The following is a 57,671-nucleotide window of genomic DNA, read 5'->3' on the forward strand; positions in this document are numbered from 1 at the left end:
AAGCCCAGTCCGGCGAGCGACAGCCACAGCGCCACGAACCCGTACGCCGAGCCCGCCTCCGTACGGCTGCCGAGGAGCGCGGCGAACGACAGCACCACCAGGCCCCCGCCGATCGCCGCGCGCGGCCCGTACCGCGCCACCACCGGGGCCGACGCCTTCGCCGCGACGAGCAGTCCGCCCATCAGCGGCAGCATCCGCACCCCGGTGCCCAGCGCGTCGTTGCCTAGGACGGTCTGGAGGTACGGCGGCAGCACGAACATCAGGCCCGACAGGACGAACATGACCAGCGTCGCGGTCAGCGTGTTGAGGAGGAAGTCGCGCCGGGCGAGCAGCGTGAGGTCCAGCATCGGACGGGCCGCCTTGCGCTCACGGAGCACCAGCGCGGTGATCAGCGCGGTGCCGCCGAGCAGGGACCCGAGGGTGGACGGGTCCGCCCAGCCCCGGTGCGGGGCCTCGATCACCGCGTACACCAGGGTGCCGAGCCCGGTCACCGTCAGCGCGGCGGACACGGGGTCCACCCGTGGCGCGTGCGGGTCCCGGGTCTCCGGGAGCAGCAGCAGACAGGCGACGATCCCGATCAGCGCCATCGGGATGTTGATCAGGAAGACCGAGCCCCACCAGAAGTGGTCGAGGAGCCAGCCGCCGACGATCGGGCCGAGCGGCAGCCCCAGCGCGGACGCGGCCGACACCGCGGCGATGGCCTTGGTCCGCTCGTCGGGGGCGAACAGCGACGGCAGGACGGACAGGCTCAGCGGCATCACGAGAGCCGCGCCGACGCCCATCGCCGCGCGGGCCGCGACGACCGTGGCGACGTCGTCCGCGAGCGCGCCCGCCACGGAGCCCAGCAGGAACAGCACCAGTCCCGCGATCAGCGCGCGGCGGCGTCCGAAGCGGTCGCCGAGGAGCCCGGCGGGCAGCATCAGCGCCGCGAGGACGACCACGTACGCGTCGGCCGTCCACTGCTGCTCGCCCGTGGTGGCACCGAGCTCTCCGGCGATCGTCGGCAGCGCGACATTCAGGATCGTGAGATCGAATCCGAGCACCAGCAGACACGCGACCAGGGCCCCGAGGGCCCACCAGCGGCGGGGGTCCCGCCGCATCTCCAGCTCTGAAGTGACAGCAACCATGAAATGACAGTAACCTTTAAGTGGGAGTCGCTGTCAATTGTTAGTCGGGTCGGGTCGGATGGTGGGGTGGGGGCAACGAAAAGGTGGCCGTGACCCTCAGGTCACGGCCACCTCGGCCGAATATGTGTCCGCCGCCGCCCGGGGCGGTCAGCCGTGCCGGTACGCCACCAGCGAGATGCCCACGTAGTGCACGACGAACGCGGCGAGCGTGAGCGAGTGGAAGACCTCGTGGAAGCCGAACCAGCGGGGGGAGGGGTTCGGGCGCTTGATCCCGTAGATCACACCGCCCGCGCTGTAGAGGAGCCCGCCGACGATCACCAGGACGAGGACGGCGATGCCGCCCGTGCGCAGGAAGTCCGGCAGGAAGAAGACCGCGGCCCAGCCCATCGCGATGTAACAGGGGGTGTAGAGCCAGCGGGGGGCGCCCACCCAGAACACCCGGAAGACGATCCCGGCCGCGGCCGCCGCCCAGACGCTCCACAGCAGCCACTGCCCCTTCGCGCCGGGCAGGAGCAGCATGGTCAGGGGCGTATAGGTGCCCGCGATGATCAGGAAGATGTTGGCGTGGTCGAGGCGGCGCAGGACACCGCCCGCGCGGGGGCCCCAGTCGCCCCGGTGGTACAGGGCGCTGACGCCGAACAGGAGGCAGGCCGTCAGGACGAAGATCCCGCACGCGACGCGGCCCCGGGTGGAGTCCGCGAGGGCGGTCAGGAACAGTCCGGAGACGAGGACCGCGGGGAACATGCCCGCGTGGAGCCAGCCCCGCAGCTTGGGTTTGACCTCTTCGCGCAGGACGGTGGCCATCGCTTCGATCGGGCCGTCGGCGGAGGTGTCCGCGGTGGCGGTGCCGCCCTGCGGGTCGTTCTGCGGGATGCCGGCCAAGGCGATGCCTTCCTGCGCGGTGCCTGCCGTGGCGGGGCCTTGTGGGGTGGTGACCGCCCCGGCGGTCAGCCGGGGGGCCGGGAGGACCGGGGAGTCCGGGAGTGCGTCGGGGACGGGCGCAGTCATGCCCGGCATCGTACCTACGGCCCCGTAAGTACAGCGCAAGTGGTCAGGCCCGGTCACCTTTCCGGGTGCCCGTCAGTACGGCTCGCCTTCGCTCGCGCCCCCGGGGTTCCACACCTGCCCGTACTTGTCCCGTGCGGGTACGTCCGTGGGTGCGCAGTTCCCCGCGCCCCTGGATGCTGCCCCGCCCGGCTGTTCGTCGTCTGCGGGCGCGTCCTCGCGTTTCGCGCAGTTCCCCGCGCCCCTGGATGCTGCCCCTTCGGGTTGTCCTTCGGGTGCGGGCCGGTCCTCGTCTTCGCGCAGTTCCCCGCGCCCCTTCGGCGGCGCCCCGAGTGACCGACTTCACGTCCGCACCCCTCTACAAGGTTGACGCCCCACCCCTTCATCGGCCACCCGGAGCCGCCCCCCAAAGGGGCGTGAGGAACCGCGCACCCCCGGCCAACCGCCACAGGAACAAGTCGGCCCACGAACGAGTACCCAGGGGCGCGAGGAACCGCGCACCCACGAACGACCCGCACAGGAACAAGTCGGCCCAGGTGTGGAACCTAAGGGGCGCGAGGAACTGCGCACCCCTGAACGACCCGCACGGGAACAGGTACGCCCAGGTGTGGAACCCAAGGGGCGCGGGGAACTGGGCACCCCCGGACGACCCGCACAGGAACAAGTCGGCCCAGGTGTGGAACCCAAGGGGCGCGAGGAACCGCGCACCCCCGGACGACCCGCACGGGAACGGGTACGCCCAGGTGTGGAACCCCGGAGGCGCAAGCGAAGGCGACCCGCAGGGACAGGCGCCCCCAGCCGGGGAAGACCTCGGAAGCGCAAAGCGAAGGCGCCCCGTGGGGAGAGTCACGCCGCTCACCTGTGAGGCCCTCTGGACATATGGGCGCAACCGTCGGATGATCAAATGAGTGCGGACGGCACCGGATGAGCGCCGGGGCGCGGGCTTCTCGGCCCGCACCATGAAGCATCCGGGTCGCGGCCCCCAAGGGGCAGAAAACAACAAACCCCCATTTAGGAGCAATCGTGGCGCGCGACATCGCGGCTCCCACCACCAGCACGACCACCCGTACGGACACCGGCGTCCCCACCACCCACCAGGGCCTCATCACCTGGGTGAACGAGATCGCCGAACTGACCCAGCCCGACAAGGTCGTCTGGTGCGACGGATCGGAAGCCGAGTACGAGCGCCTGTGCGAGGAGCTCGTCGCCAAGGGCACCTTCCGCAAGCTCGACCCGGTCAAGCGTCCGAACTCCTACTACGCCGCGTCCGACCCGACGGACGTCGCCCGCGTCGAGGACCGCACCTTCATCTGCTCCGCGAAGGAGGAGGACGCGGGCCCGACCAACCACTGGAAGGCCCCCGCCGAGATGCGGGAGATCTTCCAGGGCGAGGAAGGCCGCGGCGGCATCTTCCGCGGCTCGATGCGCGGCCGCACCCTGTACGTCGTCCCGTTCTGCATGGGTCCCCTCGGCTCCCCCCTGTCCGCCCTGGGCGTGGAGCTCACCGACTCCGCGTACGTCGCCGTCGCGATGCGCACCATGACCCGGATGGGACAGCCCGTCCTCGACGAGCTCGGCTCCGACGGCTTCTTCGTCAAGGCCGTCCACACCCTCGGCGCGCCCCTCGCACAGGGCGAGGCCGACGTCCCGTGGCCGTGCAGCAGCACCAAGTACATCTCGCACTTCCCCGAGGACCGGGAGATCTGGTCGTACGGCTCCGGATACGGCGGCAACGCCCTGCTCGGCAAGAAGTGCTACGCGCTGCGCATCGCCTCCGTGATGGCCCGCGACGAAGGCTGGCTCGCGGAGCACATGCTGATCCTCAAGCTGACCCCGCCGCAGGGCGAGGCCCGCTACGTCGCCGCCGCGTTCCCCTCCGCCTGCGGCAAGACGAACCTCGCGATGCTGGAGCCCACCATCAAGGGCTGGACCGTCGAGACCATCGGCGACGACATCGCGTGGATGCGCTTCGGCGAGGACGGCCAGCTGTACGCGATCAACCCCGAGGCCGGGTTCTTCGGCGTCGCCCCCGGCACCGGTGAGCACACCAACGCCAACGCGATGAAGACCCTGTGGGGCAACTCCGTCTTCACCAATGTCGCCCTCACCGACGACAACGACATCTGGTGGGAGGGGATGACCGAGGACACCCCGGCGCACCTCACCGACTGGAAGGGCAACGACTGGACGCCGGAGTCCGGCACCCCGGCCGCGCACCCCAACGCCCGCTTCACCGTCCCCGCGGCCCAGTGCCCGACCATCGCGCCCGAGTGGGAGGACCCCAAGGGCGTCCCGATCTCCGCGATCCTCTTCGGCGGCCGGCGCGCCAGCGCGGTCCCGCTGGTGACCGAGTCCCTCGACTGGAACCACGGTGTCTTCCTCGGCGCGAACGTCGCCTCCGAGAAGACCGCCGCCGCCGAGGGCAAGGTGGGCGAGCTGCGCCGCGACCCGTTCGCGATGCTGCCGTTCTGCGGCTACAACATGGGCGACTACATGGCCCACTGGGTGAACGTCGCCAAGGACAAGGACCCGGCGAAGCTGCCGCGGATCTACTACGTCAACTGGTTCCGCAAGGACGCCGCCGGCCGCTTCGTGTGGCCCGGGTTCGGCGAGAACAGCCGGGTCCTGAAGTGGATCGTCGAGCGGCTGGACGGCACGGCGGAGGGGGTCGGTACGCCCATCGGCGTCCTGCCGACCAAGGCCGCCCTGGACACCGACGGCCTCGACCTCTCCGACGCCGACCTGGACTTCCTGCTGACGGTCGACAAGGAGGTCTGGCGCGAGGAGGCCGCGCTGGTGCCCGAGCACCTCAACACCTTCGGTGACCACACCCCGAAGGAGCTGTGGGACGAGTACCGGTCCCTGGTCCAGCGTCTCGGCTGAGGCCGTCCCGATCGGACCGGGCCTGTTCCCGACCTGACCGGGCCCGGACCCGTACCCGTCCAATGACGTACGGGTACACACAGCAAGGCCCTCGCGGGACCGTCACGACCCGCGAGGGCCTTCTGTGCGTGGGCGCGGCCCGTGGTTCCCTGTGCTGGACGTACTGGTCCCCGCGGGTCGCCTTCGCTTGCGCTTCCGAGGTCTGTCCGGGTGGACGCCCTTCGTTCCTGTGCCGTCGCTCGTGGGGTGCGCAGTTCCCCGCGCCCCTTTGGGGCGCGTCCGGTCGGTTCTTCGGGTCGGGGCCGGTCGGGATTCTCCGTCCTCGCTCCAACGCGCTCGGTCGGACGTCCCTCTTGTCCTGCTGAAGAGCATCGGAGTCTGCGGGCAGAGATTCCCGCCCACCCCCTCCCGCAGCAGCGCGAGTCCGCGAGGAGGATGGTGAACAACAACAGCAAGGGGCTGAGGCGCCCCCAAAGGGGCGCGGGGAACTGCGCACCCACGGACATACCCGCACAGGAACAAGTACGTCCAGGTGTGGAACCCCAGGGGCGCGGGGAACTGCGCACCCCATGAGCGACCCGCACCGGGACAAGTTCGCCCAGTACAGGAAACCCGGGACCGACGGGGACCGTCAGTGCGTCGGGGACAGCTTGTGCCGCCGGGCCCCACGCCGCGCACCGCCGGACGCCAGCTCGGGACTCCGCTCCGCGGCGGAACCCCGCACGGCGACGGCGTGCGCGTCCATCCGCTCCGCCGCGAGAATCGCCACAGTCGTGTCGGCCCGCGACGCCGCGACGACCAGCGCACGCCCCGCGAGGGCGTGCGCACGCTGATGCAGCGCCCCGAGCCCCGGTTCGTGCACGGCTCCGGCGTCCGCCGCCCGGACCGGCGCACCGCCCCCGCGCAAGCGGGACACCTGCTCCGCGAGCCGTTCGGCCGCCTCGTCGAGATCCGGGCCGGGGCTGAGGACACGCAGCTCGTCGGTGACGGCGAGCAGCGCGGCGAGATGCCCGGCGAGCTGGATGTCCAGCTCCTCCTCGCGCGAGCGGTGGGGGTAGTCCGCGGCGGTGCCGGTCGTGGTGTGGACCGACTTGGTGCGGATCGGCTCGTACATGGACGGCCTCCTCTGCTGTGACGAACCCATCCTACCTTGGAACTCGTCTAAAGTTGAGCGAAGTCCCAGGAAGGGGCGTCATTCCGCCCGCCGCCGCGGATACTCAGTCCGCGGTGCCCGGTTTGGTGCCCCAGACGAAGATCGCGTCGTCGACGTCCAGCAGGTCCCACAGGTCCCGCGCGTCCGACAGCCGCAGATTCACGCACCCCGCGGAGCCGCCTCCGTCGAACAGGTCGTCGGGACGGCCGTGCAGCGCCTGGCCGCCGTCGAAGAACTGCGCGTACGGCATCGGTGCGTCGTTGTACTCGGTGGAGACATGGTCGATGTCCCGCCAGTAGATGGCGTGCCACCCGGGCCGGGTCTCCTCGTCGTCGCGCCCGGTCCGGATCGGTACGGGGTCGAAGACCACCTCGCCGTCGGTCTGCGTCCACAGGATCTGCCGGTCGAGGTCGACGCACGTCACGCTGTACGAGCGGTCGGGGCACATCCGTTCCGCGTTCGGATTGCCGCGGGCGTCCACGGCCGTCATCGTGCGGTAGGTGACGAGGTTCGCGTAGCCGTCGGCCGGGGTGATCGCCTCGGAGGTCTGGAAGGCGCGGATCGCCGCGCAGTCCTCCGGCGACTGGACCCCGTCCACGGGCCGCCTCAGATACCCCTCCAGCTCCCGCTGGTAGGGCCCGGTGGACGACACGCACTCGTCGCCCGCCGCCCGGCCGCGGTCCTCCCCGGCCCCGACGGCCGCCGGGGGCGCCACCGCGAGCAGCAGCCCCGCGCCCACCGCCACCGCCCCCGCCCGTTTCCGCGCACCCGGGGCCCTGACCGCACCACCGCCCCCGGATACCGCGCCGCCCCCGGCCGCCGCCGTACCGTCCGCCCCGCCCCGCGTGCCGTGCGTGCCGCGTATGCCGCTGTCCCCGGTCATCGAATGTCTCCGTTCGTCGGGTCCTCCCAGAGGTACCAGCAGCCGTTGCCGGGCGCCGGGGGGATTGGGCCGATGCAGTGAGGCCGGGGGCCGCGTGTGCGGTCCCCGGCCTCATCGTTGTGCGGGTGGGTTACTTGCCCTTGCCGGGCTCCCCGCGCTTGTTGGCGATCTTGACCGTCACGGTCTCACCCGCGTCCTCGGGGGTGATGACGATCGGGCCGCGGACCGGGTTGTCGGGCAGGACGTAGCCCTCGGGCACGTCCGTCTCGCGTACGTAGTACGTCCCCGTCGGCAGTTCGTCGAAGACGCACAGTCCCGCGCGGTCCGTGGCGCAGCCGGGACCGGTACGGGTGTCGGGCGGGGTGGAGCCGGCGGGCCGGGTCTGGAGGCCCGGGACGCCGTTGGTCTCCTCCCACAGTTCGAAGACCGCGCCCGCGAGGGGGCGGCCGTTCTTCGCGTCGGTCTTCTCGACCTTGATGACGCTCTCCTCGGCCGGGGTGCGGCTGTTGCCGGCGGTGACCGTGACGCCCTGTCCGGCGTTCTCCGGCGTGAGGTTCAGCGGGCCGAAGACCGGGTCGGAGGGGAGGTCGTACCCGTCGGGCGCCTGGGTCTCGCGCCAGTAGTACGTACCCGTCTCGACGGTGCGGGTGCACTGGCCGTTCGCCCCGGTGGTGCAGGAGCCGCCGACCTGGGTGTCGGGGTTGCCGCCGGTGGTCTGGAGACCGGCGATGCCGTTGGTCTCCTCCCACAGCTGGAACACGGCACCCGGGAGGTTCGCCCCGGTGTCCGAGTCCTTCTTCACGACCGTGACCGCGCCGGTGGCCGGACCGGTCGGGGTGTTGTTCGCCGTGACCGTGACGCCCTGCTCCGCGTCCTCCGGCATGATGACGAGGGGACCGAAGACCGGGTTGGCCGGGAGGTCGTAGCCGGTGGGCGCCTGGGTCTCGCGCCAGTAGTAGGTGCCGACCTCGACGGTGCGGGTGCACCGGCCGCTGGCCGGGGTGGTGCAGGACGCACCTACCTGAGTGTCGGGGTCGGCGCCGGAGGTCTGGAGACCGGGGACGCCGTTGGTCTCCTCCCACAGCTGGAACACGGCTCCGGCGAGGTTCGCCCCGGTGTTCGCGTCCTTCTTGACGACCGTGACATCACCGGTGACCGGAGCGGTCGGGGTGTTGTCCGCCGTGACGGTGATGCCGTCCTCGACGTTGTCCTCGGTCAGGTGCAGCGGGCCGAGGACCGGGTCGGCGGGGAGGTCGTACCCGGCGGGCGCCTGGGTCTCGCGCCAGTAGTACGTACCCGTCTCGACCGTGCGGGAGCAGCGGCCGTCGGCGCCGGTGGTGCAGGAGACGCCGATCTGGGTGTCAGGGACACCACCGGTGGCCTGGAGACCCTCCTGGCCGTTGGTCTCCTCCCACAGCTCGAACACCGCTCCGGCGAGGTTCGCGCCCGTCACGGAGTCCTTCTTGACGACCGTGACCGCGCCCGTGACCGGGGCCGTCGGTGTGTTGTTCGCGGTGACGGTGACGCCGGTCGGGGCGTTGGCCGCGGTCAGGACGAGCGGTCCGAAGACCGGGTTGGCGGGGAGGTCGTACCCGGGAGGCGCCTGGGTCTCGCGCCAGTAGTACGTCCCGATCTCGACGGTGCGGGTGCACTGGCCGCTGGCCGGGGTGGTGCAGGGGCTGCCGATCTGGGTGTCGATGTCGCTGCCGGTGGTCTGGAGGCCGGGGACGCCGTTGGTCTCCTCCCACAGCTGGAACACGGCTCCGGCGAGGTTCACGCCGGTGGCCGCGTTCTTCTTGACGACGGTGACCGCGCCCATGACCGGGGCCGTTCCGCTGTTGTTCGCGGTGACGGTCACGCCTTCCGCGGCGTTCTCCGGTGTGAGGTTCAGCGGGCCGAAGACCGGGTTGGAGGGCAGTTCGTAGCCGGTGGGCGCCTGGGTCTCGCGCCAGTAGTAGGCGCCGGTCTCGACGGTGCGGGTGCACTCGCCGTCCGCGCCGGTGGTGCAGGGGGCGCCGACCTGGATGTCGGGGTTGCCGCCGGTGGTCTGGAGGCCGGGCGTGCCGTTGGTCTCCTGCCACAGTTCGAAGACGGCTCCGGCGAGGTTGGCGCCGGTGTCCGCGTCCTTCTTGACGACCGTGACCTCACCGGTGACGGGGGCGATGGTGGAGTTGTTGGCGTTGACGGTGACGCCGGTCGGGGCGTTGGCCTCGGTCAGGACGAGCGGGCCGAAGACGGGGTTGGCCGGGAGGTCGTAGCCGTCGGGGGCGCGGGTCTCGCGCCAGTAGTAGGTGCCGAGGTCGACGGTGCGGGTGCACTGGCCGTTGGCGGGGGTGGTGCAGGGGCTGCCGACCTGGGTGTCGGGGTCGGTGCCGGAGGTCTGGAGGCCGGGGATGCCGTTGGTCTCCTCCCACAGCTGGAACACCGCGCCCGCGAGGGGTGCCTGGGTGGTGGAGTCCTGCTTGACGACGGTGACCGCGCCGGTGACCGGGGCGGTCGGGCTGTTGTTCGCGGTGACGGTGACACCCTGTTCGGCGTTCTCGTCGGTCAGCGCCAGCGGCCCGAACACCGGGTTGGTCGGCAGTTCGTAGCCGGGCGGTGCCTGGATCTCGCGCCAGTAGTACGTGCCGGTCTCGACGTCGCGGGTGCACTCGCCGTTCGCGCCCGTGGTGCAGGACGCGCCCACCTGGACATCGGGGTTGCCGCCGGTGGTCTGGAGACCGGCGATGCCGTTGGTCTCCTGCCACAGCTGGAACACGGCACCCGCGAGGTTCGCGCCGGTGTCCGAGTCCTTCTTCACCACCGTGACCGCACCCGTGACCGGGGCTGTCGCCGTGTTGTTCGCGGTGACGGTCACGCCGGTCGGGGCGTTCTGGTCGGTGAGCACCAGCGGCCCGAAGACCGGGTTGCCGGGCAGGTCGTACCCGGCGGGTGCCTGGGTCTCGCGCCAGTAGTACGTACCCGCCTCGACGGTCCGGCTGCACCGGCCGTCGGCCGGGGTGACGCAGGAGTTGCCGATCTGGGTGTCGGGGTCACCGCCCGTGGTCTGGAGACCGGGGACGCCGTTGGTCTCCTCCCACAGCTGGAACGTCGCACCCGCGAGCGGGGCCTGGGTCACGGAGTCCTGCTTGAGGACCGACACCGTGCCCGTGACCGGGATACGGGTGTCCTGGGCGGTGATGCTCACCCCGTCCGGCAGATCACCGGCGCCCAGGGTCAGCGGGCCGAAGACCGGGTTCGCCGGGAGGTCGTACCCCGGTGGTGCCTGCGTCTCACGCCAGTAGTACGTCCCGAGGTCGACGGTGCGGGTGCACTCGCCGTTGGCGTCGGTGGTGCAGGTGGCGCCCACCTGGGTGTCGGGGTCGGCGCCGGTGGTCTGGAGACCGGTCTGGCCGTTGGTCTCCTGCCACAGCTCGAACACGGCGCCGGGCAGGTTGTCACCCGTCGCCGCGTCCTCCTTGACGACCTTCACCGGCCCCTGTACGGGGGCCACGGTGCAGTCGGGGAGGTTCGTCGCGTTGAACGGGTAGGCGTGGAACTCCTGACCGCCACCGCCGCCCGGCGGGCTGGTGTGGGTGATGGTGCCGGTGCTGAAGAAGCGGCCGTTGACACCCGGCAGGGTGACCGTCGCCTGCGACGCCTGGTTGCCGATCAGCACACTGCCCTGGAACTGGCCGGTACCGGCCAGGTTCACGGTGGTGGCGTCCGGGAAGTTCCACAGCAGCCGCGAGCGCAGCTGGTTGAGCGGGTCCGTGTCGAACGGGCTGCCGCTGTAGGTGCTCAGCGTGCGGGTGGTGCCCAGCACGTTGACCAGCACGGTCGCGTTCGCGGGGATGTTCTGGAAGACCAGCCCCTGCTGGCCGCCGCTCGCCGTCGTCATGTCGAAGTCGACGTTGAAGATCTGGAGCGCGGAGGTGTTGTCGCCGGTGAAGACGGTCTGACCGCCCTGGTTCACCGCCGTGCCCGTCGCGGGCCGGGTCCCCTGGTCGTCACGCGCGTAGCACTGGCTCGCGGTCGTGAGCTCACCGCGCAGCGCGGTGTAGGGGGCGGCGGCGTTCGGGTCCTGGACCACGGTCCCGGTGATCGTGCCGGTCGCGGTGCCCGCGTGCCGGACCACTCCGCCGTCGGCGAGGAGCCGTTCCCCGGCGGCCACGGTGACGTCGCCGCCCGTGGTGAGGAAGTCGGCCCCGTCGGACGGCGGCACCCGGGAGCCCACACCGACGATGCCGATGTTGTAGATGGCGCTGGCGCCGGCCACCTTGTCCTGGTCGAAGTCGCCGAGGACGACGACCCGCCCCTCGGCCTCGGCGGCCCGTTCCCGGACCCGGAAGTCCCCGCCCGCGAAGACGTTGATCGCGTTGTCCCGGCCCATGATCGGACCGTTGCTGATCGGCGGGAACGGGTCGGGACAGTCGCCCGGCACACAGGGGCCGAGGCCCCCGGGCAGGGGCGCGGCGACGGCCGGGGCGGCGGCGGTGCCGAACGCGATCAGCGGTGCGGACGCGGCGGCCACGACATAGGCGGTGGCCAGGGTCCACGCGCGTCTGCGTGTGGACCGCGGGGCTGCCGGTCGCGGCCGGGCGGGGCCGCGTCCCGGCAACCGGGAAAGGAGTGGTCTCATACCCGCCGTTGTCGCACGCGCGCGGGAGACCGACCGGGCGGGACACTCGGCCCTGCCCGTTTGCCGTACGGCGAATCACCCGTGTGCTGCCTCGGATGCCCGCCGGGACGGTTTGCGCTCCGGTTCCCGGCCGGGGTCCGGGGCCGGTGCGGGACCTGCGTCAGGAGCGGTACCGGATCTGTCAGGGCTGGCTGTAGCCGTCCAGGAAGTTGCCGATCCGGGTGACGGCCTCGGTGAGCTGGGCGACCGTGGGCAGGGTGACCACCCGGAAGTGATCGGGTTCCGGCCAGTTGAAGCCCGTGCCCTGGACGACCATGATCTTCTCGCGGCGAAGCAGATCGAGGACCATCCGCCGGTCGTCCTTGATCTTGAACACCTTGGGGTCCAGCCGCGGGAACAGGTACAGCGCGCCCTTGGGCTTCACACAGCTCACCCCGGGGATCCGGGTCAGCAGCTCGTACGCGGTGTCCCGCTGTTCCTTCAGCCGCCCGCCGGGCAGCACCAGGTCGTCGATCGTCTGGCGTCCGCCGAGGGCCGCGACGACCCCGTGCTGACCGGGCATGTTCGCGCACAGCCGCATGTTCGCCAGTATCGTCAGCCCCTCGATGTACGAGTCGGCGTGCGCGCGGGGGCCGGAGATGGCCATCCAGCCGACCCGGTACCCGGCGACCCGGTACGCCTTCGACATCCCGTTGAACGTGAGGGTCAGCAGGTCCGGGGCGATCGCGGCGGTCGCGGTGTGGGTGGCGCCGTCATAGAGGATCTTGTCGTAGATCTCGTCCGAGCAGACCAGGAGGTTGTGGCGGCGGGCGATGTCGGTCAGCCCGCGCAGCATCTCGTCGTCGTAGACGGCCCCGGTCGGATTGTTCGGGTTGATGATCACGATCGCCTTGGTGCGGTCGGTGACCTTCCGCTCGATGTCGGCGAGGTCCGGCATCCAGTCGGACTGCTCGTCGCAGCGGTAGTGGACGGCGGTGCCGCCGGACAGCGACACGGCGGCGGTCCACAGGGGGTAGTCCGGCGCGGGGACGAGGACCTCGTCGCCGTTGTCCAGCAGGCCCTGCATCGCCATCACGATCAGCTCGGAGACACCGTTGCCGACGAAGACGTGCTCGACGTCCGTCTCGATGCCGAGGGTCTGATTGTGCATGACGACCGCGCGGCGGGCGGCGAGGAGGCCCTTGGCGTCGCCGTAGCCGTGGGCGTCGCCCAGATTGCGGAGGATGTCCTCCAGGATCTCCGGGGGGCAGTCGAAACCGAACGCCGCGGGATTGCCCGTGTTGAGCTTGAGGATGCGGTGGCCCGCTGCTTCCAGCCGCATCGCCTCTTCGAGGACCGGGCCCCGGATCTCGTAACAGACATTGGCGAGCTTCGTCGACTGAATCACCTGCATGCGGGTCACCTTACGGTGAGGTCGCGAGGTGGGGGCTGTGTTTTGCAGCACGGGGCGCCTTCGCTTGCGCTTCTGAGGTCTGTCCGGTTGGGCGTACTTCGTTCCTGTGCGGTCGTTCGTGGGGTGCGCAGTTCCCCGCGGGTCGCCTTCGCTTGCGCTTCCTAGGTTCGTCCGGCTGGACGCCCTTGTTCCTGTGCGGGTCGGACGGGGGTGCGCAGTTCCCCGCGCCCCTGGGTACTCGGTGCTGGCGTACTTGTTGCCTGTGCCGTCGCTCGGTGGTTTTGCGCAGTTCCCCGCGCCCCTGGGTCTGTCCGGCTGGGCCCCATTGTTCCTGTGCCGTCGCTCGTGGGTTTTGCGCCGTTCCCCGCGCCCCTTTGGGGGCGCCTCAGCCGCCTGGGGTTGCTTTTCACCCTTCTCCTCGTGCAGGCGCACGGCTGCGGGAGGGGGTGGGCGGGAATCTCTGCTCGCAGACTCCGATGCTTCAGTGGGGTCACCTTCCCGGACCTACCGAGCGTGTCGGATCGAGGACGGAGAATCCCGACCGGCACCGACCCGAAGAACCGGCAGGGGCGCCCCAAAGGGGCGCGGGGAACTGCGCAAAAGACGAGGGCGGACCCGCACTCGAAGAGCGACGGACAGGGGCAGCATCCAGGGGCGCGGGGAACTGCGCACCCCGCGAGCGACGGCACAGGGACGAAGTGGGCCCAGCCGGACAGACCTGGGGAGCGCGAGCGAAGGCGACCTGCGGGGAACTGCGCAAAAGACGAGGGCGGACCCGCACCCGAAGAGCGACGGACAGGGGCAGCATCCAGGGGCGCGGGGAACTGCGCACCCCCGTCCGACCCGCACAGGGACAAGTGCGCCCAGTCGGACGGACCTGGGAAGCGCGAGCGAAGGCGACCCGCGGGGCGGAGGGAATCGATCGGGTGTTCGAGTGGGTGGGGTAGGGTGGGGATATGTCCCATTCACTGCAAGGTTCCCTCTTCGGCCAGGTCGGGGAAGACCCCCGCGGGGACGGCGCGACGCTCGGGGACCTGGGCGGGGCCCGCCGGGTGGTGCTCGGCGCCGGCGCCTGGGTGGACGTGCTCCCCGGGTGGCTGCACGGCGCCGACGAGCTGTTCGAGCGGCTCGCGTCCGACGTCCCCTGGCGCGCCGAGCGCAGGGAGATGTACGAGCGGACGGTGGACGTGCCCCGGCTGCTGTGCCACTACGTGGAGGGCCGGGAGCTGCCCCACCCCGCGCTGGACGAAGCGCGCACCGCGCTGAACGCCCACTACGCCCCGGAGCTGGGCGAACCCTTCGTCACGGCGGGCCTGTGCTACTACCGCGACGGCCGCGACAGCGTCGCCTGGCACGGCGACCGCATCGGCCGCGGGGCCCGCGAGGACACGATGGTCGCCATCGTGTCCGTCGGCGCGCCCCGCGATCTGCTGCTGCGCCCCCGTGGCGGCGGCCCCGCCACGCGGTACGCCCTCGGCCACGGCGACCTGATCGTGATGGGCGGCTCCTGCCAGCGGACCTGGGAGCACGCCGTACCGAAGAGCGCGAGGGCGACCGGGCCCCGGATCAGCGTGCAGTTCCGTCCGCGCGGGGTGCGCTGAGGCCCGACCGCGCGGGCCGGGGTCAGCCGACCGTCGAGGTCTCGCTGCCGAAGATCGCCGCGTGCTCCAGTACGTCCTCCGCCGGGTCGTCGATCTCGCCGATCGAGACCAGGGTGACGTGGTGGCCGTTGTGCGAGTCGATATGCGTCTCGTCGTCGGCCGTCGCCGTACCCGTGGGGAGGGTCGAGGCGAGGGCCACCGCGCCCAGAGCGGTCAGTGTCAGCCGCGCCCGGGTCCGGGACTTCGTGGTCTTCCTGGTGTCGCTCATCGACTCGCCTGCTTCGTCGTCGGGATGCCGTTCGTCATCTCGTCTATCCGGCGGGCGGGCCGGGGGTCACGCGGTGATCCGTCCGGCGCGGCATATGCCCGGATGGTCGACCCCGCGTGGGCGACCTCTCGTACGTATGCGCTAGGCGGGGGCGGGGGTGTAGATCACCACGGTCTGTTCGCAGGCGTTGTCGGCGAAGAGCTTCAGCGCCTCCAGTTCGTCCTTGTCGACGCTCAGGTTCCAGCGGTGCTTGGTGGACACCCATTCGCCGATGTACCGGCAGTACTTGTCGCCCGCGAGCGGCAGCCAGTCGGCCACGTCCCGCGCGGCCTTCTCGCGGACCGTCCGGGCGGTCACCACGGTCAGCGTCGTGGGGACGCCCTGGTCGTTCGCGTACGCCTCGCGGCGCGCGGACGTCCACGAGGACGCGCCCGATCCCCAGGCCTCCGCGAGCGGGACGACATGGTCCACGACGAGTCCGTCCGTGCCGTTCACGGTCTGGTTGTCGTAGTACGAGACCCACTTGCCGCCCTTGATCGCGCAGCGGGCGCCCACGGTCGGCGCCTCCACGGCCTCCGCGATCAGGACCTCCCTACGGGTGTCGCAGCCGTCCGTCCGGTCCGTACCGGCGTTCCAGTGGCGGAACTTGTCGGGGGTGTACCCGGCCCGCCGCTCGTCCTCGGTGAGCAGCGTCGAGAGGGCGTCCTCCAGTTGGGCGATCACGGTGCCGCGGGCGGCGGTGGGTGCGGGGGCCGCCGTGGCCGGGAGGGCGGGGGTGAGGGCCAGGGCCAGTCCGAGGGACAGCGCGGGGGCCAGCGTGGTGCGGGCCGGGCGCGGAAGCTTGGTCATGAACCCTGGGATAGCGGATGAAGTCGCCTCCGAACCGGCCGAACGGTGATCAACTCACCCGTAGGGGTGGAGATTTGCGGTGCGGGGCCCGGCGTGGGGCGTCCGGGGAGGCGGGCCCGTGGCGTCGCGCGCCCCCGCGCATGACCGGCTCACGCGGGCGCATGGGTGGGGCGTGTGGACGGACGTGCGCCGGTTGTGGTTTTTGCTGGCTCTTGCCGGTTTTCAGCCAAACTCACTCGGTGTCGTTGATCCACACCCGTACGTGTTCGAGGACCGCTACGTTCGGTCCGGGCTGCCACCCGTGACACCACGTCAGTGCACCGGCGACACATCGGAGGACCCGTATGACCAGCGAGGACATCCCCCAGCAGGACTGGAGCCTGTTCGGCGTCGAGAACCCGCCCGCGCCCCCGGCGGAGCCGGACCACATCGTGTGGGACTTCCCGGGCGGCGAGGCCCATGTCCACCTCGCGCCCGGTCCGCGCGTCCTGCGCCGCCCGGTGATCGTCTCCGACGGCTTCAACGCCGGTCCCAGCAACTTCGCCGCGCTCTACGACGCCCTGGAGCGCGCCGACTTCCCGTTCGTCACCGAACTCCACAACCGTGGCTACGACTTGATCCTCCTCGGCTACGAGGACCGGGCCGCGTCGATCCTCGACAACGCGCGCGTCGCCACCGAGTGCGTCTTCCGGGCGATCTCCGAGCGCCAGGGCAACGCCCGGCTCGCTGTCGGCGGCTTCAGCATGGGCGGGCTCATCACCCGCTACGCGCTGGCCAAGCTGGAGACGCAGCGGATGGACCACCAGACGGAGCTCTACTTCAGCTTCGACAGCCCGCACCGGGGCGCGTCCATCCCCATCGCGCTCCAGGCCCTCGCCCACTTCCTGAAGCCCACCGCGCCGAAGCTGAGCGCCCAGATCAACAGCCCGGCCGCCCGGCAGCTCCTGTGGCGGCACATCGAGACCGTGCGGGCCGAACCGGTCGAGGACCCGCTGCGCACCGAGTTCCTGGAGGCGCTGAAGCGGGTCGGCGGATGGCCCATGGTGCCCCGCAAGATCGGTATCGCCAACGGCCGCGGCGACGGCACCGGGATCGGCGTACCGGCGGGTGAACCCGCGCTGGAGTGCACCAAGGGCGGTTTCCGGCCCACCACCCTGCGTACCCAGAGCCCGGACAACCGGGTCGTCCTCGCCCATCTCAAGGACTACGTGCGCGAGATCGACGTCCGGCACCGGGGCCTGGCCGCCGCCGACGGCGCCCCCGGCGGCACCCTCGACTCGTACGACATCGCCGCCAAGAACCTCACCAAGCCGCTGCTCGGCATGGCGGCGGTGGCTCACCACCCGGAGGTCTGCTTCGTCCCCTCGGGCAGCGCGGTCGACCTCCGGGACATCGACGACAGCACCCTGTACGAGAACCTCACGGACGCGAACCGTGAGGAGAGCGGTCTGGACGAGATCGTCTTCTCGAACGAGAACACCCGCCACTCCCGGGTGACCGAACAGCTCGGCACCTGGCTCCTGGACCGGCTGCCCCGCCACTAGTCACCGTGACCCGCGCTCCCGTAGCCATCGGGGGGCGCGGGCTTCCCGTACCGGGCTACGCGCGGACCGTGCCGTCCCAGCGCCAGGTGGCCGGCCGGGGGCGGCCGTCGAGTTCGGCGCGGCCGGTGGCCCACAGCAGGGTGGTCCAGGGGTCCGTGGCCGCCGGGGCGTCCGGGAACAGCCGGGCGAGCACCCGCGCGCACAGATCGGCGGGCGGGTTCCAGTCGAGCCCGATCCCCTGGGCCAGGTCATGTGTGTGCACCAGGGTCTCCACGACGCCCATCGCCGCGAAGCCCGCCGCGTCCGAGACGCCGAACACGTGGTAGGCGCGCACCTCGGGGGCCGTCGTACGCACCATGGCGACCAGCAGCGCGCCGCTGGCCTCCAGCACCTGGAGCAGCCCGGCGGGTCCCGCCTTCCGGTCGGCCCGGACGGTGACCTCCGGACCGCCGGGCCGCCGGCTCTCCCAGACGAAGGGCACCTCGGTGTCCAGGGGCGGTTTCCTCGGCCCCAGTTGCACGGCGTAGGCGAAGAGGTCGTCACTCAGATGCTCGACGGTCTCCCAGCAGTCCCACTCCAGCGAACCCGCCTTGCCGTCCCACGCGGCCGGCGGCGCCTTACGGAGGACGGCGAGCGCGAGCCGCACGGCGAGATCGAGATCGTCCGCGCCGACGGGGGACGGGGCGGGGTGGGATGCGGCTGATCGGGACATGGCAGGACCGTATCCCGTGATGCCTGGGTCCCGCCCGCCCATTGATCACGGGCAGCGCGGCTCCGCGACGCCGACGGTCACCGCACCGGCCCTCGCGCACGGCCGTACGGGATCGGTAGGACCGGTTCGCGTGGGTCACTCCCAGACGACGGACCAGACGTAGGTGCCCTCCGGGGCCTTCGGGACGTCGCGGTAGGCGTCGACCAGGCCGAGGAACACGTCCGCCTCGAAGCCGTCCACCCACTGCGCGCACGCGGCCTCGTCCGCCGGGGTGCAGACGGCTATCGCCTGGGCGGTGAGGGTGCTGGTCTCCACCGAACCGGGGTGCAGCTGGACCCGCACCCAAAGGACATCCTCGCGGCGCTCGATCTCCCGCAGCCTGGCGGTCAGTTCGGCGAGCGGCGGGCGTCCGTGGCCCCACTGCTGGGGGGCCACGCACTCCTCGTCGGTGTTGCCGTCGAAGAACTCGTCCAGGGTGAGCAGGGGCATCTGGCCGTTCACGCCCGAGCGCCGGATGACCTCGGTTGCTGTGATCATGGGACGGGATGGTGCCATGCGCGACCGGTTCGCGGGAGGGGCAAATGGCCCCGGAGTCACGGCCGGTAGGCGGCGCCCCGGACGGTGCGGCCCGCGATCACGTCGGTGCGGAGACCGTCGCGCATCACGAACCTGCCGTCGATCAGGACGTACGGGATACCGGTCGGGTACACCCGGGGGTCGTCGTACGTGGAGCCCGCGGCGACGGTGTCCGCGTCGAACAGGACGAGGTCGGCGCGGTAGCCCTCGCGGACCAGGCCCCGGTCCGCGAGCCGCAGCCGGGCCGCCGGGCGGGACGTGAGGTGGGCGACGCACTCCGCCAGCGACAGCACGCCCTCGTCGCGGACGTACTTGCCGAGGTACTCGGGGAAGGTGCCGTACGCGCGGGGGTGGGGCTTGGCGCCCTGGAGGATGCCGTCGGAGCCGCCGGTGTGGACGGGGTGGCGCATGATCGTACGGACGTTCTCCTCATGGCCGACGTGCTGGAGGATCGTCGCGCCGAGGCGGTCGTCGAGCAGGAGCCGGCGGGCGGTCGTCCAGGGGGTCTCGCCGTTCGCGCGGGCGGTCTCCAGGACGGTGCGGCCCACGTAGGGGGTGTTGGCGTCGTCGGTGACGCCGGAGATCTCGATGGTCTCCCACTCCATGGGGACACCGTGGCAGCCGTCGGAGCCGATCTCCTCCAGATGGTGGCGGATGCGTTCGGCGGTGTCGTCGTCGCGCAGCCGGGCGAGGGTCGCGTCGGGGCCGCCCTCGCTGGCCCAGCTCGGCAGGACGGCCACGAGGGTCGTGCAGCCGGGGGTGTACGGGTAGGTGTCGAGGGAGATGTCCGCGCCGTCGGCGAGCGCCCGGTCCAGGAGTTCCAGCAGGTCGGGGGCCTTGCCCTTGTTCACACCGAAGTTCATGGTGGCGTGCGCGAGGTGCAGCGGGCAGCCCGCCTCACGGGTGAGGGCGACCATCTCCTCGTACGCGGCGAGGGCGCCCGCGCCGTAGCTGCGGTGGTGCGGGCAGTAGTAGCCGCCGTGGGCGGCGACGGTCCGGCACAGCTCGGTGAGCTCGGCGTCCTTGGCGTACATGCCGGGGGTGTAGGTCAGACCGGAGGACATGCCGACCGCGCCCGCGTGCATCGCCTCGGTGATCTCGGCGCGCATCAGGTCCAGTTCGGCGGCGGTGGGGTCGCGGTCGTCCCAGCCGAGGGCGAGCATCCGCAGGGTGCCCTGCGGGATCAGATAGGCGGCGTTGACCGCGATGCCCGTACCGCCGTGCGGGTCGGTGTGGGCGCGGTCGAGGCGGTCGAGGTACTCGCGGACCGTGCGCCAGTCGAAGTCGATGTCGTCGCCGCTGCCGTTCCAGCCCGCGATGGCCCGGCGGATCGTGGGCAGGGTCGTGTCGGTGACGGGGGCGTAGGAGATGCCGTCCTGGCCGATGACCTCCAGGGTGACGCCCTGGGCCGCCTTCGCGGTGTGCTCGGGGTCGCGCAGCAGGGCCAGATCGGTATGGGCGTGCATGTCGATGAAGCCGGGGGCGAGGGTCAGCCCGTCCGCGTCGAGGGACTCACCGGTGGTGGCCGGGGGCGGTCCGTCGCGGTGGATCTGCGCGATCCGGCCGTCCCTGACCGTCACGTGCGCGGGGTATCCGGCGGCGCCGGAGCCGTCGACCACCTGGGCGTTTGCGATCACCAGGTCCATGGGGGTTCCTCTCGGGTCGGGGACGGGCAGGCTGTCGGGGTCGGCCGGGTCAGAAGTACGTGCGGATGTAGTCCGTGACCGTGCCGTCCGCCTCGACGAGGGGGATCAGCTGCCACTTGTCGAAGGACGTGCAGGGGTGCGAGAGGCCGAGCGAGATCCAGTCGCCCACCCGCAGATCCGCGTCCCCGGTGGTGGACACCCAGCCGTGCTGGTCCGACAGGGACGTGACGCGCACCCCGGTCGCCGGACGCTCCACCCCGTCGCGGCGCACGGTCTGCGCCACGGGCAGATCGAGGTCGTACGCGGCGTCCCGCTTGCCCGCGTTGGTGAACGCCTGCTCGGGGGAGGGGCGGGACACCACCTGCGTCCACAGCCGGAACGCCGGGTGCAGGGCGCCCTCCTCGGGGACCCGGTTGAACGGGGTGAGGTGCTTGTAGTGGCCGTCGTCATGGGAGACGTACGCCCCCGAGCGCAGCAGCTTGAGCGTGGGCGCGGAGAGTTCCGGGAGCTCGGCGAAGACATCGGCGACCGCGTCGAACCAGGCGCTGCCGCCCGCGCTCACCACGATCTCGGGCACTCCGGCGAAGCGGCCCGCCGCGTCGAAGGCGACGGCCAGCGCGGTCAGGCGGCGCAGCCAGGCGCGGACCCGCTCGGGGTCGGCGTCCGGGACCTCGCCCTCGTAGCCCGCGACCCCGACCAGCCGCAGGGTGTCCGTGGCGGCGACGGCGTCCGCGATCGCCGCGCACTCGGCCTCGGTGCGGGCTCCGGTGCGGGCGCCCTCGCCCGCGCCCAGCTCCACGACGACGTCCAGCGGGCGGGCGCAGCCGCGCAGCGCCTCGTCCATGAGGCGGACCGCGTCGACGGAGTCGGCGTAGCAGACGAAGGTGAAGTCCGGGTCGGCGGCGAGCTCGGCGGCCAGCCAGGCCAGGGCGGCGGCGTCGACCAGCTCGTTGGCGAGGAAGATCCGCCGTACCCCGAAGGCGCGGGCCACCCGTACCTGGTGCGGGACGGCGAGGGTGACGCCCCACGCGCCGCGCTCGATCTGCCGGGCGAAGAGCTGGGGGGCCATCGAGGTCTTGCCGTGCGGGGCGAACGCGAGACCGTGGCGCGCGGCGTACGACTCCATCAGCGCGAGATTGTGCTCCAGTCGCTCGGCGGAGAGGGCGAGGACGGGGGTGGTGAAACCGCCGGTGAAGAGGTTGCGCCGCTGGGCGGTGAGCTCCCCGACGGTCAGCCCGTCGGCGTCCGGGGGGAGCGCCTTGAAGCGGTGGTCGACACGTTCGCCGCGGAGCGCGGCGACGGCGGGGTGGGGTGTCGTGGTCTGCGCGGCGTCGTCGGCGGCGGCCATGAGGTCTCCCGGGGTCGGGGCGAGGGTGCCAGGGGTCTGCGGCGTCCAGTCTGCACATTGCGACATGTGCAACGCTCATTGCGTATGTCGCAGACAGGTGTCTAACATCCGAGCCGACGCCCGGTCAACGGAGCCGGACACCCCACGGCCGGCCGACGACCGGCCGACGACCAGCGAGGAGCCCCACCGTCGTGACCGCACCCGGAGCCGAGACGCCCCGAGCCACCACCGAGCCCGCCGCCCCCGGGACCGGCACCCCGGTACGGCACGACGACGGCGGGCGGCCCGAGGTCGTCACCCTCGGGGAGTCGATGGTCACCTTCCTCCCCACGGTCCCCGGACCGCTCGCGGACGTACCCGCCTTCGAACGCGGCATCGGCGGCGCCGAGTCCAATCTCGCCTGCACCCTCGCCCGCGCCGGTCACCGCGTCCGCTGGATCAGCCGGGTCGGCGAGGACGGCTTCGGCACCCACCTCGTACGCGCCATCGCCGCCTGCGGCGTCGACACCGGCGGGGTGCGCCACGACGACCGCAGGCCCACCGGGATCTACTTCCGCACCGCCGGGGAACGCGCCGTCCGCAAGGACGAACGCGCCGCCGCCGAGGCCGCCCCGCTCGCCGAGGTCGTCTACTACCGCGCCGGATCGGCCGCCTCCGCGATGTCCCCCGCCACCATGGACGTCCCGGCCCTCCTCGCCGGGCGGATCCTCCATGTCTCCGGGATCACCGCCGCCCTCTCCGCCGGCTGCCTCGCCCTGCTGCGCGAGGTCACCGCGCCCCGCCCCGGACGCCCCCTCGTCTCCTTCGACGTCAACTACCGGGTCAGCCTGTGGCCGGACGCCGCCGAGGCCGGGGACGTGCTCCGCGTCCTCGCCGACGCCAGCGACCTCGTCTTCGTCGGCGAGGACGAGGCCGCCGTCGCCTGGGGCGTCACCGGCGGACCCGAGGCCATCCGCGCCGCCCTGCCGAAACCCGCGCTCGTCGTCGTCAAACAGGGCGCCCACGGAGCCGTCGCGCTCGGCGCCGACGGCTCCCGCGACTTCGTGCCCGCCCTCACCGTCGACGTGGTCGCCCCCGTCGGCGCGGGCGACGCCTTCGCCGCCGGATTCCTCTCCGCCACCCTGCGCGCGCTGCCCGTCCGCGACCGGCTCCGCCACGGACATCTGATGGCCGCCGCCGCCCTCACCGTCCCCGGCGACCTCGCCGTCCCCCCGTCCCGCGAGCGCGCCGACCGGCTCGCGGCACTCGACGACACCGCGTGGGGCACACTGCGACTCGGCCCCGGCTGGACCGACGCCGACCCCAGGGCCCAGGAGGAGGTACCCACCAGATGAGCCAGACCGTCGACCGCGCGCTGTCGATCCTGCCGCTGCTCGCCGAAGGACCCGCCGATCTCGGCAAGGTCGCGAACCGGCTGGGCGTCCACAAGTCCACCGCGCTGCGGCTGCTGCGCACCCTCCACGAGCACGGGCTCGTCTACCGGCAGTCCGACCAGCGCTACCGGCTCGGCGCCCGGCTGTTTGCGCTCGCCCAGGAAGCCGTCGAGAACCTCGACGTACGCGAGATCGCCCACCCCCACCTCGTCGCCCTCAACGAGAAGATCGGCCACACGGTCCATCTCGCCGTCCACGAGGAGAACGAGGTCCTCTACATCGACAAGGTCGAGAGCCGCTACCCGGTACGGATGTACTCGCGCATCGGCAAACCCGTCGCGCTCACCGTCGCCGCCGTCGCCAAACTCCTGCTCTCCGACCTCCCCGAGAACGAGCGGCGCGCCATCGCCGAGAAGCTCGACTACCCCATGTACACGGCCCGTTCGACCCCGAGCGCCGCCGCCTTCCTCCGGGAACTGGCGGCCGTCCGCGAACAGGGCTGGGCCACCGACCTCGGTGGCCACGAGGAGTCCATCAACTGCGTCGGCGCGCCCGTCCGGGGCGCCGACGGACGGGTCGTCGCCGCGATGTCGGTGTCCGCGCCGAACGTCGTCGTCACCGCCGACGAACTCCTCACCCTCCTTCCCCTGGTGCGGCGCACCGCCGACGCCATCAGCCGCGAGTACTCCGGCAACCCGGCCGCCTCCGGCCCCGCCGGTGCCCACGGCACATCCCGAACGACCCCGACCAAGGAACACCCATGACCGACACGCAGAAGACCGCACTCGTCCCCGCCACCCACACCACGCCGCCCGCGAAGTTCTCGCACGGCGTCCGCAAGGGCAACATCCTCCAGGTCGCCGGACAGGTCGGCTTCCTGCCCGCCGTCGAGGGCCGGCCCCCGACGCCCGCCGGCCCGGGTCTCAAGGAGCAGACGCTCCAGACCTTCGCCAACGTCAAGGCGATCCTGGAGGAGGGCGGCGCCTCCTGGGACGACGTGATGATGATCCGCGTCTACCTCACCGACGTCGACCACTTCGCCGAGATGAACGGCATCTACAACGCGTACTTCGAGGAGCAGGGCCTGACCCAGCCCCCCGCCGCCCGCACCACCGTCTACGTCGGCCTGCCCAAGGGCCTGCTGATCGAGATCGACGCCCTGGCCGTCCTCGGCTAGAGCCGTCCCCCTCCGGCGGGCCCCAGGGCCCGCCGGACCCGGTCACCGGGCCGCCGACGGCCCGGACCCCCGCATCGGCTCCCGCCGGTCCTCCTCGGTACCGCAGCGGCCCTGCCCGTACCGAGCCCCAGCACCGCGTACCGCACCACGACCGGTGCGGCGCCCCGCACGGCGCCGTACCGCGATCCGCCCTGCCCGCAGCGCCGGCGGAGGCGTCCGGCAGCCCCCTGTGCACGGGGCGCACGGCGTCGTACGGCCCACCGGCGCGCCACGGAACCACGAGGACCCCTCATGCACCTCCTCGCCCACCGTCCTCCCACCCTCACCCTCGCCGCCGGAGGCGACCCCGCCGCCCCCGAGACCCCCACCACCGGACTGCTGGCGCTGATACCCGGCACCGCCGGACTCCTCACCGTCGCCGCCCTCGGCATCGTGCTGCTGCTGTTCCTGATCATCAAGGTCAGGCTCCAGCCGTTCGTGGCGCTGCTCGCGGTCTCCATAGCCGTCGGCCTGTCCGCCGGGCTCTCCGTCACCCAGCTCTTCGGCACCGTCCAGAAGTCCGACGCCGTCTCCCTCATCGAGTCCGGGATGGGCGGCACCCTCGGCCATGTCGCCATCATCATCGGCCTGGGCACCATGCTCGGCGCCATCCTGGAGGTCTCCGGCGGCGCGGAGGTGCTCGCCTCCCGGCTGCTCGGCCTCTTCGGCGAGAAGCGCGCACCGCTCGCGATGGGCCTCACCGGCGTCATCTTCGGTATCCCCGTCTTCTTCGACGTCGGCATCTTCGTCCTCGCCCCGATCGTCTACGCGGCGGCCAAGCGCGGCGGCAAATCGATCCTGCTGTACTGCATGCCGCTGCTCGCCGGTCTCTCGATGACCCACGCCTTCCTGCCGCCGCACCCCGGCCCCGTCGCCGCCGCCGGACTCCTGCGCGTCGACCTCGGCTGGGTGATCCTGATGGGCGTCGTCGTCGGTGTACCGGCCGTCATCGCCGCCTGGGTCTACGCCGCGTGGATCGGCAAGCGGCTCTTCGTCCCCGTCCCGCAGGACATGGTCGAGGCCGCCGAGGAGTCACGGGCCGCGCTCGCCGCCGAACAGCGCGCGTCGGGGACCGTGCCCCGGGAGGAGCCCGTCCCGCTCGCCACGGTGCTCTTCATCATCGGCACCCCGCTGGTCCTCATCCTGCTGGCGACGTTCTCGTCGATCGCCTTCGACCCGTCCACGACCCGCTCGGTCGTCGAGTTCTTCGGACACCCCTTCGTCGCCCTCACCCTCGCGCTGCTGCTCGCGTACTGGCTGCTCGGGGTCCGGCGCGGCTGGTCCCGCAAGTCGCTGGAGACGGTCTCCACGTCGTCCCTGAAGCCCGTCGGCAACATCCTGCTGGTGGTCGGCGCGGGCGGGGTCTTCGGAGCCGTCCTCAAGGGCAGCGGGGTCGCCCAGGCGCTCTCGGACACGTTCAACGACCTCGGGCTGCCCGTGATCGTGCTCGCGTATCTGATCTCGCTGGTGCTGCGGGTCGCGCAGGGCTCGGCGACCGTGGCGATCGTGACGACCGCCGGGATCGTCTGGCCGCTGATCGAGGCCGGGGACCACTCGCAGCCGTTCGTCGCGCTCGTCATCATGGCGATCTCGGCGGGCTCGATCTTCGCCTCCCACGTCAACGACGGCGGGTTCTGGATCGTGGCCAAGTACTTCGGCATCTCCGAGCGCGACACGCTGAAGTCGTGGACCGTTCTGGAGTCGGTGCTCTCCGTGGCCGGCTTCGCCGTCGCCGCCACGCTCAGCCTCTTCGTCTAGGGCTGTCGTTCCCGCCCGGAAAGGCCGTACAAACGGTCCTTTCCGGGCGGGAACGACACGATCGGGCACCCCGCCCATGCACGTCACAGGAATCTCGGCCATACTGCGGTGCCGTGGAGCAGCCCATAGGCAAGAACCCCCCGCTCGTCGACGCCGCAGCCATCGACCCGGCGCACGTCCCCGGCCTCGCGACCCCGGTCGCGCTCACCAAACCGGGGGCGGTGGGCCGCCCTGACGGAGACGGGCGCAAGGAACCCCGGGACGAGCCGCGGGCCGTCCCCGGGGACGTGACCGACGACGACACCCCGGACGACCGCCCGGACGCCGTCCCCAAGGACACGGCCGGTACGGACGACACGGACGACCCTGACGGCACCGACGACGCCGACGGCCCGGAGGAGTCCGGGACGGCCGAGGTCCCCGACGGTCCGGTGTTCGAGGTGTCGGACCGGCGCGGCTCGATCCTCGTGGACGGGACCGGTGTCTCGTTCACCCTCGACGACCAGGCCGCCGAATGGACCTGGGACGAGATCGGCGCGGTCGAGTACACGACGACCCGCTTCAGCCGCCGACTGACGGTATACGTCCACACCCCGGACCGCCGCTGGTACCCCAACGAGATCCAGGCGCCCGCGCGCGGCGTTCTCACGGAGTGGACCGAGCGGCTGGACGCGGCACTCGACGCGTGGTTCGAGGACGAGGAACCGCCGGCGGCCGGGACATCGGACGAGGCGAAGGACAGGTCCGCCGGTGCGACCGCCGTCGCCGTGGTGAAGGCGGTGGAACGGGCCGGGGGCGGAAAGGCCGCCGGTGGCAAGGCTGTCGGCAGCGAGCCCGGCGGCGATTCCGGGTCGTCCGGGAGCTGAGACGGGTACGGCCTGAGACGGGTACGGCCTGAGACGGGTACGGCCCCGGATCACGTACGCGGACGCGGGCGTGATCCGGGGCCGTACCCCGTCATGTCCTCACGCCGTCACGCCGTGCAGTACTGCGCCTCCTTGCCGATCGTCCGGTACACGCAGTCCGACTGCTCCAGCAGCTGGAGCACCGCGTCCCGGTTGCGGCTGGTCTCGCGTTCGATGACCTCGTCGGGCGGATAGAAGCCGCCGCCGCCCGCCGAGCCCGGGTACATCTCGAAGGTGTAGCCGAAGATCTTCTGGCTGCCCCACAGCCAGTCGTCGATCGAGCCGTCGGTGATGTACAGATCGCTCGACTGCTCGGGCGTGTAGCCGTTGCTCGTGGCCATCCGGCGGCCCAGCGCGGCGAACGCGTCCCGGTCGTCCTGGGTCATCCCCGCCGCCGTGTCGCTGTACGTGTAGCCGTAGGGCCACAGCACCAGCTGGCTGTACGTGTGGAAGTCGATGCCCGTCCTGATCTGCTGACGGCCGCCGACGACCCGGCCCCGGACGAAGTCCGCGACGACCTTCACCTCGGGCGCCGACTCCGGTGCGGTGCCCCGGTAGGTGTCCGAGGCCGCCGAGCCGGAGGAGCCGCCGCAGCAGCCCCAGCGGTGGTTCCAGTTGCGGTTGAGGTCGGTGCCGACGGCCGACGAACCGGTGTTGGGCTGGCGGTTCTTGCGCCAGCTGCGGTACGCGCCGGAGGCGATGTCGTACTCGCCGCCGTCCGGGTTGAGGTCCGGGACCAGCCAGATCTCGCGGGAGTTGACGGCGTTGGTGATCCGGGCGTCGGAGCCGTAACCCGCGCCCAGCTCACGCAGCAGGTAGAGGGCCATCTCGACGGTGAGGTGCTCCCGCGCGTGCTGGTGGAAGGTGAGCAGTACCTCGGGCTCGTTCTCGTCCACCGCCGCGTTGTCGCTGACCTTGATCGCGACGATGTCCCGGCCCTGGTGCGACTTCCCGATCACACGCTTGGTCATCAGGGACGGGTACGCGTTCAGCCGCTGGCCGATCTCCGCGGTCATCTCGGCGTAGTTGTGGTATCGGGAGTCGGCGGGCGGGAAGTCCAGCGCCCGGACCGGCCCTTCGCCGGAGCGGTCGGGGGTGGCGCCGACCCGGGTGGGTGCGTACCCGAGGGCGCGCAGGGCCCGCAGTTCCCTCGCGCGGGCGGAGACGACGACCGTGTGGTCGCCCGCCTCGTCGATGGTGGCGCCGGTCCGGGACATGGCCGTCCGGTCGGCGGCGGTGAGATGGCCCTGGATCTCGTACTGGAGGGGCTGTTCCTGGGCGGCGGGTGCCACGGGCGGGGGTGTGCGCCCCGTGTCGGCCGTGGCGGTGAGGGGGACGGCGAGGGCTGCGGTGAGCAGGGCGGCGAGCACCGTGGTTCTGGCGCGGCGGCCGCCTGGGCCTGGTCGCATCGGACCTCCTGGGTGGGGGGTGGTCGGACACATGGTGAAGGGCTGTCATGGCACGGTCAAGAGTGCGGGTCCGGCGGACGGTGACCCCCGGCCGGTGGGCGGGGAGACATCCGGCGGGACCCGGAAGGGGCGCGTGGGGGAGGGGTGAAGGACGCCCCGGGCGGGGTTGTGCGGGGCCCGGCGCTGCGCTTCCTTATGGGGCATGGCCGAGACAACGGACACCCCCACCCACGCGACGGGCACCCCCGTCCCCCCGCCCCGCAGGTCGACCTGGCGGCACATCGGACCCGGCATCGTCGTCGCCGCGACCGGAGTGGGCGCGGGCGACCTCGTGGCGACCCTCATCGCCGGAAGCAACTTCGGATACACCCTGCTCTGGGCGGCCGTCATCGGCTGTCTGGTGAAGATCTCCCTCGCCGAGGCGGCCGGACGCTGGCATCTGGCCACCGGCCGCACCCTGTTCGACGGCTGGCACAGCCTGGGCCGCTGGACCACCGTGTTCTTCGCCGTGTACGTCGTCGTCTGGGGCTTCGTGTACGGCGCCGCCGCGATGGCGTCCAGCGCGCTCCCGTTGCAGGCGCTGTTCCCCGACGGCTGGTCCCTGCGGACCTGGGGGATCGTCTGCGGGCTGGTCGGACTCGTATTCGTCTGGTTCAACCGGTACGCGGTGTTCGAGAAGGTGATGACCCTGCTGGTGGGGGTCATGTTCGTGGTGACGGTCTATCTGGCCGTCCGGGTCACCCCCAACCTCGGGGACGCGGTGGCGGGACTGCTGCCCGTCCTGCCCGACGAGAAGGACTCGGTGCTCAACACCCTCGGACTGATCGGCGGGGTCGGCGGCACCATCACGCTCGCCGCGTACGGCTACTGGGTCAACGCCAAGGGCTGGACCGGACCGGGCTGGATGAAGGTGATGCGCCTGGACAACCGGGTGGCCTACGCGACCACGGGTGTCTTCGTCGTGGCGATGCTGCTGGTCGGCGCGGAACTGCTGCACTCGTCGCAGATCGCGATCTCCAGCGGTGACCGGGGGCTGCTGGACCTGTCCCGGGTGCTGGAGTCGGAGTACGGGACCGTCACCGCGAAGCTGTTCCTGATCGGCTTCTTCGCCACGTCGTTCACCTCGCTGATCGGGGTGTGGCACGGGGTGAGCCTGATGTTCGCCGACTTCGTGGCCCGGCTGCGCGGCCCGTCGGCGGACACCACGACCGGCGCGGAGGTGGCGTCCGGCAGGCGCGAGCGGTCCTGGGCCTTCCGCGCCTACCTGCTGTGGCTGACGTTCCCCCCGATGGTCCTGCTCTTCCAGGACCAGCCGTTCCGGCTCGTCATCGTGTACGGGGTGCTGGGCGCCGCGTTCATGCCGTTCCTCGCGCTCACCCTGGTCTGGCTGCTCAACTCCTCGCGCACCCCGCGCGAGTGGCGCAACGGCCCGCTCAGCAACACCATGCTCGCCGGGGCGGGCCTGCTGTTCGTGGTGCTCTGCGTCAAGCAGGTGTGGGACCAGCCCTGGTCGGAGTTCTTCTGACCGGAACCCCTGTGACGGATACGGCTGTGACGGACGCGGTCCGCCGCGTCCGTCACATGCGACAGCGCCGCCGGGGGGCCGGCGGCGCTGTCAGGAGGTGTCGTCACCCCGTAGGGGGTACGCGGTGACGACCGTGGTGCTGGGTGCGGGCGGTCACCGGTGTGGGGCCCGGTGACCGCCGACGAGGAGCCCGGCTACGGCAGGGCGTGGACGTGCGGGCCGACCGCGTTCGACCAGGCGTTGCCCGCCGTGGCGTCCCAGTTGGTCGACCAGGTCATCGCACCGCGCAGGGCCGGGTAGGCACGGGCGGGCTTGAACGAACCGCAGTTGGTGAGCTTGGTCAGGCAGTCGAGGGCCTGGTTGACCACCGAGGGCGAGACATAGCCGCCACCGGCCGCGCGGGTCGAGGCCGGCAGACCGAGGCCCACCTGGGACGGGTCGAGCCCGTTCTCGACCTGGATGCAGGTCAGCGCGGTGAGGAAGTCCACCGTGCCCTGGCTGTACACCTTGCCGTCGCAGCCGAGCATCGCACCGCTGTTGTAGTACTGGGTGTTGACGACGGTCAGGATGTCCTTGATGTTCAGCGCCGTCTTGAAGTACTCGGCGGTGGTCGACTGCATGTCGATCGTCTGCGGGGCCATCGTGATGACGAGCGAGGGCCCGACCTTCGCCGACAGGGAGCGCAGCGACTGCGTCATGTACGTGGCGTTGAGACCGTTCTCCAGGTCGATGTCGACACCGTCGAAGCCGTACGTCTGGATCAGCGTGTGCAGGGAGTTGGCGAAGTTCGCCGCCGAGGTGGCGTCGTTGACCCGGACCGTGCCGAGTTCGCCGCCGACCGAGATGATGACCTTCTTGCCCGCGGCCTGCTTCGCCCGGATGTCGGCGCGGAACTGGGCGTCGGTGTAACCGCCGAGCTCGGCCGAGTTCAGGTTGAAGGTGACGGCGCCCGGGGTCGTCGTGGCGTCCGCGAAGGCCACCGCGATGATGTCGTAGTTGTTCTGGACCTGGGCGAGCGTCTGGACGGTGGCCTGGTTGTTGAAGTTCTGCCAGTAGCCCGTCACCACGTGCTTGGGGAGGTCGCCGCCGCCCCCGCCGCCGCCGGCCAGCGTGCGACCGCTGACGGACGCCGACCTGGGCGACTCACCGGCGGAGTTGGTCGCGGTCACCTGGAACGAGTACGCGGTGTCCGCGGTGAGCCCGTTGACCACCGCCGAGGTGCCGGTGACGGCCTGGATCTTCGTACCGTCGCGGTAGACGTTGTAGCCCGCCGCGTTGGTGACGGGGTTCCAGCGCAGGTCCAGCGAGTTCTTGGTGGGGCCGCCGACCGCGAGGCCCGCCGGGGCCACCGGGATCGTCTCCTCCTGGCCGCCCCCGCCGCCGTCCGGGCCGAAGACCGCGACATCGTCCACGTGGTAGGCGGCGGAGCCGTACCAGCCGTGGGTGTAGACGGTGACGGAGGTGGTGTTGGCGCCCGTGGTGAAGCGGGTGCTGAGCTGCTTCCAGGCCCCCGAGTCCGGGGTCCAGGTCGACACGTCGGTGGTGCCGGTGCCGGTCGCGCCGAGGTAGGCGAGTCCGCCCTGGACCCAGGCGCTCAGGGTGTAGGTGGAGTTGGGCTTGACCGCGACGGCCTGGGAACAGCGCGCGTTGTCGTGCCCGGCGGGGGCCGCCTTGAGCGCGCCGGTACCGGCGCGGACCGGGGTGGTCACCGCGGAGCCGGTGGCGGACGAGCAGGTCCAGTTGGCCAGGCCCGACTCGAAACCGGCGTTCTTGGCGTTGTTGATGTCGGCGGCCGCGGCGTCGGTCGCGAGACCGGTGACGGTCAGGGCTGATGCGGCGAGCACCGCGGACAGGGCGCCGGCCCAGGTCCTGCTGGTGCCACGGAAGGATCGTCTGACGCTGCCCGCGGGCGCGGGACGTGCGGATCGGCGGTCCACTTGCTGCCTCCGGTGGGGGTGATGGAGCAACGAGTAAGCGGGATCTGTCCGGGCGGCGTGGGAGGCCGTCCGGGGTGGTGCGGCGCTCGGACCGGCTCCGTGACGCGGGGGTCGGGCTGGGAACCTGACGGGGTGGTGCCGGGCGGTGCCTGTGGTCGTACCCGGGTGGAGTCCGGGGTGCTGCGGCTGTGGGGGGCGGTGGTGTCTGCTGGGCTCGGCGGGGCTTGCGGCTGGGCTGTCGGCGGAGCTTTCGGCGGAGCGTTCGGCGGGGCTGAGCACGACGGGGGCCGGGCGTCGTGGGGGACGTCCGGAGAATTGGCGCATTCGGTACGGTGCCCCCCGTCACCATCCAAGTTGGTCCAGACCAATTGGGTTGTCAAGACCTCTGACAGCACCCGGCGCCACGCCAGAATGACTCAATACCCCTGCTGAGCACGGCAATCGGGGAATCCTTCGGTCCGACTTCAGGCACTCTTAGGGCTCTCTTAGGGAAAGCCGCGGACGCCCGGCGGCCGGAACGAGGGCATCCGTTTCACCGTGCGTGGCTTCCGGACCCACAAACGGTGAGGTCAACTGCGGAGATCGGGTGTTGAGCGGGCCACAGCGTGGATATGGTGCAGATGCAGACAGATTCAGGAAACGGCCACCCGGTGGCCGGGGCGGCCGTACGACCAGGCCGCCGGGGAGAAGCGGGGGTGTGCGGGTGCCGACCGCGATAGCCGTCACCAGCCCTGATCTGGTGCTGCCCGCACTGGACCGGCACACACCCTCGGCGGCCGTGCTCCAAGCCGCCGTCCGGGCCGCCGCGCGCGGGCGCGCGGGCCGCGACCGCGCGACCGGGAAAGCAGCCCGCCAGGCCGCCGCCGGACGCGCCGGGCCCCCCGGGGCGTACACCCTCGACCAGTGCCTGGCCGAGATGCACACCCTCATCGAGCACCACGGATACGTCATCGTGCTCTGCCCCGCCTCCGCCCCGCCCGCCGTCATCCGGCGCCTGCACACCGTGCGTTCGGTGCTGGAGACGGACCGCGTCGCCCTGCTCCGGCCCGATCTGCCGCCGCTCGGCCTCGCCGTCCTCGCCCTCCAGCTCCGCCAGCTGTCCATGTGCGACTTCAGCCCCGGGGTGCTCGCCTCCGCCGCCCGGCTGCTCGCCCACTACATCTACGCCGGCGCCCTGCTCGGCTCCGTGGCCCGCCTCGACCGGGTGCCCGTCGACCTCAAGGCCCACGCCAGGTCCTGGGTCCCCGGCTCCCAGTTCGCCGTCCTCGCCACCCCCCAGCCCGAACTCGTGCGGCTCGGCGACCGGAACGCCGCCGCCCCGGACACCCCGGCGCTCACCGGACCCGCCTTCGGCACCCGGCTGTTCACCGCCGCCGGAGAGCAGTTCACCCCCGACTGGGTGACCACCACCCTCGCCCCCGCCTGGCGGGTCCAGGGCGTCACCGAGACCCGGCTGCCCGACGAGTCGGCGCGCTGGTGGGCCACCGGCAAGGTCGTCGAGTTCGCCGCCGCGATCCCCGACATCTCCGTGCTCTACCAGCTCGTCTCGTCCGTCCGGCGCGAGGAGTGCCACTGGTGCGGACTCGAACTCATCGGCGACCGCTGCGGGTTCTGCTCCGCCCCGCTGGCCCCGCCACCCGAACCGGCCGCCGCCCTGGCCGCCCCCGTCCGCGCGGCCCCCGCGCTGGACCCGGCGGACCCCCGGCGGGCCCTGCCCGCGGCCGGCCGGTGACCACCCGGCCCCCGGCCCCCGCCCAGGCGGCCCCCCGGGGCGCCCGGCCCGTCCCGGCCCCGCGCCCCGGCCGCCCACAGCGCCACCGCCCCGCCCATACGCCCACGTTCACGATCGAGGTAGTCCGGCCATGAACTCACGCCAGCGCCGTGGCGTCATCCTGCTGGTCCTCTCGGTACTGTGCGCCGTCGGCGCCTTCGCCGGGGTCCTGTCGGTGATCCGCGACGTGAACTCCAAGGTCGGACCCGAGGTCACCGCCTACCGCCTCAAACAGGACATCGACCCCTACAAGGCCCTGTCCACCGGGCAGTTCGAGAAGATCAGCATGCCCGAGCGCTGGCTCTCCGGGAACGCCGTCACCGACCTCGCCGCCATCCGCGGCAAGATCGCCGTCACCCGGCTGGAGCGCGGCTCACTGCTCCAGTCCGACATGATCGTCGAACGCCCCGAACTCAACCCCGGCCAGCAGGAGATCGCCATCATGATCGACGCGGCCACCGGGGTGGCGGGGAAGATCCACCCCGGCGCCTCCGTCAACATCTACGCCACCTTCGAGGGCGAGGACGGCAAGACCAAGTCCGAGTCCCGCGTCATCGTCGCGGGCGCCGAGGTGATCGACGTCGGCAAGCTCACCGCCCTCGAACCGGACCGCCGCGACCGCAGCCGCCGCTCCGACGAGGCCGTCCCCATCACCTTCGCCCTCGGCACCGCCGACGCCCAGCGCGTCGCCTACGCCGAGTCCTTCGCCACCCATGTCCGGCTCGCCCTCGTCGCCCCCGGCGGCGCGGCGGACGTACCGCCCGGCGACCGCAAGTACACCCTCGACGAGGACCGGTAGGAGCGTCGCGATGAGCGTCCGTGTGCTGCCCGCCGTGGGGGATCTCGAATCCGCCCGCGCACTGTCGACCCTGCTCGGTCAGCTCCCCGACGCCGACCCCGCGCTGCCCGTCGCCGACACCACCACCCTGCTGGACACCCTGGCCCGGCTCGCCGCCGAGTCCCTGGACGAACTCCCCGAGGTCGTCCTCGTCCATGAACGCATCGGGCCCGCCCCGGTGCCCGAGCTGATCCGCGAGATCGTCCAGCGGTTCCCCTCCGTCGGCGTCCTGCTCATCTCCGCCGACACCTCCACCGATGTCCTCACCGCCGCCATGGACTCCGGCGTACGCGGCATCGTCGGACTCCCGCTCGGCTACGAGGCCCTCGCCGAACGCGTCCACGCCGCCGCGACCTGGGCCACCGGGATGCGCCGCCACCTCGGCAGCGGCGGCGACACCCTGACCGCCGCCGGACCCGGCGGCACCCTCGTCACCGTCACCGGCGCCAAGGGCGGCGTCGGCACCACCCTCACCGCCGTCCAGCTCGCCCTCGCCGCCCGCGCCGGGGGCCGCACCGTCGCCCTCGTCGACCTCGACCTCCAGTCCGGGGACGTCGCCTCCTACCTCGACGTCCAGTTCCGCCGCTCCATCGCGGACCTCGCCGCCGTCGGCGACATCAACGCCCGCGTCCTCCAGGAAGCCGTCTTCACCCACGAGAGCGGCGTCGGCCTCCTGCTCGCCCCCGCCGAGGGCGAACGCGGCGAGGAGGTCACCGACCGCCTCGCCCGCCAGGTCATCGGCGCGCTGCGCTCCCGCTACGAGATCGTCGTCGTCGACTGCGGCACCCAGATGAGCGCCGCCGGCGCCGCCGCCGTCGAACTCTCCGACCATGCCCTGCTCCTCGTCACCCCCGACGTCATCGCCGTCCGCGCCGCCAAACGCATGGTCCGGCTCTGGGACCGGCTCCAGATCCGCAAGGCCGAGGAGACCGTCACCGTCCTCAACCGGCACGCCCGCGGTACGGAGATCCAGGCGTCCCTCGTGGAACGCGTCACCGGCACCCGGGTCGCCCGCACCAGCGTGCCCGCCCACTTCAAGGAACTCCACGCCGTCGTGGACGCGGGCCGGGTCCAGGACCTCGACCACAAGTCCACCGTCAAGCAGGCCATCTGGGCCCTCGGCGCGGAACTCGGCCTCGTCGCCGCGCCCACCGACCCGGCGGCCCGCAAACGCCGTACCGGCGACCGGGGTGCCCTCGCGCTGCGGCGCCGCGGCGGGGACGACCGGGGCGCGGTCACCCTCGAATTCGCCGGGATGTTCCCGCTGCTGCTCGCGGTGGTCGCGGTGCTGTGGCAGTGCGCGCTGTACGGGTACACCTTCTCGCTGGCCGGGAACGCGGCGGACGAGGGCGCGCGGGCCGCGACGGCCGCCGCCGCCTTCGGGGACGGCGGCGGCGCCGCGTGCGAGGCCGCCGCGCGGCGGCATCTGCCCGCCGCGTGGGACGGGGCCGCCGTGTCGTGCGCCCGGGACGGGCTCGTGTGGCGGGCCAGTGTGAGCGCGGAGGTGCCCGTGTTCTTCCCGGGGGTCACCACGGGGTGGAGTGTGGACGCGAGTGCCGGGGCGGCGGTCGAGGGTGACGACGGGGGTGCGTCGTGAGGAGGCCGGGGGGTTCCCGGTCCGCCCGGTTCCGCCAGATCCCTGGGGTTCCCAGGGTTCCCGGAGTTCCCAGGGTTCCTGGGGTCGCCCGGTTCCGCGGACCCCTGGCGGGGAGCTCGCGTCGTCGTCCGTCCGGGGGTCGCGGGGCGGGTGCGGGTCGCGCTGGTGCGGCTGGGCGCCGGTTTCCGGGTGACCGGTCGTTCGTGGGTTCGCGCAGTTCCCCGCGCCCCTTTCGGGGCCTGTTGCGGCGTTGTGGGTGGGGTGCGGGTCGCGCTGGTGTGGCTCGGGCCGGGTTCTCGGGTGGCCGGTCGCCGGTGGTTCCGCGCAGTTCCCCGCGCCCCCTTCGGGGCCCTTCGGGTCGGCGGCGGTCTTCTGCGGGGCCGGGGCCGGGCGGGCGTACCGCCGGGTTCCGGGGGCGTCGGGGCGACCGGGGGGTCAGCACGCTGGAGTTCGCCGGGTTCCTGCCGGTGCTGCTGCTGGTGGGGCTCGCGGCGATCCAGCTCGGGCTCATCGGGTACTCCGCGAGCCAGGCGGGCTCCGCGGCCCGTGCCGCGGCCCGGGTCACCGCCCAGGGCGGCCCCGGGGAGGCCGCCGGGCTCGCCGCGATGGACAGCGGACTCGACGCGACGGTGACCACCTCCGAGGGGCCCGAACTGTCCCGCGCGACCGTCACCGTGAACGTTCCCCTCCTCGTCCCGTTCCTCGGCTCCGGCATGGAGGTCCGCCGGGAGGTCACCATGCCCACCGACGAGTGACCCGCCGTACCCGCACCCCTGGAAGCACCCCCGGAAGTACCCCTGGAAGGAGGAAGAGGACATGAGCCTGAGATCACGGCTGGCCGCCGCCCCCGAGGACGCCGGTGCCGGACGCGAGGACGAACACCTCGTCGCCGTCTACCGCGCCAAGCTCCTCGAAGAGATCGACCTGGCCGAGATGTCCTCCCTCGCCGCCGCCGACCGCCGCGTCCGGCTCGAACGCGTCCTCGGCCATCTCATCAGCCGTGAGGGGCCCGTCCTCTCCACCGTCGAACGCACCCAGCTCATCCGGCGTGTGGTCGACGAGGCGCTCGGCCTCGGGGTGCTGGAGCCGCTGCTCGCGGACCCCTCGATCACCGAGATCATGGTCAACGGGCCCGACGCCGTCTTCGTGGAACGCGCGGGCCGCGTCGAACAGCTCCCGCTGCGGTTCGCCTCCGACGAACAGCTGATGCAGACCATCGAACGCATCGTCTCCACCGTCAACCGCCGTGTGGACGAGTCCAACCCGATGGTCGACGCCCGGCTGCCCACCGGGGAGCGCGTCAACGTCATCATCCCCCCGCTCTCCCTCACCGGCCCCACCCTCACCATCCGCCGCTTCCCCCGCGCCTACACCCTCCCCGAACTCATCGGCATGGGCTCCCTGGACGAGCACATGCTGATGCTGCTGTCCGCGTTCGTCCGCGCCCGCTTCAACCTCATCGTCAGCGGCGGCACCGGCTCCGGGAAGACGACCCTCCTCAACGCCCTGTCCGGACTCATCCCGGACCGCGAACGCATCATCACCATCGAGGACTCCGCCGAACTCCAGCTCCAGCAGGAACACGTCATCCGGCTGGAGTCCCGCCCCCCGAACGTCGAGGGCAAGGGCCGCATCACCATCCGCGACCTGGTCCGCAACAGCCTCCGGATGCGCCCCGACCGCATCATCGTCGGCGAGGTCCGCGGCGGCGAGACCCTCGACATGCTCCAGGCCATGTCCACCGGCCACGACGGCTCGCTCGCCACCGTCCACGCCAACACCGCCGAGGACGCCCTGATGCGGCTCCAGACCCTCGGCTCCATGTCCGAGGTCCAGATCCCCTTCGAAGCGCTCAAGGACCAGATCAACTCGGCGGTCGACGTCGTCGTCCAGCTCGCCCGGCACGCCGACGGCTCCCGCCGGATCGCCGAGGTCGCCCTGCTCGTCTCGCACGGCCGCGACGACTTCCGGATCGCCACCGTCTCCCGCTTCGTCCCACGCCTCCCCGGCGCCGACCGCCTCGTCCACGGCCACTTCGAACACCTGCCGCTGCCCCGGCCGGTCGCCGAGCGGCTGTACGTCGCCGGGGAACCGATCCCGCCCGCCTTCGGCGTCACCGAAGACACCGGCGCACCCCACCCAAGGCAGGCCCTCGGATGACCCCCCGACCGCACGGGCCCACCCGTGCCCCCGCGCGCACCCGGAGGGCGGCATGAGCGACACCGCCCTCCTCGCCCTCGGCGCCACCCTGCTGTGCTGCGCCCTCGCCGTCGGCGGACTGCACTTCTGGGCCTCCGGCCGGGCCCAGCGCCGGGCCCTCGTCGACCGGCTCTCCGGCGGCCCGCTGCACGGCCCCACCACCCGGGCCCGCCGCTTCGCCGCGATCGACCGCCGCATCCGGCGCACCCGGCTCGGCCGCGCCATCAACCTGCGGATCTCCGCCACCGGACTCGACCTCACCGCCGGGGAGTTCTTCACCTACGCCGTCGCCGTCGTCGTCGCCCTCTGGCTGATCGCCGCGTCGGCGCTCGCCCCGTTCTTCGGACCGGTCGCCGCCGCCGTCGGGGTGTGGAGCGCCCTGATCTTCCTCAACTGGCAGCGACAGAAGCGCATCGAGGCGTTCATCAACCAGCTCCCCGACGTGGCCCGGCTGCTCGCCAACGCCACCGCCGCGGGCCTCGCGCTGCGCACCTCCCTCGCCATGGCCGCCGAGGAACTGGAGGCACCCGCCGGCGAGGAACTGTCCCTGGTCGCCGACCAGCTCACCCTCGGCCGGTCCGTGGACGACGCGCTCGGCGAACTCGCCGAACGCCTCCCCTCCCGCGAACTCGTCGTCCTCGTCACCACCCTCGTCCTGTCCAACAAGGCGGGCGGAACCGTCGTCGGCTCGCTGCGCAACCTCACCCACACCCTGGAGGACCGCAAGGAGACCCGCCGCGAGGTGCGGACCATGCTGTCCGAGGTCAACGCCACCGCGTTCACCGTGCCCCTGCTCGGCCTCGGCTCCCTCCTCCTCGTGAACTCCTCCAACGAGGGCGCCCTGGCCCGGGTGACCGGCTCCCCGGTCGGCCAGTTCCTGATGCTGCTCGCCCTCGGGCTCTACGGGGTCGGGTTCTTCGTGATCCGCCGCCTCGGCAAGATCGAAGTGTGAGGTGGACACCCGATGACTGCCCTGCTCCTCGCCCTGCTCATGGGCGCCGCGGTGTTCGGCGTGCTGTTCGGCGTGCGGATGTACCGCTCGGAGGCCAAGCTCCCCGGTGACCTCGCCCTCGCCCTGGAGGTCGGCGCCACCCGGGTCTCCACCGCGGAGTCCGCCGTCGACCGCCTCGGCATGCGGTTCGCGCCGACGGTCCTGCGGCTGATGGGCCGCAGGCGCGTGGACGCCAAACGCCGCCGTATCGACATGGCGGGCAACCCCGGCGGTCTCACCATCGACCGCTACGCGGCCCGCCGCGCCGTGTACGGCGTCTTCGGGGTCGTCCTCGGACTGGTCTTCCTCAACAACGGCCAGACCCTGTTCGCCGCCCTCACCCTCGCCTTCGGCCTGTTCGCCGCCGACGTCCTGATCTGGCAGGCGGTCCGCGAACGCCGCGCCGTCATCGACCGCACCCTGCCCGACTTCCTGGACGTCCTCGCCGTCGTCGTCTCCGCCGGACTCGGCTTCCGCCAGGCACTCGACCGGGTCGCCGAACGCTACGAGGGCCCCTGGGCCGACGAACTGCGGATCACCCTGCGCCAGATGGACATGGGCGTCAGCCGCCGCCAGGCGTTCGACGAACTGCGCCGCCGCAACGAGTCCGAGCAGGTCGCCCAGTTCGTCTCCGCGCTCCAGCAGGGCGAGGAACTCGGCTCCCCGATCGCCGAGACCCTGATCCAGATCGCCGGTGACATGCGCCGCACCGACGCCCAGAACGCCCGCCGCCGCGCCGCGAAGACCATCCCCAAGGCGACCGTCGTCACCCTGGTCTTCATGCTGCCCGCCACGATGATCCTCATCGCCACCGGTATGTTCCTGGGCTCCGGCACCGACTTCGGCTCCGTCCTGGGGCGCTGATGGAACCCGGGGAAGCGGCCTTCGAGGACGGCACGGGGCCACAGGGGCCACAGGGGGCACGGGGGAGGTCCGACCGGTCCAGGCGCCGGGGCGGGCGGTTCACGGGTGCGGTCGGCCGGTTCATGGGGACGGCCGGCCGGCTGGCGGCCGTCCTGACGGGCGGTGGACGCGCCGGTACCGCCGGTACCCGCGCCGTGTCCGCGTCCGCCTCCGGCCCCCGCACGGCGTACGGCACCGCGCCGACCACCCACCGGCTGCCCGGTCGGCTCGGTGGGCGGGTCACCGCCCGTCTCGCGTCACGGCTCACCGGGCGCTCGTCCAGCGCCCCGTACACCCGCCGGCCGGGCTCACCGCTCGCGACCCGCCCCGGGCCCTGGCCGTCCGCCCTTGAGGACGACGCGCCCGCGCCCAGCCTCCGCATCCAGCTCAGTGCCCTCCAGGCGCTGTGCCGCCAGGTCTTCGGGGTGCGGCTGGCGGTCATCGCGATCGGGGTGCCCTTCGCCATGACCGGCGCACCCGACGGCCCGCCCCGCTACGTCGTCCTCACCGCGGCCGTCGCCGGATTCATGGGCTCCTACGCGATGCTGCGCGACTGGGAACGCTTCGGCCCGCGCGTCCTCGCCCACCCCACCCTGCTGGGCGTCGACCTCCTGCTCGGCTCCGTCCTGCTCCTCACCGCGTCCCCGGCCTCCCCACTGGGGTACGTGGCCGCCCTCACCCCGCTGCTGTCCGGCCTGCTGTACGGGTGGCGGGGCGCGGGAGTCTTCACGGGGCTCCAGATCGTCGCCCTGCTCATGGCGTACCGGGCCTGGGAGCACCGGCCGGGGACGGGGCCGAGCACGGTGCTGCTGGCGGGCTTCTGCGTCGCCGCCGGGATCATCGGCGTGACCTTACGGAACCTGATGTTCCGCTTCGGTGCGGCGACCCAGGCCCTCGCCGAGGCCAACGCGGACCTCGCGGTACGGGACGCGGTCGAGTCCGAACGCGCCCGGCTGGCACGCGAGATGCACGACTCGGTCACCAAGACCCTGCACGGTCTCGCCCTCTCCGCCGAGGGCCTCGCGCTCTGCGCCGACCGGGTCGACCCGGCCACCCTGCGCACCCGCGCCGAACAGGTCGCCCACGCGGCCCGAGCAGCCGCCGCCGAGTCCCGCACCCTGCTGAGCGATCTGCGCGGCACCGAACCGCTCACCCCCGACGATCCCCCCATGGTGGACCTGCCAACCGAACTGCGGTCCCTGGTCGCCGCCTTCCGCGCCCGCAGCGGAACGGACACCCGGTTCACCGTCCTGGAGCCCCACCCGGAGGCGTCCCCGCCGGCCGTGCCCCGGGTCACGGCCCGCGAGACGGTCACGATCGTGGCGGAGGCACTGGAGAACGCGCACCGGCACGCCGGCGCCTCCCGCGTCACCGTGACGGTGAGCGGCCCGCGCGACGGCCACGGCCCGACCGTGACCGTCACCGACGACGGCCGGGGACTGCCCTGGGGCCCGGTGCCCCCGGCACCGGCGCGGCTCGCCGCACTGCGGGCACAGGGCCACTTCGGGCTCCTCGGGATGACGGAACGCGCGGCGGCCCTCGGCGCCGACCTCCACATAGGCCTGGTACCCGGTCCAGCGGGCAGCAGCACCGGTACGACGATCCTCCTGACCCTCCCGCCGCTACCCGTACCGCCACCAGCACCCTCGACACCGTCGCCGACCCCCGTCCCCTTCCTCCTCCCGGAGGCCGACCATGCCCGCTGAGCCCTTCGAACCGTCACTTGTCCGGGTGGTCGTGACCGACGACAACCCGGTCGTCCGGGCCGGACTCGCCGCCCTGCTCGGCGCCCGCCCCGGCCTCTCGGTCGTCGCCGAGGCCGCCAACGGCGACGAGGCCCTGGCCGCCGTCCGCCACCACCGGCCCGACCTCGTCCTCCTCGACGTCCGGATGCCCCGCACCGACGGCCTCACGGCCCTGCCCGCCCTCGCGTGTCTGGCCCCGGTGCTGATGCTGACGTACAGCGCGGAGCCGGGAACGGTACGGGAGGCCCGCAGGCTCGGGGCACGCGGATATCTGGTGCACGGCGAGTTCACCACCGATGAACTGGTCTTCGCAGTCCGGAGGATGAAGGATGGTCAGGGCACCTGCACCGCTTCCGCGCGGGACGTGTGGCTCTCTCCGGCCCCCCCATCGGGACCGGCTGTCTCGGATTCACCCACCGGATCGTCCGGATCGAACGAAGTCCCTTCGCAGATGCAACCTGTAATCCGTTCGCCCACCCCGGACGCTCCTGACACCATCGAGGTCATGGACGTCCCCGCCCCCGACCCCTCCGCAACCTCCGGCCCAGCCCCGGTCGGCCCCGCCCCGGCCGGACCCGCCTCTGCTGATCCGAACCCCACCGATCCGAACCCCACCGTCCCGAACTCCACCGGTCCCGTCCCCTCCGCCGGTGCCTCCGGCTTCTCCGCTCTGGTCGCCGAGGCCGAGGCCGCGCCCGTCGACGGGTGGGACTTCTCGTGGTTCGAGGGCCGTGCCACCGAGGAGCGTCCCTCGTGGGGGTACGCGCGGGCCATGGGTGAGCGGATGGGGCGGGCCTCGGCCGCGCTGGACGTCCAGACCGGGGGCGGTGAGGTGCTCGATTCCGTTCCGGTGCTGCCCCGGCTCGTCGCGGCGACCGAGGCGTGGCCGCCCAACGTCGCCCGTGCCACGGCCCGGCTGGGGCCGCGCGGGGTGGTCGTGGTCGCCGCCGGGCAGGACGATCCGCTGCCGTTCGCGGACGGGGCGTTCGACCTGGTCGTGAGCCGTCACCCGGTGCGGGCGCACTGGGCGGAGGCCGCCCGGGTGCTGCGTCCCGGCGGTACGTACTTCTCCCAGGAGGTCGGGCCCGCCAGCGCCTTCGAGGTGGTCGAGTACTTCCTGGGGCCCCAGCCCGAGCGGGTGCGCAAGGCCCGTGACCCGCGGGCGGCCCGGCGTGCGGCGGAGGCCGCCGGACTCGATGTGGTCGACCTGCGGTCCGAGCGGCTGCGGATGGAGTTCCATGACGTGGGCGCCGTGGTGCACTTCCTGCGCAAGGTGGTGTGGATGGTGCCGGGCTTCACGGTGGAGCGTTACCGGGACCGGCTCCGGGAGCTGCATGAGGACATCCGCCGCGACGGGCCTTTCGTCGCGCACAGCTCCCGATTCCTGATCGAGGCCCGCCGACCGGGGGGCCGCTGAGCCGCCGGAAGGTGCCCACCCGCGTGAAGGGGCAGTACTGTCGTTCGCGTAAGTGATGGGCACAAGTGATATGCCGTGACGAGGAGTTGGCCATGGGTAAGGTCCGGGGTCCCTATCTGTGCGGTCTCGACGCGGCCGTCGATGTCGTGGGAGGCAAGTGGAAGCCGCTGATCCTCTGGGGCCTGTACGACGCCGAGGGTCCGCTGCGGTTCGGGGAGCTGCGCCGTGAGGTGGTGGGCGTCAGCGAGAAGATGCTGATCCAGCAGCTGCGGGAGCTGGAGGCGGACGGGATCGTGCACCGCGAGGTGTACGCCGAGGTCCCGCCCCGGGTCGAGTACTCGCTCACCGAGGTCGGTGCCCAGCTGAACGCCGCGCTGGGCCCCCTGGGTGAGTGGGGCTTCCAGCACATGGAGAGCATCGTCGCCCGCAAGCACCCCGGCTACGCGGCGACGGCGGACCCCGCACCGACCGCCGCCCCCGCCCCCGGCTCGACCCCCGCACCCGGCTCGACCGCCGCCCCCAGGACGGGCTCCGCCCCCGCACTGACCGCCGCCCCCGCCCCGGAACCGAGCACCACCGGTTCCGGGGTCACCGCCCCGACCGCCCCGACCGCCCCGACCGCCCCGGCCACCCCCGCCCCCACCACCCCCGTCACCTCCACCGCGCCCGCCCGCCGCGCCGATGCCGTCCAGCGGGGCGGGGCCGCCGCCGGACCCGCGCGGGTGGACCACCCGCGCCGTGCCGGGCGTCCGTTGCGCGCGCCGGGTGGCCGCACGCCCACCACACCCCGTACCGGGCAGGGCGAACCCGGCGGCCAGGGCTGACCACCCCGTCCGCCCCCCACCCCGGGGTGCCCCAGGGGTGCCCACATCGTTATCGGGCATGGCTCGATCCAGCGGTGAGCGTCACGTAAGTTCGGACCAAGGTAATTCGCGTCAGCAAAGCTGCGCGGGCGGTATCGCGCGGTGGAGGGGGCCGCGCGATGCCGACAGCCCCTCGGCCGGCCGCCGATGCCCCGCCCCGGCACCCACGCTCGGGGCCAGGCGCCCGCCCATCCCGTCTTGTGCGTCAACCACGTGCAACGTCCCCCGTCACCCCCAAGGGGGACCGCGCGCGCCCGTGTCGAGCGCACCGCACCGCACCCCACCGAGCCGTGGAATGCCTGGTCGAAGGCCCTGTACCGGCACCTTCTCCGGTGAGCGCGATACCCGCACACCTCACCGGAGGGTCGCCGGACGGTTTCGGAGCGTAGTCGTCCGTGTGGCGCGCACGCGGTCCCACAGGCGAAGGGTTATGGTGGAAACCCCCCCTCGGGCCGGTCCGTATCCCCCCCCACGGACCGGCCCGTCCCCTGTTCCGGCCCAGGCCGTCCGCCCCGACACCGGGCGCGACCCCCGCCGAACCCCGGCCCGGCCCGGCAAACCGCAGGGCCGACCCGGCAGCGCGCACCGCCGGATCAGGCCCGGCCCGCCAAGTCACAGCGCCGGACCGACGCCCGACCCGAGTCACAGGGCCGGACCCGCTCAAGCAAGCAGCGCCCCCGGACCCGCCCCGACCCGGATCCACACGAACCCCGACGCTCAGCCGCGGCCCGCCCAGATGTTCGTCCCGGGGGTGGACACCGCGTACTCGTCGATCTCGCGGAGTTCGTCGGCGGTCAGTTCGGGGCCGTCGAGCGCGGCCACGTTCTCCTCCAGCTGGCGGACGCTCGACGCGCCGATCAGGGCCGAGGTCATCCGCTCGTCGCGGAGCACCCAGGTGAGGGCCAGCTGGGCGAGGCTCTGGCCGCGGCGTTCCGCGATGCCGTTCAGACCGCGCAGCCGGCGGACGACCTCGTCGCTCAGCAGACCGGGGTCCAGCGACTTGCCCTGGCTGGCGCGGGAACCCTCCGGGACGCCGTTCAGATACTTGCCCGTCAGCAGGCCCTGGGCCAGCGGGACGAAGGAGATGCAGCCCATCCCGGCGTCCTCCAGTGCGTCGAGGAGCCCGTCGTCCTCCGTCCAGCGGTTGATCATCGAGTACGACGGCTGGTGGATCAGCGGGCGGATGCCCCGCTCCCGCAGCAGCCGGGCCGCCTCCGTCGTCTGCTCGGCGGTGTACGAGGACACCCCCACGTACAGCGCCTTGCCCTGCTGGACCGCGGACGCCAGCGCGTCCATGGTCTCCTCCAGCGGGGTGTGCGGGTCGAAACGGTGCGAGTAGAAGATGTCGACGTGATCGACGCCCATCCGCTTCAGCGAGGCGTCCAGGGACGACAGCAGATACTTGCGGGAGCCCCACTCCCCGTACGGGCCGGGGTGCATGAGGTAGCCCGCCTTGGTGGAGAGGACCAGCTCGTCCCGGTACGGGGCGAAGTCCTGCCGCATCAGCTTGCCGAGGTTCAGTTCGGCGGAGCCCGGCGGGGGACCGTAGTTGTTGGCGAGGTCGAAGTGTGTGACGCCCAGATCGAAGGCCCGGCGCAGGATCGCGCGCTGCGACTCCAGCGAGCGGTCGTCGCCGAAGTTGTGCCACAGTCCCAGCGAGATCGCGGGCAGCTTGAGTCCGCTGCGGCCCGATCGCCGGTACTCCATCGTGTCGTAACGGGCCGGTCGCGCGCGGTAGAGGGTGGTGTCGTTCATATGCCCGAAACTACTCCAGAAGCCGCTCGCCCCTGGGTCGGCGCGGCACGTGCGCACGGGTAGGGTGGCGCCCCTCGGCGACTGCTATTTCCACCAAGGGGCTGACTCAACGTGAACCTGCGTGACCTGGTGTACGGACTCTACGCACGCCGGGTGGAGGGGCGCCTCGACCACGATCAGGTACCGAAGCACATCGGGGTCATCCTCGACGGGAACCGCCGGTGGGCCAAGGCGTCCGGCGGCACCACGACGCAGGGACACCGGGCCGGGGCCGACAAGATCTCCGAATTCCTCGGCTGGTGCGCCGAGACGGACGTCGAGGTCGTCACGCTGTGGATGCTGTCGACGGACAACTTCGACCGTCCCGAGTCCGAGCTCGGGCCGCTGCTCGGGATCATCGAGGACGCGGTGAGCGGTCTCGCCCGGGACGGACGCTGGCGTGTCCACCATGTGGGCACCATGGATCTGATGCCCGCGCGGACGCAACTGGTCCTGAAGGAGGCGGAACAGGCCACGCTCGACAACACGGGGATACTCGTGAACGTCGCCGTGGGCTACGGCGGCCGCCAGGAGATCGCCGACGCCGTGCGCTCGCTGCTCCTGGACCACGCCGAGAAGGGCACCAGCTTCGAGGAACTCGCCGAGCTGGTGGACATCGACGTGATCTCCGAACACCTCTACACCCGGGGCCAGCCCGACCCCGACCTCGTCATCCGCACCAGCGGTGAGCAGCGGCTCTCCGGGTTCATGATGTGGCAGTCGGCGCACTCCGAGTACTACTTCTGCGAAGTCTTCTGGCCCGCGTTCCGCAAGGTGGACTTCCTGCGCGCGCTGCGCGACTACGCGGCCCGGCACCGGCGCTACGGCGGCTGAATCCGGTCTTGTGCCCACCCGGCGGGGCGGCGTTCACCAGGCATTCGTCAAGGTGTCGTCACCCGGTCCTGCATGGGGGCGCGTTCAGAAGGGAATAAGCCACCCAGGTCGGCATCCGAGCGGTATCGGTCAGCGGTACCGGGAGGGATGCCGGATCTCAGCGGACGGCATGGGCCGTCCGCCCGGGAGGCTCCTTGCACCAGGTGCACCGTACGTACCGTACGGACGAGGCGGAGGGCCGGCGTGCGGCCCGCGCCTCGCGGCCCGACCCCGGTTCGCCCTATCCCTGTGGGGTGCCCTGCGGCTCCGTGGCTCCCCGACCTCATCCGAGGGGGTACGTCCTTCCGTGGTGACCAGCTCGAAGCGCCGCCTGCCAGACCGGCGCACCTACGTCCTCGACACCAGCGTCCTGCTGGCCGACCCCAACGCGATGACCCGCTTCGACGAGCACGAAGTCGTCCTGCCGATCGTCGTCGTCACGGAACTGGAGGCCAAACGGCATCACCCGGAGCTCGGGTACTTCGCCCGGCAGGCACTGCGCCTGCTGGACGACTTCCGGGTCCGGTACGGCCGACTCGACGCCCCGCTCCCGATGGGGGAGCTCGGCGGCACCCTGCGGGTCGAGCTGAACCACTCCGACCCGGGAGTCCTCCCGGCGGGGTACCGGCTCGGCGACAACGACTCCCGCATCCTCGCGGTGGCCCGCAATCTCCAGGCCGAGGGGTACGACGTCACCGTCGTCTCCAAGGACCTGCCGCTGCGCATCAAGGCGTCGTCGGTGGGGCTGCTCGCCGAGGAGTACCGCGCGGAGCTCGCCATCACGGACTCCGGCTGGACCGGGATGTCCGAGCTGTCGCTCTCCGCCGAACAGGTCGACCTGCTGTTCGAGCAGGACAGCCTGTACGTCCCGGAGGCGGCGGAACTCCCGGTGCACACCGGGCTGACGATCCAGTCGGAGCGCGGCAAGGCGCTGGGCCGGATCACCGCCGAGGGCGGTGTGCGGCTGGTGCGCGGGGACCGGGAGGCGTTCGGGATCAAGGGGCGCAGCGCGGAGCAGCGGATCGCGCTGGATCTGCTGCTCGACCCGGACGTGGGCATCGTGTCGATGGGCGGCCGGGCGGGTACCGGCAAGTCGGCGCTGGCGCTGTGCGCGGGCCTGGAGGCCGTGATGGAGCGCAGGCAGCATCAGAAGGTGATGGTCTTCCGGCCGTTGTACGCGGTGGGCGGGCAGGAGCTGGGCTATCTGCCGGGCACCGAGGCCGAGAAGATGAGCCCGTGGGCGCAGGCGGTCTTCGACACGCTGTCGGCGGTGACGAGCCGTGAGGTGATCGAGGAGATCACCGCGCGGGGGATGCTGGAGGTGCTGCCGCTCACCCATATCCGGGGGCGTTCGCTGCATGACGCGTTCGTGATCGTGGACGAGGCCCAATCGCTGGAGCGGAACGTCCTGTTGACCGTTCTGTCCCGGATCGGGGCCAATTCCCGGGTGGTCCTCACGCACGATGTGGCGCAGCGGGACAATCTGCGGGTCGGCCGCTACGACGGGGTGGTCGCCGTCGTGGAGAAGCTGAAGGGGCATCCCCTCTTCGCCCATGTGACGCTGACGCGTTCGGAGCGTTCGCAGATCGCGGCCCTGGTGACCGAGATGCTGGAGGACGGGCACCTGTAGGAGGACAGGAGCCGCGTCTTACGGTGTCTCACCGTATTCGCTCCCCTTTGGGGGGTGTTGGGCGCCGCCCGGCGGGCCTCGGAGCTGTGGGAAGCCCGAGAGCTTAGCCGGGCGGCGTCGTGTCATGGGGCGATTTTCGGTAAAGCCCTGGCCTGAGCTGGGTGTGAGCTTTCCCACGTAAACGGGAATTGCCTTGCGGTGTACGGCTACGGCAGAGTCTCAGTCCTGTCAGGCCCCGCATACGACACTCCCGGCTGTCCGGCACCTCAGGGTCGCCGGCGCCACAGCGGTCCAGAACTCCATACTGTCGTCGTATGCCGCCCGAGCACCACGGGCCGCTCCCGTCAGGGGAGTTGTCCACCGGGTCCGTGCCTCCCGTGACCCCGCAGTTCGGAGGCCAGCGCCAAGGGCACGATCGCGTCCGTGAGGGTCACCCGTACGGGCGATGCTGGAAGGAAATCGTGTGAGCCGGATCTCGGTCCGGGGATTCGCCGTGGCCTCCGCCACCGCGGTCACCACTGTCGGCGCCGTCGTAGGCGTCGCCTCGGGTACCCCGCAGGATTCCCCGAACGACTTCGAGGCGGCTGCGGCCGGCGCGACCCTCCTCGCGGAAATTCCCACGGGCCAGCAGGCCCAGGTCATGACCTCCTCGCTGACCCAGCAGGCGGACGCCCAGGCCATCGCCGCCGACTCCGCGGCGAAGAAGGACGCGGAGGAGAACGCCCGCGTCCAGGCGGCCAAGGACGCCGTCAGCAAGCAGCAGGCCGCCAAGCAGGCCAAGGCGGAGGCCAAGGCCGCCGCCGAGGCCAAGGCGAAGGCCGAGAAGGAGGCCAAGGAGCGCGAGGAGGCCGAGGAGAAGGAGGCCGCCAGCCGTTCGGCCACCCGGTCCACCTCCGCGACCGGCAGCCTGCCGACGACGGCCAAGGGCTCGTACAGCATCGCCGAGATCCAGTCGATGGCCCGTGCCGTGGTCCCCGGCGACCAGTACCAGTGCTTCAGCAACATCGTCGACCACGAGTCGGACTGGAACTACAAGGCCGTCAACCCGAGCTCGGGTGCCTACGGTCTCTTCCAGGCACTGCCCGCCTCCAAGATGATCACGGCGGGCGCCGACTGGCAGACCAACCCGGCCACCCAGATCAAGTGGGGCCTCAGCTACATGGAGGAGCGCTACGGGAGCCCCTGCGGCGCCTGGGACTTCTGGCAGGCCAACCGCTGGTACTGACCGGCCGCTGAACCGCACCCCGGCCCGGTCCGCCCGACCGGACCGGGGAGCACCGCTCAACCTTTCCGAGCCCCTCACCGTCCTTCGGTGCGGGGCTTCGGCCATGTACGGTTGGGCGGGCTCCGGGGACCCCGGGGGGATCGGTGAGCGGGAAACGCGGCGCACGCGCACAGCGGGACGGACGCCGGGAAAAGGTACGGATCATGTCACGAGTACCAGCCTGGCTGGGCCGGTTGGGGTCCGGGCTGACCCACCTCGGCGCCCAGTGGGAGGCGCGCCGCGCCGCCGCCGAGCGCCGCGGCGACCCCGACTACCCCGACGACGGCGACCCGCGCACCCGCCGTACGGATGACCACGGCCGCGCGGCGGGTGACACGAGCCCGCGCCCGGCCGTCGACGACCCGGACGCCGGACCCGCGACCCCCGTCACCTATCTGCCGGCCCTCGCCGCCCGGCCCGACCCGGCCGCCGCCGTGCCCTGGGGGCTGAGGGTCGCCGCCGAGGTCGGCTGGCGACTGCTCGTCCTCGCGGGCACGTTGTGGGTGCTGATGCGGGTCATCAGCGCCGTGCAGCTCGTCGTCCTCGCGTTCGTCGCCGCGCTGCTCATCACCGCCCTGCTCCAGCCGACCGTCGCCAAGCTCCGCCGCCACGGGGTGCCCCGCGGACCGGCGACCGCGCTCACTGCGATCCTCGGGTTCGTCTTCCTCGGGCTCGTCGGCTGGTTCGTGGTGTGGCAGGTCATGGAGAACATCGACAATCTCTCCGGCCAGGTCCAGAACGGCATCGACGACCTGCGCGACTGGCTGCTCAACAGCCCGTTCCATGTCACCGAGGACCAGATCAACGACATCGCGGGATCCCTGCGGGACGCCGTGGGGGCCAACACCGACTCGATAACGTCCGCCGGGCTGGAGGGCGTCACCGTCATCGTCGAGGCCCTGACCGGCATCCTGCTGACGATGTTCTCGACGCTGTTCCTGCTGTACGACGGACGCCGCATCTGGGAGTGGGTCCTCAAGCTGGTGCCGAGCGCCGCGCGCGGCGGGATCGCCGGGGCCGGACCGCGGGCCTGGCGGACCCTCACCGCGTATGTGCGCGGCACGGTGATCGTGGCCCTCATCGACGCGGTGTTCATCGGGCTCGGGATCTACGGCCTCGGGGTGCCGATGGCGGTGCCGCTCGCGGTGTTCATCTTCCTGTTCGCGTTCATCCCGCTGGTCGGCGCGGTGGTGTCCGGGGCGCTGGCGGTGGTCGTCGCGCTGGTCACCCAGGGGGTGGTCACCGCGGCGCTGACGCTCGGGGTGGTGCTGATGGTGCAGCAGATCGAAGGGCACATCCTCCAGCCGTTCATCCTCGGCCGGGCCGTACGGGTGCATCCGCTCGCGGTGGTGCTCGCGGTCGCCACCGGGGGCATGGTCGCGGGGATCGGCGGCGCGGTCGTCGCGGTGCCGCTGGTCGCGGTGACCAACACGGTCGTCGGCTATCTGCGCACCTACGCGCGGGAGTACGCGCTGCGGGACTCGCCGCCGCCGCACGGCGCCACCGCGCTGGGCATCGCACCCGTCCAGCCCGGGTCGGCCCCGGACATGTCGCTGGAGAAACCCGCTCCGGGGACGCCGCCGTCGCCCGCCGACCGCCCGGACGGCTGACGCCCCCTCATCCGTACCCGACCGGCGCGGACCGCGTACGGGCAAGGGCCCGGCAACGGCTGTCCGCCGCTGCCGGGCCCTTCCCCGGTTGTGTCGCGCTCAGCCGCGCAGGACGGCCTCGGAGTCCAGCGTGACGCCGATCGCCTGGATCACCGAGGCGATCTTGAACGCCTCCTGGATCACCTCGCGGTCGACCCCGGCCTTGCGGAGCACCTGCTCATGCGAGTCGAGGCACTGGCCGCAGCCGTTGATCGCGGACACCGCGAGGGACCACAGCTCGAAGTCGGTCTTCTCGACACCGGGGTTGCCGATGACGTTCATCCGCAGCCCGGCGCGCAGCGTGCCGTACTCCGGGTCCGACAGCAGATGCCGGGTGCGGTAGAAGACGTTGTTCATCGCCATGATCGCGGCGGCGGACTTCGCGGCGGTGTACGCCTCGGGGGAGAGGTTGGCCTTGGCCTCGGGCTCCAGCTCACGCAGCACGATCGGGGAGCGGGAGGCGATCGCGCAGGCCAGCACCGTGCCCCACAGCTGCTGCTGCGGGAGGTCGCTGTTGCCGATCACCGAACCGAGGTTCAGCCGCAGGTCCTTGGCGTAGTCCGGTATCGCGGACTTCAGCTCGTCGAGGGCCATGGTCACTCACCGGCCAGGAGCGCGACCGGGTCCAGGGTGGTCTCGCCCTTGCTCCAGTTGCACGGGCACAGCTCGTCCGTCTGGAGGGCGTCGAGGACCCGCAGGACCTCCTTGGGGTTACGGCCGACGGAGCCCGCGGTCACCATGGTGAACTGGATCTCGTTGTTGGGGTCGACGATGAACACGGCGCGCTGCGCGAAGCCGTCCTCGCCCTCGACGCCGCAGTCCCGCATGAGCTGGTGCTTGGAGTCCGCGAGCATCGGGAAGGGCAGGTCACGCAGGTCGGCGTGGTCCTTGCGCCAGGCGTGGTGCACGAACTCCGAGTCGCCGGAGGCGCCGAGGATCTGCGCGTCACGGTCGGCGAACTCGTCGTTCAGCTTGCCGAACGCGGCGATCTCCGTCGGGCACACGAAGGTGAAGTCCTTCGGCCAGAAGAACACCACGCGCCACTTGCCCTCGTAGGTCTTGTGGTCGATCTGCGCGAACTCCTGGCCGGTCTCCAGCGAGACACAGGCAGTCAGGTCGTACAGGGGGAACTGGTCACCGACAGTGAGCACGGGGGTAACTCCATGGGGCGTGAGGGTTTGGACAAATCCACCCTGTCACACAGCGCGACCGCCGGTGAAATCGATCAGTACGGTCACTGTGATCCGGTTCGCCGATCAATGCGGCCGGATGGTACATCTGGGGGAACGGTACGTTCCGGGCAGGTCCGGGGCGGTCCCGGCCCCCGGGGCCGGGCCGTGATCGGAGGAACGAATCAGTGGCCGGGAAGCCGGGCGCCCTGCGAGCGGGCGCTGTCAGCCGGGGCAAGCAGCCCAGTATCGCCCAGCTCCGGGCCTTCGCCGCGGTCGCCGAGCATCTGCACTTCCGGGACGCGGCGGCGGCCATCGGGATGAGCCAGCCCGCGCTGTCCGGCGCGGTCTCCGCGCTGGAGGACGTGCTCGGGGTCCAGCTCCTCGAACGCACCACCCGCAAGGTGCTGCTTTCGCCCGCCGGGGAACGGCTCGCCTGGCGTGCCAAGGGCGTGCTGGACGCGGTCGGTGACCTCCTGGAGGAGGCCGCGGCCGTCCGCGCGCCGTTCACCGGGACACTGCGGCTCGGGGTGATCCCCACGGTCGCGCCCTATCTGCTGCCGACGGTGCTGCGGCTCGCCCACGACACCTATCCGTCGCTGGAGCTGGAGGTCCACGAGGAGCAGACGGCCTCCCTCGTCGACGGACTCACCGGCGGACGGCTCGACCTGCTGCTGCTCGCGGTGCCGCTCGGGGTGCCCGGGGTGACCGAGCTGCCCCTCTTCGAGGAGGACTTCGTGCTCGTCACCCCGGCCGAGCACGAGCTCGCGGGGCGCGAGGGGATCGCCCGGGACGCGCTGCGCGGGCTCGATCTGCTGCTGCTCGACGAGGGCCACTGTCTGCGGGACCAGGCGCTGGAGGTGTGCCGGCACGCGGGGCGGGCGGAGGGTCCGGTGACGACGACCGCCGCCGGGCTGTCGACCCTGGTCCAGCTGGTCGCCGGGGGGCTGGGGGTCACGCTGCTGCCGCGGACGGCGGTGCCGGTGGAGACCGCGCGGGACGTGCGGCTGCGGACGGGGCGGTTCGCGGAGCCGGCGCCCAGCCGGCGGGTCGCGCTGGTGATGCGGACGGGGGCCGCGCGGGGCGCCGAGTACGGCGAGCTGGCGCACGCGTTGCGCGAACGCCTCGCGGGACTGCCGGTCCGGGTCCTCCGTTAGGCCCCGTCGCTCGCGCCTTCGAGGTCTGCCCGGCGGGACGCACTCCGTTCCTGTGCCGTCGCTTGTGGGGTGCGCAGTTCCCCGCGGGTCGCCTTCGCTTGCGCTTCCTAGGTCTGTCCGGGTGGGCGCGCTTGTTCCTGTGCCGTCGTTCGGTGGGTTTGCGCAGTTCCCCGCGCCCCTTTGGGGCGCATCCGGTCGGTTCTTCGGGTCGGTGCCGGTCGGGATTCTCCGTCCTCGATCCGACACGCTCGGTAAGCCGTTACGTTGCCCGACTGAAGAGCATCGGAGTCTGCGAGCAGAGATTCCCGCCCACCCCCTCCCGCAGCAGCGCGACTGCGGGAGGAGGGTGCTTTGAACGCCGACCCCGGTCGCTGACAGCCCGCAGCCGGACGAAAGCCCCGGGCGGGCGCCCCCAAAGGGGCGCGGGGAACTGCGCGAAGACGAGGACCGTCCCGCACCCGAAGAAGCGACCGCACTGGGGCACCACCCAGGGGCGCGGGGAACTGCGCGAAGACGAGGACCGTCCCGCACCCGAAGAAGCGACCGCACTGGGGCACCACCCAGGGGCGCGGGGAACTGCGCGAAGACGAGGACCGTCCCGCACCCGAGGGACAACCGCAATGGGGCACCACCCAGGGGCGCGGGGAACTGCGCACCCCCGGACAACCTGTGCAGGAACAAGTCCGCCCAGGTGGGGAACCCCAGGGGCGCGGGGAACTGCGCACCCCACGAGCGACCCGCACGGGACAAGTGCGCCCAGCCGGACAGACCTCGCAAGCGCAAGCGAAGGCGACCCGCGGGGAACTGCGCACCCCACGAGCGACCCGGACAGGACAAGTGCGCCCAGCCGGACAGACCTCGGAAGCACAAGCGGAACCGGTACGGGGACAAGGACGGGCTGAGGGGCCCCGGGCTCCTGGAGGGAACCCGGGGCCCCGGGAAAGGGGGACCCGGAGGGCTACTCCGTGCGGAGGCCCTCCGGCCGCATCAGGCGGAACAACGCCGGCATGCTCAGCGCAGTCACCAGGAACACCACCCCCGCCGCGATCCCGGTCATCGCCCACAGACTGTCCCAGTCGACCCGGATGCTCTCCCGCGTCATCGTGAGCAGCACCGCGCCGAGACCCAGTCCCACGATCACCGCCAGCACCAGCCCCAGCGCGATCGGGACCGCCGCCTGCCACAGCACGGACCACGCCAGGGTCCGCCGCCGCGTCCCGAACGCGACCAGCACCGACAGCAGCTTCTTGCGCTCGCGCAACTGCTCGATCTGGGAGATCAGCAGACTCGCGCCGATCAGCATCAGCACACAGGACGCCCCGATGGACAGTCCGGTGCGGATGTTCTCGAACGGCTCGGCCCTCTGCGGCGCGTTGTACGTCGAGGGGGAGGCGAACGGGCTCAGCTGGGCCGTCGCCGTACGCGCGTACTCGTACGCGTCCGGCTGGTCCTCGTCGATCTGGATGAACACCCTCGGGTGGAGCGCGCCGGCCGTGTCGTCCGGGAACGCCCCGGGGGTCACGAGGAACCCGTCCCGGCTGTATCCGGTGGGGTCGGGCGCCGGTTCGGCCTTGGTGAGCCGTCCGGGCAGCCGCCACGGGGCCTCCGCGCCCTTGAACATCTCGGACGAGGGGTCCAGATAGAGCGTGCCGCCCCGGTCCGCCAGCTTCTTGGTCCGCTTGCCGCTGTCGGTGGCGGAGTCGATCAGGAAGGTGTCACCGTCACGGCACGACGGCAGCTTCGCCACCTCGCGCAGCACCTCGCATCCGCCGACCGTGATCGGCACCGAGCTGTCGGAGTCCTTGCGGTGGCCCCCGGCCCAGCCCATGGCCATCGCGACGGTCCGCTCCACCCCGGTCGTGCCCGACAGCTTGCGCTCGGCGTCGGACACGGACACCGACTCGGGCAGATAGACGTCCATCTGGGCGCGGACCGGGCCCTGGCCGGGAATCGTGTAGTCGTCCTCGATCCCGGCGAACAGCATCTGGAGGGCGACCGCTCCGGCGACGGCCACGGCGATGCCGTTGACCATCCGGGCGGCGTTCCCGCTGCTGAGCTGGAGCCGCCGGACGGCCAGCTGCCAGGCCACCGGCCCGGCCCCGAGCCTGCCGACCAGGGCCTCGACGGCCCAGGGCAGCAGCGCGGTGATCCCGACGAGCAGCAGGACCGTACCGCCGACGACGAGGTACGTGTTGAAGAACCCGCCCTCCGAGCCTTGTCCGAACATCGGGACGAGCATCAGCAGTCCGAGGAACGGCACCAGCAGCCGCCACCACAGCTTGCGCGGTTTGGGCGCGGACGTCCGGACGACACCGAGCGGCTCGATGACGACCCCGCGCAGCGCGAACAGCGTCACGGCCACCGCGGCGACCGGCACGGACACCAGTACCAGCGCGACGAGCGCGGGGGTGGGGCTGAGGTCCTCGGGGAAGACGGAGATCCGCTCGACGGTGACCCGCTCGGCCAGCTGCCGGCCGGCGAGGAACATCCCGACGCCGAAGAGGAGTCCGAGCAGCGCGCCCGCGACCGTCTCGCCCGCCGCGATCCGGCGGGTCATCCGCGCGTCCGAGCCGACCAGGCGCAGCGCGGCCAGCCGCCGGTCCCGCCGTTCCCCGCCGAAGCGGACGGCCGTGGCGATGAACACCATGACCGGCATCAGCAGGACCACCAGGATGATCACGACCAGCAGCATCAGGATGGGGTCCAGCGGCTCTTTGAGCGTCTTGGCGCCGAAGCTGTCGATCCGTGTCGCGAGGGATTCGTCGGCCGTGAGGCCGTCGAGCTCGCCGGACCCCGCGTAGTAGAGGAGTTCGGCCGGGCCGATCAGCCCCTCGTCGGCGACGGTGCCGCTGATCCGGTACGGAAGGCGGTCCTTCAGCAGCTTTCCGTCCGGCGAGGCCAGCAGCTCGCGCAGGGCGGGGGAGACGTGCATCTCGCCCACGGCCGGGAACGCGCCGAGCCCGGGCGGCAGCGGGGCTCGCGGCCCCTCCGCCTTGAGGAGCCGTCCGCGGACGTCCCTGTCCCGGAAGGACGTGTCGGCCGGGGCCGTCAGCAGGGTGTTGTCCGCCTTGGCCAGCGGCTTGCCGGAGTACGACGTGTCCAACCGGGCGTCACCGCGGGCGGTGCGCTCGGCCAGGGCCTCCGGCACCGACGTGGTGAGCAGCAGCATGGCCGCCCCGAGGCCCACCCCGATCGCGGTGAGGAGTGTCCGGACCCAGGACTCCCGGCCGCCGGTGAAGGCGAACTTCACCCCCATCCCCAGATCACGGGTCCATCCGCTCACCAGGCCCCCGCGCGCGGGCGGGGCGGCCGGCCGCGCCACCGCGGGCCGGGCGGGTGTCCGCGTACCGGTCATACGGCGCGCTCCATGTCACGGGACTTGCCGTCGCGGACGACGATCTCGCGGTCGGAGTACGCGGCGACCCGCGCCTCATGGGTGACCAGGACGACGGCCGCCTGGGTGGAGCGGGCGGCCTCGGTGAGCAGTTCCATGACCCGCTCGCCGTTGAACGAGTCCAGGGCGCCGGTGGGCTCGTCCGCGAACAGCACCCGGGGGCCGGTCACCAGCGAGCGCGCCACCGCGACCCGCTGGCCCTGACCGCCGGACACCTCGCCGGGCCGTTTGTCCTTGAGGTCGTCGACCTCCAGCCTGCGCATCCAGTCGAGCGCGGTGGCCTCGGCGTGCTTGCGCGGGGTGCCGTTCAGCCGCAGCGGCAGCGCGACGTTCTCCACACAGCTCAGCTCGGGGACGAGCTGTCCGAACTGGAACACGAACCCGAAGTCGCTGCGCCGCAGCGCGCTGCGGTGCGCGTCGGACATGCCGTGCATCTCCCGGCCCTGGTACAGGATCGAGCCGGAGTCGGGGGTGACGATCCCGGCGAGGCAGTGCAGCAGGGTGGACTTGCCCGAGCCGGAGGGGCCCATGATCGCGACGACCTCGCCGGGATGGATGGAGAAGTGCGCTCCGTCGAGCGCGGGCGTGGGGCCGTACGTCTTGCGCAGATCCGTCGCGATCAGCAGGGAACCGGCGGGGGTCATGGGCGCACCTCCTGGGCGAGCTTGTCGAGACGCGCGGCGGT

43 protein-coding genes and 2 pseudogenes (2 of these 45 cut by a window edge) are annotated in these 57,671 nt (G+C 72.0%); 25 read left to right on the top strand and 20 right to left on the bottom strand.

Annotated elements, in window-relative coordinates; translation table 11 throughout:
* Positions 1-1,127 carry the 5' portion of a DHA2 family efflux MFS transporter permease subunit gene (locus tag AB852_RS06510; RefSeq protein WP_073784451.1) on the bottom strand. It extends 430 nt beyond the left edge of the window, so 1,127 of the gene's 1,557 nt are visible here — the first part of the coding sequence; it begins with the start codon at positions 1,125-1,127; its stop codon lies off the left edge, out of view.
* 147 nt (positions 1,128-1,274) lie between these two features.
* Positions 1,275-1,931 carry a PAQR family membrane homeostasis protein TrhA gene (trhA, locus tag AB852_RS06515; protein WP_073785537.1) on the bottom strand — a complete coding sequence of 219 codons (657 nt, stop codon included), beginning with the start codon at positions 1,929-1,931 and terminating at the stop codon, positions 1,275-1,277.
* Between the two features lie 1,224 nt (positions 1,932-3,155).
* On the opposite strand from trhA, the gene AB852_RS06525 reads away from it, so the two are divergent.
* Entirely contained in the window at positions 3,156-5,015 is a 1,860-nt protein-coding gene (locus AB852_RS06525) for a phosphoenolpyruvate carboxykinase (GTP) (RefSeq protein WP_073784455.1), read from the top strand.
* Between the two features lie 631 nt (positions 5,016-5,646).
* Here AB852_RS06525 and AB852_RS06530 read toward each other — a convergent pair.
* From AB852_RS06530 to AB852_RS06545, 4 genes are all read right to left on the bottom strand, one after another.
* Positions 5,647-6,129 (bottom strand): SCO4983 family protein, encoded by a 483-nt coding sequence (locus AB852_RS06530; RefSeq protein ID WP_073784457.1) that lies wholly within the window; start codon positions 6,127-6,129, stop codon positions 5,647-5,649.
* Positions 6,130-6,232: 103 nt separating this feature from the next.
* Positions 6,233-7,051 (bottom strand): L,D-transpeptidase family protein, encoded by an 819-nt coding sequence (locus tag AB852_RS06535; protein ID WP_079184330.1) that lies wholly within the window; start codon positions 7,049-7,051, stop codon positions 6,233-6,235.
* Positions 7,052-7,181: 130 nt separating this feature from the next.
* Positions 7,182-11,672 carry a SpaA isopeptide-forming pilin-related protein gene (locus AB852_RS06540; RefSeq protein WP_079184331.1) on the bottom strand — a complete coding sequence of 1,497 codons (4,491 nt, stop codon included), beginning with the start codon at positions 11,670-11,672 and terminating at the stop codon, positions 7,182-7,184.
* A gap of 181 nt (positions 11,673-11,853) precedes the next feature.
* Positions 11,854-13,065: a pyridoxal phosphate-dependent aminotransferase gene (locus tag AB852_RS06545; protein WP_073784461.1), complete on the bottom strand. Its 1,212-nt coding sequence runs from the start codon at positions 13,063-13,065 to the stop codon at positions 11,854-11,856.
* Between the two features lie 956 nt (positions 13,066-14,021).
* Here AB852_RS06545 and AB852_RS06550 point away from each other — a divergent pair.
* Positions 14,022-14,666, top strand: coding sequence for an alpha-ketoglutarate-dependent dioxygenase AlkB (locus AB852_RS06550; RefSeq protein WP_073784463.1), 645 nt, complete (start codon positions 14,022-14,024; stop codon positions 14,664-14,666).
* 22 nt (positions 14,667-14,688) lie between these two features.
* Here the strand turns inward: AB852_RS06550 and AB852_RS06555 are convergent, their stop codons facing one another.
* Both AB852_RS06555 and AB852_RS06560 read right to left on the bottom strand, forming a co-directional pair.
* Complete coding sequence (locus tag AB852_RS06555) at positions 14,689-14,934, bottom strand: hypothetical protein (protein ID WP_073784465.1); 246 nt, start codon at positions 14,932-14,934, stop codon at positions 14,689-14,691.
* Positions 14,935-15,075: 141 nt separating this feature from the next.
* Positions 15,076-15,783, bottom strand: a complete 708-nt coding sequence (locus AB852_RS06560) for an HNH endonuclease family protein (protein ID WP_073784467.1) — start codon at positions 15,781-15,783, stop codon at positions 15,076-15,078.
* Between the two features lie 344 nt (positions 15,784-16,127).
* Here AB852_RS06560 and AB852_RS06565 point away from each other — a divergent pair, with 344 nt between their 5' ends.
* Positions 16,128-17,327: an esterase/lipase family protein gene (locus AB852_RS06565; RefSeq protein WP_073784469.1), complete on the top strand. Its 1,200-nt coding sequence runs from the start codon at positions 16,128-16,130 to the stop codon at positions 17,325-17,327.
* A gap of 55 nt (positions 17,328-17,382) precedes the next feature.
* Here the strand turns inward: AB852_RS06565 and AB852_RS06570 are convergent, their stop codons facing one another.
* From AB852_RS06570 to AB852_RS06585, 4 genes are all read right to left on the bottom strand, one after another.
* The gene (locus tag AB852_RS06570; RefSeq protein WP_073784471.1) at positions 17,383-18,039 is read right to left on the bottom strand and encodes a maleylpyruvate isomerase N-terminal domain-containing protein; all 657 of its coding nucleotides are present in this window, start codon (positions 18,037-18,039) and stop codon (positions 17,383-17,385) included.
* 135 nt (positions 18,040-18,174) lie between these two features.
* Entirely contained in the window at positions 18,175-18,576 is a 402-nt protein-coding gene (locus AB852_RS06575; protein ID WP_073784473.1) for a hypothetical protein, read from the bottom strand.
* 56 nt (positions 18,577-18,632) lie between these two features.
* Complete coding sequence (locus AB852_RS06580; RefSeq protein WP_073784475.1) at positions 18,633-20,261, bottom strand: N-acyl-D-amino-acid deacylase family protein; 1,629 nt, start codon at positions 20,259-20,261, stop codon at positions 18,633-18,635.
* Between the two features lie 49 nt (positions 20,262-20,310).
* Positions 20,311-21,609 (bottom strand): alanine racemase, encoded by a 1,299-nt coding sequence (locus AB852_RS06585; RefSeq protein WP_073784477.1) that lies wholly within the window; start codon positions 21,607-21,609, stop codon positions 20,311-20,313.
* A 311-nt stretch (positions 21,610-21,920) separates the two neighbouring features.
* On the opposite strand from AB852_RS06585, the gene AB852_RS06590 reads away from it, so the two are divergent.
* The 5 genes from AB852_RS06590 (at position 21,921) to AB852_RS06610 (ending at position 26,822) form a co-directional block, all read left to right on the top strand.
* Positions 21,921-22,943, top strand: coding sequence for a sugar kinase (locus AB852_RS06590; protein WP_245876680.1), 1,023 nt, complete (start codon positions 21,921-21,923; stop codon positions 22,941-22,943).
* Positions 22,940-23,746, top strand: coding sequence for an IclR family transcriptional regulator (locus tag AB852_RS06595; RefSeq protein WP_245876625.1), 807 nt, complete (start codon positions 22,940-22,942; stop codon positions 23,744-23,746). Before AB852_RS06590 ends, AB852_RS06595 begins: the two co-directional genes overlap by 4 nt.
* The gene (locus AB852_RS06600; RefSeq protein ID WP_073784480.1) at positions 23,743-24,159 is read left to right on the top strand and encodes a RidA family protein; all 417 of its coding nucleotides are present in this window, start codon (positions 23,743-23,745) and stop codon (positions 24,157-24,159) included. Before AB852_RS06595 ends, AB852_RS06600 begins: the two co-directional genes overlap by 4 nt.
* 291 nt (positions 24,160-24,450) lie before the next feature.
* Complete coding sequence (locus AB852_RS06605) at positions 24,451-25,956, top strand: GntP family permease (RefSeq protein ID WP_073784482.1); 1,506 nt, start codon at positions 24,451-24,453, stop codon at positions 25,954-25,956.
* 113 nt (positions 25,957-26,069) lie between these two features.
* Positions 26,070-26,822, top strand: coding sequence for a hypothetical protein (locus tag AB852_RS06610; RefSeq protein WP_073784484.1), 753 nt, complete (start codon positions 26,070-26,072; stop codon positions 26,820-26,822).
* A gap of 107 nt (positions 26,823-26,929) precedes the next feature.
* Here the strand turns inward: AB852_RS06610 and AB852_RS06615 are convergent, their stop codons facing one another.
* Entirely contained in the window at positions 26,930-28,270 is a 1,341-nt protein-coding gene (locus AB852_RS06615) for a M14 family metallopeptidase (RefSeq protein WP_107499134.1), read from the bottom strand.
* Positions 28,271-28,472: 202 nt separating this feature from the next.
* On the opposite strand from AB852_RS06615, the gene AB852_RS06620 reads away from it, so the two are divergent.
* On the top strand, positions 28,473-29,795 hold the full coding sequence (locus tag AB852_RS06620) for an Nramp family divalent metal transporter (RefSeq protein WP_073784488.1): 1,323 nt from the start codon (positions 28,473-28,475) through the stop codon (positions 29,793-29,795).
* Between the two features lie 194 nt (positions 29,796-29,989).
* On the opposite strand, the gene AB852_RS06625 is transcribed toward AB852_RS06620, so the two are convergent.
* Positions 29,990-31,732 carry a chitinase gene (locus tag AB852_RS06625; RefSeq protein WP_425444150.1) on the bottom strand — a complete coding sequence of 581 codons (1,743 nt, stop codon included), beginning with the start codon at positions 31,730-31,732 and terminating at the stop codon, positions 29,990-29,992.
* A 703-nt stretch (positions 31,733-32,435) separates the two neighbouring features.
* Between AB852_RS06625 and AB852_RS06630 the strand changes: the two genes are divergently transcribed.
* The 11 genes and pseudogenes from AB852_RS06630 to AB852_RS38415 form a co-directional block, all read left to right on the top strand.
* The gene (locus AB852_RS06630) at positions 32,436-33,464 is read left to right on the top strand and encodes a hypothetical protein (RefSeq protein WP_079184416.1); all 1,029 of its coding nucleotides are present in this window, start codon (positions 32,436-32,438) and stop codon (positions 33,462-33,464) included.
* A 130-nt stretch (positions 33,465-33,594) separates the two neighbouring features.
* The gene (cpaB, locus tag AB852_RS06635) at positions 33,595-34,302 is read left to right on the top strand and encodes a Flp pilus assembly protein CpaB (RefSeq protein WP_073784490.1); all 708 of its coding nucleotides are present in this window, start codon (positions 33,595-33,597) and stop codon (positions 34,300-34,302) included.
* A gap of 10 nt (positions 34,303-34,312) precedes the next feature.
* On the top strand, positions 34,313-35,938 hold the full coding sequence (locus AB852_RS06640; protein WP_073784492.1) for an AAA family ATPase: 1,626 nt from the start codon (positions 34,313-34,315) through the stop codon (positions 35,936-35,938).
* 467 nt (positions 35,939-36,405) lie between these two features.
* Positions 36,406-36,693, top strand: a complete 288-nt coding sequence (locus tag AB852_RS06645; RefSeq protein ID WP_241561956.1) for a pilus assembly protein — start codon at positions 36,406-36,408, stop codon at positions 36,691-36,693.
* A gap of 61 nt (positions 36,694-36,754) precedes the next feature.
* Positions 36,755-38,098: a TadA family conjugal transfer-associated ATPase gene (locus AB852_RS06650; RefSeq protein ID WP_073784494.1), complete on the top strand. Its 1,344-nt coding sequence runs from the start codon at positions 36,755-36,757 to the stop codon at positions 38,096-38,098.
* A gap of 52 nt (positions 38,099-38,150) precedes the next feature.
* Entirely contained in the window at positions 38,151-39,089 is a 939-nt protein-coding gene (locus tag AB852_RS06655; RefSeq protein WP_073784496.1) for a type II secretion system F family protein, read from the top strand.
* Between the two features lie 12 nt (positions 39,090-39,101).
* Positions 39,102-39,992: a DUF5936 domain-containing protein gene (locus AB852_RS06660; protein ID WP_073784498.1), complete on the top strand. Its 891-nt coding sequence runs from the start codon at positions 39,102-39,104 to the stop codon at positions 39,990-39,992.
* Positions 39,993-40,114: 122 nt separating this feature from the next.
* Positions 40,115-41,737 carry a sensor histidine kinase gene (locus AB852_RS06665; RefSeq protein WP_079184334.1) on the top strand — a complete coding sequence of 541 codons (1,623 nt, stop codon included), beginning with the start codon at positions 40,115-40,117 and terminating at the stop codon, positions 41,735-41,737.
* Positions 41,727-42,023 (top strand): annotated as a pseudogene (locus tag AB852_RS40560) (response regulator); the annotation flags it as partial. The gene AB852_RS06665 and the pseudogene AB852_RS40560, both read left to right, overlap by 11 nt.
* A gap of 258 nt (positions 42,024-42,281) precedes the next feature.
* A complete protein-coding gene (locus AB852_RS40565; RefSeq protein ID WP_425444155.1) occupies positions 42,282-43,193 on the top strand; it encodes a methyltransferase domain-containing protein in 912 nt (303 codons plus the stop codon).
* Positions 43,194-43,285: 92 nt separating this feature from the next.
* A pseudogene (locus tag AB852_RS38415) lies at positions 43,286-43,630 on the top strand (winged helix-turn-helix transcriptional regulator); the annotation flags it as partial.
* A 1,143-nt stretch (positions 43,631-44,773) separates the two neighbouring features.
* Here the strand turns inward: AB852_RS38415 and mgrA are convergent.
* Entirely contained in the window at positions 44,774-45,811 is a 1,038-nt protein-coding gene (gene mgrA, locus AB852_RS06685) for an L-glyceraldehyde 3-phosphate reductase (protein ID WP_073784500.1), read from the bottom strand.
* Between the two features lie 111 nt (positions 45,812-45,922).
* Here mgrA and AB852_RS06690 point away from each other — a divergent pair, with 111 nt between their 5' ends.
* The 4 genes from AB852_RS06690 (at position 45,923) to AB852_RS06705 (ending at position 51,227) form a co-directional block, all read left to right on the top strand.
* Complete coding sequence (locus tag AB852_RS06690; RefSeq protein ID WP_073784502.1) at positions 45,923-46,684, top strand: isoprenyl transferase; 762 nt, start codon at positions 45,923-45,925, stop codon at positions 46,682-46,684.
* Between the two features lie 346 nt (positions 46,685-47,030).
* Complete coding sequence (phoH2, locus tag AB852_RS06695) at positions 47,031-48,353, top strand: RNA 5'-3' helicase PhoH2 (protein WP_073784504.1); 1,323 nt, start codon at positions 47,031-47,033, stop codon at positions 48,351-48,353.
* A gap of 463 nt (positions 48,354-48,816) precedes the next feature.
* Positions 48,817-49,578, top strand: coding sequence for an aggregation-promoting factor C-terminal-like domain-containing protein (locus AB852_RS06700; protein ID WP_455433314.1), 762 nt, complete (start codon positions 48,817-48,819; stop codon positions 49,576-49,578).
* A 203-nt stretch (positions 49,579-49,781) separates the two neighbouring features.
* Positions 49,782-51,227, top strand: coding sequence for an AI-2E family transporter (locus tag AB852_RS06705; protein WP_073784506.1), 1,446 nt, complete (start codon positions 49,782-49,784; stop codon positions 51,225-51,227).
* Between the two features lie 99 nt (positions 51,228-51,326).
* On the opposite strand, the gene AB852_RS06710 is transcribed toward AB852_RS06705, so the two are convergent.
* Both AB852_RS06710 and AB852_RS06715 read right to left on the bottom strand, forming a co-directional pair.
* Positions 51,327-51,860 carry an alkyl hydroperoxide reductase gene (locus AB852_RS06710; protein ID WP_073784508.1) on the bottom strand — a complete coding sequence of 178 codons (534 nt, stop codon included), beginning with the start codon at positions 51,858-51,860 and terminating at the stop codon, positions 51,327-51,329.
* Between the two features lie 2 nt (positions 51,861-51,862).
* Positions 51,863-52,417: a peroxiredoxin gene (locus AB852_RS06715; RefSeq protein ID WP_073784510.1), complete on the bottom strand. Its 555-nt coding sequence runs from the start codon at positions 52,415-52,417 to the stop codon at positions 51,863-51,865.
* A 206-nt stretch (positions 52,418-52,623) separates the two neighbouring features.
* Between AB852_RS06715 and AB852_RS06720 the strand changes: the two genes are divergently transcribed.
* Positions 52,624-53,592, top strand: coding sequence for a LysR substrate-binding domain-containing protein (locus tag AB852_RS06720; RefSeq protein WP_245876627.1), 969 nt, complete (start codon positions 52,624-52,626; stop codon positions 53,590-53,592).
* Positions 53,593-54,550: 958 nt separating this feature from the next.
* Here AB852_RS06720 and AB852_RS06725 read toward each other — a convergent pair.
* The 3 genes in view from AB852_RS06725 to AB852_RS06735 are tightly spaced (each overlapping or abutting the next) and all read right to left on the bottom strand, a layout consistent with a single transcriptional unit that may run on beyond the window.
* Complete coding sequence (locus tag AB852_RS06725) at positions 54,551-56,947, bottom strand: ABC transporter permease (RefSeq protein WP_425444151.1); 2,397 nt, start codon at positions 56,945-56,947, stop codon at positions 54,551-54,553.
* Positions 56,944-57,630 (bottom strand): ABC transporter ATP-binding protein, encoded by a 687-nt coding sequence (locus tag AB852_RS06730; protein WP_073784512.1) that lies wholly within the window; start codon positions 57,628-57,630, stop codon positions 56,944-56,946. Before AB852_RS06730 ends, AB852_RS06725 begins: the two co-directional genes overlap by 4 nt.
* On the bottom strand, positions 57,627-57,671 hold the 3' portion of the coding sequence (locus AB852_RS06735) for a PadR family transcriptional regulator (protein ID WP_073784514.1). Its footprint extends 480 nt past the window's final position; 45 of the gene's 525 nt are visible here — the last part of the coding sequence; the start codon falls outside the window, past its right edge; the stop codon is at positions 57,627-57,629. The genes AB852_RS06730 and AB852_RS06735 overlap by 4 nt, the downstream gene beginning before the upstream one ends.

It is taken from the genome of Streptomyces uncialis (assembly GCF_001905345.1).
GTDB classification, from domain to species: Bacteria; Actinomycetota; Actinomycetes; order Streptomycetales; family Streptomycetaceae; genus Streptomyces; species Streptomyces uncialis.

Excerpts from the sequence above, each read along its gene's own strand:
- AB852_RS06605 (WP_073784482.1), top strand. The coding sequence starts at position 24,451 with ATGCACCTCCTCGCCCACCGTCCTCCCACCCTCACCCTCGCCGCCGGA.
- AB852_RS06555 (WP_073784465.1), bottom strand. The coding sequence starts at position 14,934 with ATGAGCGACACCAGGAAGACCACGAAGTCCCGGACCCGGGCGCGGCTG.
- AB852_RS06530 (WP_073784457.1), bottom strand. The coding sequence starts at position 6,129 with ATGTACGAGCCGATCCGCACCAAGTCGGTCCACACCACGACCGGCACC.
- AB852_RS06710 (WP_073784508.1), bottom strand. The coding sequence starts at position 51,860 with ATGGCCCTCGACGAGCTGAAGTCCGCGATACCGGACTACGCCAAGGAC.
- AB852_RS06570 (WP_073784471.1), bottom strand. The coding sequence starts at position 18,039 with ATGTCCCGATCAGCCGCATCCCACCCCGCCCCGTCCCCCGTCGGCGCG.
- AB852_RS06655 (WP_073784496.1), top strand. The coding sequence starts at position 38,151 with ATGAGCGACACCGCCCTCCTCGCCCTCGGCGCCACCCTGCTGTGCTGC.
- AB852_RS06565 (WP_073784469.1), top strand. The coding sequence starts at position 16,128 with ATGACCAGCGAGGACATCCCCCAGCAGGACTGGAGCCTGTTCGGCGTC.
- AB852_RS06620 (WP_073784488.1), top strand. The coding sequence starts at position 28,473 with ATGGCCGAGACAACGGACACCCCCACCCACGCGACGGGCACCCCCGTC.
- AB852_RS06600 (WP_073784480.1), top strand. The coding sequence starts at position 23,743 with ATGACCGACACGCAGAAGACCGCACTCGTCCCCGCCACCCACACCACG.
- AB852_RS40565 (WP_425444155.1), top strand. The coding sequence starts at position 42,282 with ATGGACGTCCCCGCCCCCGACCCCTCCGCAACCTCCGGCCCAGCCCCG.
- AB852_RS06595 (WP_245876625.1), top strand. The coding sequence starts at position 22,940 with ATGAGCCAGACCGTCGACCGCGCGCTGTCGATCCTGCCGCTGCTCGCC.
- trhA (WP_073785537.1), bottom strand. The coding sequence starts at position 1,931 with ATGGCCACCGTCCTGCGCGAAGAGGTCAAACCCAAGCTGCGGGGCTGG.
- AB852_RS06725 (WP_425444151.1), bottom strand. The coding sequence starts at position 56,947 with ATGACCGGTACGCGGACACCCGCCCGGCCCGCGGTGGCGCGGCCGGCC.
- cpaB (WP_073784490.1), top strand. The coding sequence starts at position 33,595 with ATGAACTCACGCCAGCGCCGTGGCGTCATCCTGCTGGTCCTCTCGGTA.
- AB852_RS06660 (WP_073784498.1), top strand. The coding sequence starts at position 39,102 with ATGACTGCCCTGCTCCTCGCCCTGCTCATGGGCGCCGCGGTGTTCGGC.
- AB852_RS06550 (WP_073784463.1), top strand. The coding sequence starts at position 14,022 with ATGTCCCATTCACTGCAAGGTTCCCTCTTCGGCCAGGTCGGGGAAGAC.
- AB852_RS06615 (WP_107499134.1), bottom strand. The coding sequence starts at position 28,270 with ATGCGACCAGGCCCAGGCGGCCGCCGCGCCAGAACCACGGTGCTCGCC.
- mgrA (WP_073784500.1), bottom strand. The coding sequence starts at position 45,811 with ATGAACGACACCACCCTCTACCGCGCGCGACCGGCCCGTTACGACACG.
- AB852_RS06730 (WP_073784512.1), bottom strand. The coding sequence starts at position 57,630 with ATGACCCCCGCCGGTTCCCTGCTGATCGCGACGGATCTGCGCAAGACG.
- AB852_RS06535 (WP_079184330.1), bottom strand. The coding sequence starts at position 7,051 with ATGACCGGGGACAGCGGCATACGCGGCACGCACGGCACGCGGGGCGGG.
- AB852_RS06540 (WP_079184331.1), bottom strand. The coding sequence starts at position 11,672 with ATGAGACCACTCCTTTCCCGGTTGCCGGGACGCGGCCCCGCCCGGCCG.
- AB852_RS06650 (WP_073784494.1), top strand. The coding sequence starts at position 36,755 with ATGAGCCTGAGATCACGGCTGGCCGCCGCCCCCGAGGACGCCGGTGCC.
- AB852_RS06560 (WP_073784467.1), bottom strand. The coding sequence starts at position 15,783 with ATGACCAAGCTTCCGCGCCCGGCCCGCACCACGCTGGCCCCCGCGCTG.
- AB852_RS06705 (WP_073784506.1), top strand. The coding sequence starts at position 49,782 with ATGTCACGAGTACCAGCCTGGCTGGGCCGGTTGGGGTCCGGGCTGACC.
- AB852_RS06575 (WP_073784473.1), bottom strand. The coding sequence starts at position 18,576 with ATGATCACAGCAACCGAGGTCATCCGGCGCTCGGGCGTGAACGGCCAG.
- AB852_RS06585 (WP_073784477.1), bottom strand. The coding sequence starts at position 21,609 with ATGGCCGCCGCCGACGACGCCGCGCAGACCACGACACCCCACCCCGCC.
- AB852_RS06545 (WP_073784461.1), bottom strand. The coding sequence starts at position 13,065 with ATGCAGGTGATTCAGTCGACGAAGCTCGCCAATGTCTGTTACGAGATC.
- AB852_RS06590 (WP_245876680.1), top strand. The coding sequence starts at position 21,921 with ATGGTCACCTTCCTCCCCACGGTCCCCGGACCGCTCGCGGACGTACCC.
- AB852_RS06665 (WP_079184334.1), top strand. The coding sequence starts at position 40,115 with ATGGGGACGGCCGGCCGGCTGGCGGCCGTCCTGACGGGCGGTGGACGC.
- AB852_RS06640 (WP_073784492.1), top strand. The coding sequence starts at position 34,313 with ATGAGCGTCCGTGTGCTGCCCGCCGTGGGGGATCTCGAATCCGCCCGC.
- AB852_RS06580 (WP_073784475.1), bottom strand. The coding sequence starts at position 20,261 with ATGGACCTGGTGATCGCAAACGCCCAGGTGGTCGACGGCTCCGGCGCC.